General features: G+C 33.3%; 37 protein-coding genes, 2 tRNA genes, 1 riboswitch and 1 other annotated feature. Of the genes, 12 read left to right on the top strand and 27 right to left on the bottom strand.

Annotated features, from left to right (window positions below; translation table 11 throughout):
* Positions 1-184 precede the first annotated feature (184 nt).
* The 4 genes from HMPREF2663_RS06785 (at position 185) to HMPREF2663_RS06800 (ending at position 3,835) form a co-directional block, all read left to right on the top strand.
* Positions 185-1,375, top strand: a complete 1,191-nt coding sequence (locus HMPREF2663_RS06785; RefSeq protein WP_000716034.1) for a YbfB/YjiJ family MFS transporter — start codon at positions 185-187, stop codon at positions 1,373-1,375.
* Entirely contained in the window at positions 1,362-2,228 is an 867-nt protein-coding gene (locus HMPREF2663_RS06790) for a LysR family transcriptional regulator (RefSeq protein ID WP_001052247.1), read from the top strand. Before HMPREF2663_RS06785 ends, HMPREF2663_RS06790 begins: the two co-directional genes overlap by 14 nt.
* Before the next feature lie 12 nt (positions 2,229-2,240).
* Positions 2,241-3,311: an NAD(P)H-dependent flavin oxidoreductase gene (locus tag HMPREF2663_RS06795; RefSeq protein ID WP_002499602.1), complete on the top strand. Its 1,071-nt coding sequence runs from the start codon at positions 2,241-2,243 to the stop codon at positions 3,309-3,311.
* Between the two features lie 164 nt (positions 3,312-3,475).
* Positions 3,476-3,835, top strand: coding sequence for a magnetosome magnetite crystal formation protein family (locus tag HMPREF2663_RS06800; RefSeq protein WP_000432280.1), 360 nt, complete (start codon positions 3,476-3,478; stop codon positions 3,833-3,835).
* A 237-nt stretch (positions 3,836-4,072) separates the two neighbouring features.
* Here the strand turns inward: HMPREF2663_RS06800 and HMPREF2663_RS06805 are convergent, their stop codons facing one another.
* From HMPREF2663_RS06805 to HMPREF2663_RS06900, 20 genes are all read right to left on the bottom strand, one after another.
* The gene (locus HMPREF2663_RS06805) at positions 4,073-4,846 is read right to left on the bottom strand and encodes a hypothetical protein (protein WP_000998885.1); all 774 of its coding nucleotides are present in this window, start codon (positions 4,844-4,846) and stop codon (positions 4,073-4,075) included.
* Positions 4,847-5,162: 316 nt separating this feature from the next.
* Positions 5,163-5,327: a hypothetical protein gene (locus HMPREF2663_RS06810; protein WP_001028954.1), complete on the bottom strand. Its 165-nt coding sequence runs from the start codon at positions 5,325-5,327 to the stop codon at positions 5,163-5,165.
* 204 nt (positions 5,328-5,531) lie between these two features.
* Complete coding sequence (locus tag HMPREF2663_RS06815) at positions 5,532-6,365, bottom strand: CPBP family intramembrane glutamic endopeptidase (RefSeq protein ID WP_000694291.1); 834 nt, start codon at positions 6,363-6,365, stop codon at positions 5,532-5,534.
* A gap of 36 nt (positions 6,366-6,401) precedes the next feature.
* Positions 6,402-6,728 (bottom strand): helix-turn-helix domain-containing protein, encoded by a 327-nt coding sequence (locus HMPREF2663_RS06820; protein ID WP_000624048.1) that lies wholly within the window; start codon positions 6,726-6,728, stop codon positions 6,402-6,404.
* A 223-nt stretch (positions 6,729-6,951) separates the two neighbouring features.
* Positions 6,952-7,431, bottom strand: a complete 480-nt coding sequence (rlmH, locus tag HMPREF2663_RS06825; RefSeq protein WP_070846085.1) for a 23S rRNA (pseudouridine(1915)-N(3))-methyltransferase RlmH — start codon at positions 7,429-7,431, stop codon at positions 6,952-6,954.
* A 1,051-nt stretch (positions 7,432-8,482) separates the two neighbouring features.
* Positions 8,483-9,283 carry an MBL fold metallo-hydrolase gene (locus HMPREF2663_RS06830; protein ID WP_070846086.1) on the bottom strand — a complete coding sequence of 267 codons (801 nt, stop codon included), beginning with the start codon at positions 9,281-9,283 and terminating at the stop codon, positions 8,483-8,485.
* A 608-nt stretch (positions 9,284-9,891) separates the two neighbouring features.
* Complete coding sequence (locus tag HMPREF2663_RS06835) at positions 9,892-10,683, bottom strand: two-component system regulatory protein YycI (protein ID WP_002447629.1); 792 nt, start codon at positions 10,681-10,683, stop codon at positions 9,892-9,894.
* Complete coding sequence (locus tag HMPREF2663_RS06840) at positions 10,684-12,021, bottom strand: YycH family regulatory protein (RefSeq protein WP_002490391.1); 1,338 nt, start codon at positions 12,019-12,021, stop codon at positions 10,684-10,686. It lies immediately after the preceding gene.
* Entirely contained in the window at positions 12,014-13,846 is a 1,833-nt protein-coding gene (gene walK / locus HMPREF2663_RS06845) for a cell wall metabolism sensor histidine kinase WalK (protein WP_002437327.1), read from the bottom strand. The genes HMPREF2663_RS06840 and walK overlap by 8 nt, the downstream gene beginning before the upstream one ends.
* Before the next feature lie 12 nt (positions 13,847-13,858).
* Positions 13,859-14,560: a response regulator YycF gene (yycF, locus tag HMPREF2663_RS06850; RefSeq protein ID WP_001831816.1), complete on the bottom strand. Its 702-nt coding sequence runs from the start codon at positions 14,558-14,560 to the stop codon at positions 13,859-13,861.
* A gap of 474 nt (positions 14,561-15,034) precedes the next feature.
* Positions 15,035-15,107 (bottom strand) — tRNA-Asp (locus HMPREF2663_RS06855).
* Between the two features lie 5 nt (positions 15,108-15,112).
* Positions 15,113-15,187, bottom strand: a tRNA-Glu gene (locus HMPREF2663_RS06860).
* A gap of 418 nt (positions 15,188-15,605) precedes the next feature.
* Complete coding sequence (locus HMPREF2663_RS06865) at positions 15,606-16,889, bottom strand: adenylosuccinate synthase (RefSeq protein WP_002455931.1); 1,284 nt, start codon at positions 16,887-16,889, stop codon at positions 15,606-15,608.
* 277 nt (positions 16,890-17,166) lie between these two features.
* Positions 17,167-18,567, bottom strand: a complete 1,401-nt coding sequence (dnaB, locus tag HMPREF2663_RS06870) for a replicative DNA helicase (protein ID WP_001831779.1) — start codon at positions 18,565-18,567, stop codon at positions 17,167-17,169.
* Between the two features lie 170 nt (positions 18,568-18,737).
* On the bottom strand, positions 18,738-19,184 hold the full coding sequence (gene rplI, locus HMPREF2663_RS06875) for a 50S ribosomal protein L9 (RefSeq protein WP_002447632.1): 447 nt from the start codon (positions 19,182-19,184) through the stop codon (positions 18,738-18,740).
* A complete protein-coding gene (locus HMPREF2663_RS06880) occupies positions 19,181-21,148 on the bottom strand; it encodes a DHH family phosphoesterase (protein ID WP_070846088.1) in 1,968 nt (655 codons plus the stop codon). The genes rplI and HMPREF2663_RS06880 overlap by 4 nt, the downstream gene beginning before the upstream one ends.
* Positions 21,149-21,176: 28 nt before the next feature.
* Positions 21,177-22,103 (bottom strand): YybS family protein, encoded by a 927-nt coding sequence (locus HMPREF2663_RS06885; RefSeq protein ID WP_083319980.1) that lies wholly within the window; start codon positions 22,101-22,103, stop codon positions 21,177-21,179.
* A 227-nt stretch (positions 22,104-22,330) separates the two neighbouring features.
* On the bottom strand, positions 22,331-23,299 hold the full coding sequence (locus HMPREF2663_RS06890) for a homoserine O-acetyltransferase MetX (protein ID WP_001831747.1): 969 nt from the start codon (positions 23,297-23,299) through the stop codon (positions 22,331-22,333).
* A gap of 64 nt (positions 23,300-23,363) precedes the next feature.
* Positions 23,364-23,464: riboswitch (SAM riboswitch) on the bottom strand.
* 114 nt (positions 23,465-23,578) lie between these two features.
* A complete protein-coding gene (locus HMPREF2663_RS06895) occupies positions 23,579-23,908 on the bottom strand; it encodes an AzlD domain-containing protein (protein WP_002447636.1) in 330 nt (109 codons plus the stop codon).
* On the bottom strand, positions 23,905-24,597 hold the full coding sequence (locus HMPREF2663_RS06900; RefSeq protein ID WP_002458516.1) for an AzlC family ABC transporter permease: 693 nt from the start codon (positions 24,595-24,597) through the stop codon (positions 23,905-23,907). Before HMPREF2663_RS06900 ends, HMPREF2663_RS06895 begins: the two co-directional genes overlap by 4 nt.
* Positions 24,598-24,981: 384 nt before the next feature.
* Between HMPREF2663_RS06900 and sph the strand changes: the two genes are divergently transcribed.
* On the top strand, positions 24,982-25,965 hold the full coding sequence (sph, locus tag HMPREF2663_RS06905; RefSeq protein ID WP_002458517.1) for a sphingomyelin phosphodiesterase: 984 nt from the start codon (positions 24,982-24,984) through the stop codon (positions 25,963-25,965).
* A gap of 527 nt (positions 25,966-26,492) precedes the next feature.
* On the opposite strand, the gene serS is transcribed toward sph, so the two are convergent.
* Complete coding sequence (gene serS, locus HMPREF2663_RS06910; protein WP_002458518.1) at positions 26,493-27,779, bottom strand: serine--tRNA ligase; 1,287 nt, start codon at positions 27,777-27,779, stop codon at positions 26,493-26,495.
* 87 nt (positions 27,780-27,866) lie between these two features.
* Positions 27,867-28,081, bottom strand: a binding site (T-box leader).
* Positions 28,082-28,623: 542 nt separating this feature from the next.
* Here serS and HMPREF2663_RS06915 point away from each other — a divergent pair.
* On the top strand, positions 28,624-29,439 hold the full coding sequence (locus HMPREF2663_RS06915; RefSeq protein ID WP_001831762.1) for an NAD(P)H-hydrate dehydratase: 816 nt from the start codon (positions 28,624-28,626) through the stop codon (positions 29,437-29,439).
* A 397-nt stretch (positions 29,440-29,836) separates the two neighbouring features.
* Here the strand turns inward: HMPREF2663_RS06915 and gyrA are convergent, their stop codons facing one another.
* From gyrA to dnaA, 6 genes are all read right to left on the bottom strand, one after another.
* Positions 29,837-32,518 carry a DNA gyrase subunit A gene (gene gyrA / locus HMPREF2663_RS06920; protein WP_070846090.1) on the bottom strand — a complete coding sequence of 894 codons (2,682 nt, stop codon included), beginning with the start codon at positions 32,516-32,518 and terminating at the stop codon, positions 29,837-29,839.
* 36 nt (positions 32,519-32,554) lie between these two features.
* Positions 32,555-34,486, bottom strand: coding sequence for a DNA topoisomerase (ATP-hydrolyzing) subunit B (gene gyrB, locus HMPREF2663_RS06925; protein WP_002447642.1), 1,932 nt, complete (start codon positions 34,484-34,486; stop codon positions 32,555-32,557).
* 10 nt (positions 34,487-34,496) lie between these two features.
* Positions 34,497-35,612, bottom strand: a complete 1,116-nt coding sequence (gene recF / locus HMPREF2663_RS06930; RefSeq protein WP_002458520.1) for a DNA replication/repair protein RecF — start codon at positions 35,610-35,612, stop codon at positions 34,497-34,499.
* Positions 35,609-35,845 carry a S4 domain-containing protein YaaA gene (gene yaaA / locus HMPREF2663_RS06935; RefSeq protein ID WP_001831806.1) on the bottom strand — a complete coding sequence of 79 codons (237 nt, stop codon included), beginning with the start codon at positions 35,843-35,845 and terminating at the stop codon, positions 35,609-35,611. The genes recF and yaaA overlap by 4 nt, the downstream gene beginning before the upstream one ends.
* A gap of 431 nt (positions 35,846-36,276) precedes the next feature.
* Complete coding sequence (gene dnaN, locus HMPREF2663_RS06940; RefSeq protein WP_002447644.1) at positions 36,277-37,410, bottom strand: DNA polymerase III subunit beta; 1,134 nt, start codon at positions 37,408-37,410, stop codon at positions 36,277-36,279.
* 312 nt (positions 37,411-37,722) lie between these two features.
* Positions 37,723-39,078 carry a chromosomal replication initiator protein DnaA gene (gene dnaA, locus HMPREF2663_RS06945; RefSeq protein ID WP_002458521.1) on the bottom strand — a complete coding sequence of 452 codons (1,356 nt, stop codon included), beginning with the start codon at positions 39,076-39,078 and terminating at the stop codon, positions 37,723-37,725.
* A gap of 748 nt (positions 39,079-39,826) precedes the next feature.
* Between dnaA and rpmH the strand changes: the two genes are divergently transcribed.
* From rpmH to noc, 6 genes are all read left to right on the top strand, one after another.
* On the top strand, positions 39,827-39,964 hold the full coding sequence (gene rpmH / locus HMPREF2663_RS06950; RefSeq protein ID WP_000240855.1) for a 50S ribosomal protein L34: 138 nt from the start codon (positions 39,827-39,829) through the stop codon (positions 39,962-39,964).
* Between the two features lie 158 nt (positions 39,965-40,122).
* A complete protein-coding gene (gene rnpA / locus HMPREF2663_RS06955) occupies positions 40,123-40,470 on the top strand; it encodes a ribonuclease P protein component (RefSeq protein ID WP_001832522.1) in 348 nt (115 codons plus the stop codon).
* A gap of 145 nt (positions 40,471-40,615) precedes the next feature.
* On the top strand, positions 40,616-41,995 hold the full coding sequence (gene mnmE / locus HMPREF2663_RS06960; protein ID WP_002458522.1) for a tRNA uridine-5-carboxymethylaminomethyl(34) synthesis GTPase MnmE: 1,380 nt from the start codon (positions 40,616-40,618) through the stop codon (positions 41,993-41,995).
* A 72-nt stretch (positions 41,996-42,067) separates the two neighbouring features.
* A complete protein-coding gene (mnmG, locus tag HMPREF2663_RS06965) occupies positions 42,068-43,945 on the top strand; it encodes a tRNA uridine-5-carboxymethylaminomethyl(34) synthesis enzyme MnmG (RefSeq protein WP_001831818.1) in 1,878 nt (625 codons plus the stop codon).
* Positions 43,945-44,664, top strand: a complete 720-nt coding sequence (gene rsmG, locus HMPREF2663_RS06970; RefSeq protein WP_070846092.1) for a 16S rRNA (guanine(527)-N(7))-methyltransferase RsmG — start codon at positions 43,945-43,947, stop codon at positions 44,662-44,664. The genes mnmG and rsmG overlap by 1 nt, the downstream gene beginning before the upstream one ends.
* A gap of 43 nt (positions 44,665-44,707) precedes the next feature.
* Positions 44,708-45,547, top strand: coding sequence for a nucleoid occlusion protein (gene noc, locus HMPREF2663_RS06975; RefSeq protein ID WP_001831794.1), 840 nt, complete (start codon positions 44,708-44,710; stop codon positions 45,545-45,547).
* Positions 45,548-45,579 lie beyond the last annotated feature (32 nt).

Raw genomic sequence — 45,579 nt, forward strand, 5'->3', positions numbered from 1 at the left:
ATACTATAAATTCAACTTTGCAACAGAACCACTTAAAGACATGTTTGTCATACATATTTGTAAAAATCAAAAAATCATGGTTATATACATCATTATTTTTGATAATAATTATCTTAAATAATCATTTTTATTAATATAACAAATTGACTATACTAAAATTAAGTTGAAATGAAAGGATAATTATATGAAAAAACATGCATATAAACAACTTTTATTAGGTATGATAGCAATGTTAATCGTTATGTCTATCAGTAGGTTTGCTTATACACCTATATTACCATTTATGCAACAAGATACATCTATGGACAATCAAGAAGCGGGGTTTTTAGCTACATGGAATTATTTAGGGTATTTAGTTGGCGCTGTTATTCCAATATTTTATATTTATAAAACTAAAGTAATAGATTTGAAAATTTACCTTGCTTTAAATATTATTTCTACTATCTTAATGGGATTTACAGAACAATATTTAATTTGGTCAATTTTTCGATTGATTTCCGGGATAACAAGCGGGACGGTATTTGTATTAACTTCAAACATAGTACTAGATTCATTAAAGAAAATACAAAGAGAGGGGATATCAGGTGTATTATATAGTGCTGTTGGATTAGGTATTTTTTTAAGTAGTATTTATCTTTATTTTTTTGCCAGTGTGGATTCATGGAAAATGGTTTGGTTTGTTTTAGGAATAGTTTCACTGGTTTTGGGCTTAATTGTATTGGTTTTTATGAAAGAAAATACAAATACAATAATAAATTTTAAAGAAGAAAAAATGAAAATTAATAATAGACTAAACAAAAAGTTTGTTATCTTTTTTTCTATTGCTTACTTCTTTGAAGGGGCAGGTTATATTATTACTGGTACTTTTCTAGTTGCTATAGTTAAATCAATTCCTTCTGTTGCTGAATATGCGACTTTAAGCTGGATGTTTGTTGGATTAGGTGCAATTCCTTCTACATTAATTTGGTCACTTATAGCTGAAAAAATCAGTTATAAAAAAGCCATTTATGGTGCATTTATTTTACAAATTATAAGCGTTTGTCTACCTGTTTTTACTCATGAAATTTTTAGTTTAGTTATTAGTTCAGTTCTATTTGGAGGGACTTTTTTAGGTTTAACTACATTATTTATTTCTAAAGGGCAAAGTTTAATGTACAAAACAGATGACCCCTTAAATTTAGTCTCATTACTGACTGTAATATACAGTTTAGGACAAATGTTAGCTCCTATGTTTGCGGGAATCTTAATTGGTAAATCGAATAATTATAACATTGCTTTAATATTTGCAACTGTTTTATTAATACTGGGTCTTATTTCTACAATATTTAGCTATAAACAAAACGAAAGTATTGGTGAAAAATATGAACTTAAATGACTTAGAAGCTTTTTATAAAGTCTGCGAAAATCGTAGCTTTACTAAAGCAGCGCAAGAACTGAATTATGTTCAATCAAATGTAACAGCTAAAATTCAAAGATTAGAGTCTTATTATCAAGTGAAATTACTATATAGAGATAAAAAAGGAATTAAACCGACACCAGAAGGTATTGAATTACTAAAATATATTAAGAGAATATTCACAATTTTACATGAAGCAGAACATAATGTAAGCAACAATAAAAAATTAAATATTAACATAGGGACAATTGAAACAATAGCTGCAGTTCATTTACCTAAATTATTGAATGAATATAAGAGGAAAAATCCAAAAATTCAAATTAATTTAAAAACAGATAATAGTATTAAATTAATTGAACATGTAAAGAATAGAGAAATGGATTGTGCTTTTATATCTGGGAATATTAACGATAAAGATCTTATTTGCACAAATATCTTTAATGAAAAATTAGTGATTTTATCTCAAAAGAGCAACTTTAAACAGAATATAAACGAAAATAAGTCTATTATAATGTTTGGCGAAGGTTGTTTTTATAGAAAAATTTTTGAAGATTGGCTTAATTATCATGATATTAATATAGAAAATAAAATGACATTAAATACTTTAGATGGCATTTTGGGGTGTGTTGAAGCTGGATTAGGTATAGCATTTTTACCTATGTCAGTATTAAATAAAGGAAATAGCGATGGTATAGAAATAACCAAAGTAGAGGAATCATTTCAAACAATATCACTAAATATCATTTATCGACAAGATAATAAAAATAATAATGTGATAAATCAATTGAAACAAGTTGCTTTTGAGAAAATGAAATCAAATATAATAAAATAGAAGGTGTTAATTATGAATTTAACTACTCAAATCACAAAAATGTTAGGTATTAAATATCCTATTATACAAGCTGGAATGGCAGGAAGTACTACGCCAGAACTAGTTTCTACTGTTAGTAAACAAGGAGGCTTAGGTATGATAGGAGCAGGTTATTTTGATTCACATCAACTTTCGAAAGAGATTTTAGAAGTTCAAAAACTGACACAAGCTCCTTTTGCAGTAAATCTATTTACACCCAATGATATTAAGTACGATAAAAAACAAATTGAGCAGATGAATACAAAACTCAAACCATATAGAGAAGCGCTTGGATTATCTACTCCCAAAAATAGTACGGCTAAAGAAAAAGAAAAGTTTGAAGATGCAATAGAAGTTATTGAATCATTAAAAGTACCTATCATTGCTTTTACTTTTGGTATTCCAAATCAAAATATTATTAAACGACTTCATAATGCAGGAAAAATTTTAATTGGAACTGCAACATCAGTCGAAGAAGCAGTTGAAAATGAAAATGCTGGTATGGATATAGTTGTAGCCCAGGGCTATGAAGCAGGTGGCCACAGAGGATCATTTACAACAATCAATGGTGAATTTCCATTGGTCGGTACTTTATCTTTAGTACCACAAATTGTTGATAATGTGTCTATACCAGTTATTGCAGCTGGTGGTATTATGGATGGAAGAGGTTTAGTAGCTAGTTTAGCTTTGGGGGCTGGAGCAGCGCAATTAGGTACTGCTTATTTAACAACGAATGAAAGTGGCGCTGATGACAAAATCAAAAATGAAATTATTGAAAGCTCTGAAACAGATACAATACTGACAAATGTATTTAGTGGCAAATTGGCTCGCGGAATTATGAATGAATTTGTACACAATATGAATTTATATTCAAAACAGGTGCCTCCTTATCCTTTACAAAATCAATTAACAACGCAAATACGAAAATCTGCTTTGGAGAAAGGATATACTGAGTGGACCCATATTTGGAGTGGACAAAGTACTAGATTAGCTGACACAGTCGATGCAGCTCAATTAACAAAAAATATTATTAATGATGCAGTCAAAATTATCAATAATAAGTGATAAAGCTTTTGAGGCTGGTTATCTTTTTCTTCTACCATGTGCCAAAGTAAGATTTGAAGGTCTAGTGGAATACTTTCATTATTGTAAGTTTCTCTTATAACTGTTGTAATAGCTCGCTATTAATGTTTTTATAATAATAAAGAAAAGTAAAGAAGGTGAAAAAAGTGGAAAATACAAATAGTAATATGCATAAAAATGACAATAGTTACGTTTTATCAGCATTGAGTTATTTAAGTATCTTTTTCGCACCTGTCATTTTACCTTTATTTGTATGGATACTTGCTGATGAGCCAACATCAGGACATGGTAAAAAAGCATTAGGGAATCATATTATGACATGGATTAGTTTTTGTGTAGGCAGAGGAATTTTTATTTTTTCAAAAGGAGTCTTTGATAAACCGTTTGATCATCAATTATTAATATTTGTTATTGCTTTAATCATTGCTATTGTATTCTTTTTAATTGCTTTAATATTATATATTCTCAACATTATCAGAGGAATTAAAATTTTATTAAAAAAATAAGTGACTTATATATCAACTTATTAAGGGAGTTCTATACTCCCTTTTTTAATGCAATTGTTTTTATAAACAATGACTTTATTTATAGTCTAAGATGCTTACTTCGATGTTTCTAATGACATCTCGCGAAGCATCAAAACTGTTATTAATATAACCATTTTTATTAATCGATAAAGAAATCGATTGGCCTGCATAAAAATTTAATTTCTAGTTAAACTTAGAATAATAATTTATAAATCATCAATGATTTGAAGTAAGATTGTCAAAATGATAAATTATTTCCTCAAAATTTTTACTTTTATTAATAACTTTATACTCATTTGAATTAGTGAAATCTTCACTTTTTTTAATAATAATAAAATTATCTATTTTTCTATATTTAGGTTTTACCATACGATATTCATCATTTTTATTTAATGTTATGTAAAAATCAGTTAAATCATTTTCATTAATAAGTCTTAGCGAATCATCTGCCATAATTTTTATTATAAAAATTGATTTTAATATATGCACTATAAAGATACAGATATTTAAAAACAAGAGACACTTATACAAATGTTTTGAATCATTGTTTAAATACAGTAATTTATCATTATGAAATATTAAGTTTACAATAAAGTAAGTTATCCAGTACTTTGTGATAATTAATATCATAAAGTTTATCAATCTTTTAATAGCACTTACATAGTTTATAGAACTTTCACTACCATCTACATAAGTTGTAGGCGATGGAACAAAACGATTCATATTAAACACATCAAAGAATAAATAAACTATCAAAATGATAATTATAATTAATATAAATATCAATACAATGTGATCATACACTAATGAAAAAGCATATAAAACCTTATCAACAAGCTCTTTATCTAAGTTATTCACCAATTTATAAATAGGAATTTCCAGAAAATATACAACTAATGCTAATCCAAAAACCACATAATGAAATGGTATTAACCACCTGTTTTCAATATCTTTTTTCAATTTTTCATAAATTTTTAACAAATCATTCATTATTCACATAACCTCTCTATTATTAATAAGTTTTAATCTTTTCTTAATTGTAAGTTATTATGCCTGTTAAAAATTTACTAATTATTAAATCCACTAAAATATTACACATCTATCAAGAAAGAACGGAATAATACATGGGACTCTAAAACCTTAAATTTTTTCTTCTTATATTTTCTCAATTAGATTATAGGGAGTTCATTTCTCCGATAACTGTATAGTTAAAATTAATTTTATGAAGCAAAGTATCCATATCTAAGTCTATCCATGTTTTATCATCTACTAATGTATCAGAATAATTCTTACGTCGAAGATTAAACTAATAATCAAATCTCGAATTTGAACGTATAAATTCTTCTAAAGTCTTTTTACTTTTCCAAAGTTGTTTAATATTTGAAATTAATTTTTTTCTTTTTAGTATAGTAGTAGTACTATTAACGATTATTCCTATGACTAAGCATGCATAGGTTTGATAGATATTCATAATAAGCTCCTAATTTAACTTTTTTATTGAACTAGTTTTCATGTAAGTTAAAAACTAATTTGTATATTAAATGCTAACATATTCTACCATCTGTTTTTTTATTTCTTTAGTGGGATACTTTTGCATATCAGTTAATAATACACTTTTTATTACTCTTTAAATTGTATCCGACTAGTCGTCAGGATTAACCACACTATTCTATAATTACTTTAGTAAAAAGTTAAAGTGTCTTTTAGTAACAATCATAACTATAATAACTGCAATATAACTACATATTGAAAGTAATGATGTATCCATACCATAATCCCCACCTGTAATCAGTACATTTTTTGTTTCTAATATGTACTGATATACTCCCCAATGATCATCTTGAGTTGTGATATTTAATAAACCATTTATATTCCAAAGCATATGTAATATAGCAGAGGCCCATATACTATTAAACGTCCATGCAGTCACTGCATACATTATTCCAGCAATTGAGCCACCTATAAGTAGTAATAATAAATTTTCTCCCTTTAACTCTCCATTAAATAGATGAACAAGAGAAAATAAAATCGAGGGTATTATAATTCCAAATAAAATTCCATATTGTTTTTCAAAGTATCTCATTAGTATTCCTCGAAATACCATCTCTTCAAATATAGGCGCAGCAATACCAGTAATTAAAAATGCGCTAAAGAACATCTCCATAAATCCAACGCTTGTTGAATAATGAGGTATTATCAATTTACCAGGAATAAATAATAGATATATTAAATCAATTACTAATATCAAAATTAATCCTATAAGAAAACAAGACTTGAAAAATTTCACCGGTATTATTCTATAATCTTTCATATTGCTTTTAAGCACAATTTCAATGAACCATTTTACTGAAAAGTATGAAAGTACTATATAAGTTAATGCATGTAAAATATATTCAACACTCCAAATGCTCACAATATGCCATAGCATTGAAATATTTTGCACAATAACAGACAATACAAAACATAATAAAATAATTAATAATGTCTTTAATAATTTTTTGATTTTCATAATAAAACCTCCCAAAATATTTGAGAGATACTTACATTAGTTTGAAAAAATTTGTCCTATTGTTCCACAAATTATGATTACTATAATAATAATTACCCACCATTTTTCAGACATAAATGCCCAAAAATTCATTTCATAATAGCTTTTATTATCTTTTTTAATAATATTGTCACTTCCTGTAATGAGATAGTCTGTACTAACAGAAAATAATTGTGACAATTGCATAAGCATAATTAAGTCTGGTTCTGAAATACCTTGTTCCCATTTAGAAATTGTTTGTCTTGAAGTATTTAATTTTTCAGCTAGCTCTTCTTGAGTATAATTATGTTGCTTTCGTAAATCCTTTATTTGTTTACTAATCATAATGTAAGTTATCTCCTAGCTTCATTTTAAAGGGATTAATGCTATCAATCTGTCCTCAAATTGTAGCATTCTTGAACTATATTGTTGCAATTTGATTGTAATTATTTACATTTTAGTTTACAAAGCTATAGTTCAGCATTATCGTAAGTTAACTACATTTTATTGGAGATACTATATACTTAACCAATTTCAAAATAAGTTATATACAACTTATTTTTTAGTTTTATTTGTGATACGCTTCGCCTCTCATGATCTTAAATGCGCGATAAATTTGTTCGATCAATATGACGCGTATCATTTGGTGTGGGAAGGTCATATTGCTGAATGATAAAGCGTAATTGCTACGTTGTAAGACGTCTTGGTGTAAACCATTGGAGCCACCTATGACAAATGTAAAGTCGCTTTGACCTTGTGTCATGCGTGTTTGTAGTTCTTTAGCGAGTCCTTCTGAAGACAACATTTTCCCTTTGATTTCCAACGTGATTACTGTGGATTGCGGCTTAATCTTATTAAGTAGACGTTGGCCTTCTTTTTCTTTGACTTGTTCTATTTCTTTGTCGCTCATATTTTCAGGTGCTTTTTCATCTGGTACTTCTATTAATTCGATTTTCGTGTAAGGTCCCAATCTTTTTTCATATTCTGCAATGGCTTGCTTCCAATATTTTTCTTTTAGTTTTCCAACTGATAAGATAGTAATCTTCATTTTATCCTCCAAAAGTACATAATTTATTCTAGTTATCCACAAGTTATACACTTATGCACACATTTCCCTCTTAGTATAACAATTGAATTAACATTTTCTTAGTGTTTTTTTAGAATTATACACAGATTCTAAGAAATATCTTGTGAATTTGTGGATAAGTCTGTGAATAATGTGGGTATTTATGTGTGTATTGTACACATTTCTGGATAACTATTGCCTAATCAGTGGATAACTTTACGGTCGTCTTAACGTTATTTTTACAATTATTCCCTATATTTCAGACCTTTTAGACTCACTTATTACATATATCATCATTGATATTCTAGTTTCCACACGCATCTTTTCAACCCTAAATTAATATCACCATTATCTTTATGTAGTGAACTATCATCTAGCAGTATATGTATCACCCTACCTGAGTCTCATCAATCATCATACGACATTCAATCAAATATATGAGTTCTCCACTTTCACCTCAATTAAGCATATAATCAATTAAATGAATTCATATTAACTATGATGATATTGACTTGATAAAGTCTCATATGTCATTGCTTTGAGTTACAAAATAACGGTGAAAGCAGCGATAGATTATTTATTGCGTTGAATCATACATGTGTTGAACATAGAAACTCACTTTTATATTAAATAGTATGCCCACTAACTATAAATACAATATATTTAAATATTATTTAAATGTTAATTTTTATTTTGTTACAATTTCTAAATGTTTTTAAATTTTAACTTTATATTTAAGTTTTTATGAGACTCTTAATATTTTATTTATTCATATTTTTACAACATTACTTTTTTATCAACTAGGAAATATTAGGAAGTCTAATATAAATCACAAAGCGTGTATAGACATCGTTCTCCCCCTTCCATGATGCGCTTTCATTTCATTAAAAAATCCCTAAATCAATCATTCATGCACAAGCCGTTTAAACTAACACGTAATCATTCCCTGCAATTCTCCTGATCACTTTTCCAAAAAATAACCTACTTAAGCGTAATACTTAAGTAGGTCGTTTGTCGTCTTACCTCTATTCAATTATAGTGTATAAATCGGTGTGGCTTGTGCTTTATCGGTATCGCAAAGCAATACTTCTTTCTCTGTATCGATATCGTGTTCGTTGAGCACTTGTCCAACACTCATGCGTGCGAGGTCTTTCATATTATTGTCTTGTGACAAATGAGAGAGGTATATACGTTTCGTATTACCTGTAATGACATCACTCATCGCAAGACCCGCGTCTTCATTGGATACGTGACCCATATCACTTAAAATACGTTGTTTCGTCTTCCATGGATAGCGACACATGCGTAACATATCGACATCGTGATTACTTTCAAACATAAAGACATCACTACCTTGAATCATACCTTTCATACGATCTGAAACGTAACCAGTGTCAGTTATCATCGTAAATTTCTTATAGCTATTGTGGAAGATGTAGAATTGTGGATCAATCGCGTCATGTGACACGTTAAATGATTCTATATCAAATCCTGCAAGAGATTTCGTTTCATATGGATTAAAGATAAATTTCTGATCCATTGGAATGCGACTATCTTTCTTCTCTATCGCTTTCCATGTATTCTCATTCGCGTAAATCGGAAGTTTATATTTACGTGCTAAGACACCAAGACCTTTAATATGGTCGATGTGTTCATGTGTCACTAATATTCCGTTTAAATCCTTAATGTTTCTGTCGATTTGACTGAAAAGTTCTTCCATCTTCTTGCCAGTTAAACCTACATCGACAAGTAGGCTACCTTTCTCACTTTCTACGTAAGTGGCGTTACCTGTACTACCACTTGCTAATACACTCATACGTATCAAGCGACTCATCCTTTCTCATATGTACCATAGTTATTTGTTTATAGGGGTGTGGGGGAACTCGAGTGTCTTACGCTTTATTGAGATGCTTCGACTAAGTTGGCTTTCACTCAATGTTGATTTTTATCCTAAATTGCGTAGATATTTTAAAGTTTCAACATTCCTTAATACAGTTATTCAAATATCGAAACGTCACGTCCTCTAAATTTCCTTTATATTATACTATATCAATTTTAAAAGTTGAGTTCCAATAGTCCGTTTATAAACAATACTAACACCCATTTAAAATACACACCGCTTCATAACTACGTCGATATTGAGCTTGGCATTGCATCCTCTTAAACGACCTAACATATCGACCAACATCATTTTTGATATCCACCCTATTTAATTACTCAATCACTTTCAATACGTAAAAAAGCCTGAGATTACTCATCGGTGTCTCAGGCTTAGTTTATATCATCTTATATAGCTTCATAATTAATCTGTGACTCATCATATGTCCGTTGGTTCGATAAATGACTTCCACAAAGTTTGCTCTAGATAGTACAAATTAACGTAGCCTTCTATTCTATAGCTTCGCGGTTTCATTCAAACGTCACGCCACCCATCAATAATCTCTAATAATCAATCACTTTCGGATTATGATTTGTAGCTTCTACATAATAGGTTTGAACTTCATCCTTGCCTTTATGTTTTACTTTAATTTCCCAGTTCGGTTGGAGTAATTGAACGTTTGTTTCCTTTACCACTGAATAATAGCCTAAGCGTGCGTCTAGCACTTGATCATTTTGCTTTAGATATCTATTGTAATAAAGGGCTTCAATAGCTTTACGCGGCGTGATAACTTGCTTCTTCGTGCTATTTGAACCTTTAGCTACTTGTATATCATCCATCGCTGTCTGTTTATAGCTTGTCGCCTTACCATCGCTCAAATTAAACGTTAAGCGTGCTTTACTATTATTCATAATTGGATAATCTTTATACGTTTGTTCGTAAGTAACTTTATCTTTAGTTAAATCACTTAATTGATACTCTTTACCGTTAAAGATTTTCTTTGCAATGTATTCTTTGATATCTTGTAAGTTCTTATCACTCACTTGAACGCCTTTATCAATATCTCCTTCAAGTGTTTTATCGGAATCAGATGTTTGCATGCTTGAATGATCTTTCGCATAACTTGAGAAATTCTTTGAACGGGCAGTAATTTGTTCAAGTTCAGTATCTTTAACATTTTGATTCAAGACATCCTTGGGCACGTCAATTTCTTCTTGTTGAAAATTGACCTCGTTTACCTTTTCCGAGTCATTAACTTGTGATTTATTCACTTTATCAATATAAACGATGACTAAAAAGATGTTCACAAGAATAAAAACGAAAATGAAAAGTGTTTTCGTGAGTTTCCAGTTCATTTATTCAAGCCTCCCATCTTTATAGGCATACCAATTGCCATCGTATTCTACAAACCAACGTGGTATTAATTCACAGTTACGTTGAACTTCAATATCTTCGTTATTTGCCTTGTCGTCCATATCATAACCAATCGCAATGTTCGTTACCTTTTCAAAATCAATATCAGGATGGTTGGCTAATGCAGAACGCACGGACTCAACAGTGGGGACGGATTTAGATTCTTCACTGTTCAGTGTGACGTCCGTCTTAAGTAGCGAACGTTGATAATCGTAAACGCCTTTATCCCCCCATGTGACTTGGATTTCATTGAAGTTGTGTTTATTAAACGTTGGGTGACCGTTGAGGAATCGTTGATATGTGAGTTTCCCCGTTCTATTATCTGTTTTAAATAGGCGATAATCTTCATTTAAGAAGCCACCATGACTATTTATAAACTCGTATGTGCCTGGGATGGTTTCTTGCATGTTGCTTGAACTTTTCGCGTCTTCAGATAAATTCTTATAATGATACATTTCATCTTTATCATTGTAGTTGGCGACACCAGTATTGTTGTTGTATGTTGTCGTACCACTTTGAGAGCTACGAACAATCGTTGAATCATCAAATAGTATTGAGTTCATGCGTTCAACACTGATCGTATTGAAGACCATGCGATACGTCTTTAAGTCTTTCGGTTTGCTTGGTGCAAACACGTGTGTTGCTTTGTCGATTGTATCTTTATTCGTGATGATTTCCGTATAGGGCTGCATGTCAGGTTCGATACTTTTAAAAGCTTTGTCAACATTATTCCCTTTCATCGTTGTCTTAAGTTTAACTACTTCATGACGGTCTTTACTAATCGCATATAGTACGACGTGGTTATTATGATCTTGATCGATGAGGAGGCGATCAAAATTAAAGTTATTCGGCACTTTCGCATCGATAACGAGTACTTGACTTAAATATGTTGAAAGTGGCAAATCATAAGTGAAATCTAGGACGATAAAGTCGTTGCTTAGTTCAGGTATAACAAGGTTATGTTCCCTTTTCAGATGTGATACAGATTTAACTTCTTGATTTTTTAAAGGTTGAATTATCTTGTCTAAGACTGCACCTGATGCCACTGTTCCTTGAGATTTTTCATCTCTAGAATGCACGATTTGAAATGGTGTAATCGTTCCTTCCATTTCTGCAGTCATTGGTTTAGTAAGTGGTTTAGGCTTATCACTTTTACTATTATCCGTGTTATCAATATTTGAAAGGTCTGGAGAAAAGTTCCAGACCATGTATGTCAAAACGATACTCATCAAGACGAGTAGGACTAAAATAATTGATTTAGTATGTTCTTTGTTATTCATCCCAATCACCGTCTTCAATGATTTCGCAAGGAAGTGTAATAAAGATTGACGTACCTTGTCCTTCTACACTGTTAGCCCAAATTCGACCGTTATGTGCTTCGACAATCTCTTTGGAAATAGCTAGACCTAGTCCTGTACCACCCATCTTACGTGTACGTGCTTTATCTACACGATAGAATCTATCAAATATTTTATCTACCTTGTTAATCGGTATTCCAATACCATTATCTTTAATACGAATCGTCATTCGATTGTAAAGTGCATTTTGTTTCACATGAAACTCAACACGTTTCTCGCCACGTGAATATTTCATTGCATTGGTAATGACATTATCAAATACTTGTGTCATCTTGTCTGGATCGATTTCAGCAAAGATGGTTTGCTGCGGAATTTCGCGCACGAATGTCGTATCTTTCGCTGCCATTTCATGACGGTTAATAATTTTGTTGATAAACATGTTGAAGTCGATAATTTCTTTCGTAATTTGATCTGATTCATTATCCATTTTAGATAATTGAAGTAAATCATTCACTAAACGAATCATACGTTCAGTCTCTTCGCGTGTGACAGATAGGAATGATGGTGCCAGTTCTTTATCTTGCCAAGCACCTTCTTCAAGTGCTTCGATATAGCTATTCATCGATGTCAGTGGTGTACGTAATTCATGTGAAACATTCGCAACGAATTCGCGACGTTCACGTTCGACTTGTTGTTGTTCTGTGACATCATGTAGTACGGCAATGTAACCTGTCACGAAACCTGTTTCTTGTACAATCGTACTAAAGTTTACGCGTGCAATAATGCCTTCTTCTTCGTTAATATCTAACAAGAAGGAATCACTATTTTCTTGAATTTCTTCTAATGAGAATTCATTTTCTAAGTTAAGGACACCAAGCATGTAGTAGCCGATGACATCTTCTTTCGCGAGACCGAGCATTTTCAGCGCCATGTCGTTTGCAATACGTACACGTCCACGACGATCTGTCGCAAGAATACCATCGCTCATATGTGTGATAACAGAATCTAGACGACGTTTCTCACTTTCTGTATTCGCTTGTGCTTCTTGGACACGTTTCGATAAGTTATTGAAGGCAAGCGCGAGCTCACCGATTTCATCATTACCGTATATCTTCACTCGTTGCGTGTAGTTACCTTTAGACATCTCAACGGTTTGGTTACGCATATCGGTTATCGGCTTAGTAATCGTTCGTGCAATGAAGAATCCTAGTATCACTGTAATAAATAGTGATATCGCTGTCCCTACGATGAATATCTGATTAATGTTGTTCAGCTGATTGTATACATCATTAATTTTCGATTCTATGTATATATCACCGATTGTTTGTTTATCGACTTTAACCGGTATATTATATACCCAAACACGCTCTTTACCACTTCCGTAATCCTTAAGAACCATATGATCATTCGTTTGCCCTAAGGAGAGCGCCTTTTGAACTGAACCGTCGTTAACCTTTTGATTGATAAGACCACGGTTAGACTGCTTAGTTGTTGCCATGATGATTTGGTCTTTATCAATAAAGCGTATTTCTCCTATTTCTTGGCGATTCGCATATTCATTCAAAAGGTCTTGGATATCCTTTTGAGCGTTGACTGAACCTTTATCTTTATCTTTATAAACCTTTTCAATATTGACGTCTAATTGCTTCGCATATTGTGTTATGTTCTTCTTGAAGTTATCGAGTAATTCCTTTTCTAAACTATTCGTAAAATACAAACCGATGATTTGCATACCAATAATAATGAGTAGTACATAAACAATAACGAGTTTCGTGTGAAGGGATTGTAGTTGTTTAAGCCACTTCATAAGACGCTCCCTCTAATCATGTTGTTGGAGGAAGTATCCAACGCCTCTACGTGTCACAATGTATTCTGGATGAGATGGATCATCTTCAATTTTTTCTCTTAAACGGCGAATTGTTACGTCCACAGTACGAACATCACCGAAATAATCGTAACCCCACACTGTTTGTAGTAAGTGTTCACGTGTCATGACTTGACCCATATGTTTAGAAAGATAATGGAACAGCTCGAATTCACGATGTGTTAATTCAATGTCTTCTCCACGTTTTTTAATTGAATATGCATCTGGATAAATCACAATATCTTTAATTGTAATTTCATTTGTCGCACCACTTACTTCTTGAGCTGGTTGTGAATAATGACGGCGTAAGTTCGCTTTCACACGTGCGATGAGTTCACGAGTACTAAATGGTTTAGTTACATAATCATCTGCACCTAATTCAAGACCTAAAACTTTATCAATTTCAGAATCTTTCGCTGTCAGCATGATAATTGGCATTTCATACTTTTTACGCACTTCACGACACACTTCCATACCATCTCTACCAGGTAACATGATATCAAGTAAGACGATATCTGGTTCTTCTTCATAGATTAAATCTACTGCGTCATTACCGTCATAAGCGCAATATACGTCGTAACCTTCTTTTTTTAAATTAAATTCTAAAATATCAGCAATTGGTTTTTCATCGTCAACTACAACAACTTTTCTAGCCATATATTATAAACCTCTTTTCTCAAAGTGTAGTTCTTCCGTTCGTTTACATTGCTAATGTTATATCAAATTTTCGAAGTGCTTCATTATTATTCTGTTCTCTATATAACATATAGCTACCTATTATATAATTTACCATTTATGAACGGTTAATTCTATTTTAGTATTTAAAATTATAGAATAATATTATTTATAATTTTACCATTGAAATACAGTTCCGCAAAATAAGTTAGACTTTTGCAATATGCTTGACGCTTTTGTTTAGCTTTATCATCATATTTTATCGTTTTCGTATATGTAAAAGTGCAGTAATGACAGTGTTTGTAATGATAGAAATATAAACATGTATAGGATTATTAAGTTTTCATTGCATGTTAAAAAAGTAGGTAGTGTGAATCAGAAAGATTAATAAAGTGAAGGTACATTGTTGTACGTAAAAAAGCATAAAAAAATGCCTACCCTATTGGGTAGGCAATACGGTCCCGACGGGAATCGAACCCGCGATCTCCTGCGTGACAGGCAGGCGTGTTAACCGCTACACTACGGGACCTAGAATGGTGACTCCTACGGGACTCGAACCCGTGTTACCGCCGTGAAAGGGCGGTGTCTTAACCGCTTGACCAAGGAGCCGTTCTTAAGCACAAGATAGATTATAGCATAGCTCTACTTTTGATGACAAGATATTTTTTACATAAATTTAATAATATTTTTGTTTCGTTAATCAACCAACACAATCATGCTATGAAGCTTACTGTGGAGAAGAATAAAACCATTGATTTCATTCAAAACTCATTTCAAATTGCTGTTTTAAAATAAAACTGGAGTAGGACAAAAGGAGATTGAAAGTCATTAATCTACTCCAAAATAAATAACAAGCGACCATTATGTTGTGGCCGCCTGTTTAAAGATGATTCACTGCAAATATTGATAGATATGAATTAGAAAGCTTTTTTACTTTCATGCATATAGCAAGCACTAAGACTAATGTTAATCATTTCGCTCATTGCTCTAATTAAACAAAGCTCACATGCTTTCTTGACGTTTTATTCTACCAAAGTTGCTCTAATAAATTCGTTTGTTCGCGGTCTGGACCTACTGAGAAGATTGAAATATGGACACCGCATAATTCTGAAATACGCTCTAAGTAATTACGTGCATTCTCAGGGAGTTCATCTAAACTACGGCAACCTGTAATATCTTCAGTCCAACCTGGAAGCTCTTCGAAGATAGGTTTACAACGTCTTAATTGATCTAAGTTTGCTGGGTATTCAGTAATTTTTTCACCATCTAATTCGTAAGCAGTACAAATTTTAACTGTGTCTAATCCTGTTAAGACGTCGATTGAGTTAATTGAAAGATCTGTGATACCACTTACACGACGTGAATGACGTAATACAACTGAGTCAAACCAACCTACACGACGTGGACGTCCAGTAGTTGTACCATATTCACGACCCACTTCTCTAATATGATGGCCATCTTCATCAAAGAGTTCAGTTGGGAATGGACCGTCACCCACACGAGATGTATATGATTTACATACACCAATCACTTTAGACACTGATGTTGGGCCAACACCTGTACCTACTGTAACGTTACCTGCAACTGGATTACTAGATGTAACGAATGGGTATGTACCATGGTCGATATCTAACATGACACCTTGTGCGCCTTCGAATAATACCTTTTCATCAGCCACATTTGCATCGTCTAAAATTTTAGCTGTGTCTGTCACATAGTCTTTTAAACGTTGACCTGCAGCATAATATTCGTCAAAGATTTCATCGAATGTTGGACAAGTTTCATTAAACATGCCTTTAAAGTATGCGTTTTTATATTCAATATTTTCTTTGAGTCGGCGTTCGAATGTTTCCTTTTCTAATAAGTCTGCCATGCGAATACCGATACGTTGTGCTTTATCTACGTATGCTGGGCCGATACCTTTTTTCGTTGTACCGATTTTATTATCGCCACGACGACGTTCTTCATATTCGTCTTGAGCTAGGTGATAAGGTAAAATGACTTGTGCGCGATTTGAGATACGTAGGTTGTCAGTTGAAATGCCACGTTCATTTAACCCATCTAATTCTTTTAATAATGCGACTGGATCTACAACTACACCGTTACCGATTACAGCTAATTTATCTTTATAAAAGATACCTGATGGTACTAAGTGTAATTTGTAAGTTTCTCCACCAAATTGAATCGTATGTCCCGCATTGTTACCACCAGAAAATCTAGCAATTACGTCTGCTTGCTCTGCTAAAAAGTCTGTTATTTTACCTTTACCTTCGTCTCCCCATTGTGTCCCAACTACTACGATTGATGACATATGAGCACCTCCAAGTTTTTCTCGTTTAACCACTAGGTATTTTACCAATATGATTTTGAATTTGCAAATAAAAATCGAACATTAATCAGCGTTCGATAACGCATCATCTTTCAGTATATTTTCTGTGTAAAATCACTTCTAAACGTTTCTATGACAGTTGTTCAAAGGATGTCTAAGTAAAATACATACACATACTTCCCACATTTTAAAAAGAGAAAAACAAAATAAAAACCGTACAATAAATAGATTATAACAATTATTGTACGGAAAATATTTTTTATGACATATCTGCATGAGCATAATCAATATCTGTAAATTTATTGTATTGTTTCATAAAGTGAAGTTTCACAGTACCTGTTGGACCATTACGCTGCTTGGCGATGATGATTTCAATTTCACCGTTATCATCATTTGTCTGTGGTTCAAAACCAGCATCGTCATCATCTTCATCACCTTCACCACGATTATAATAATCATCACGATATAAGAAAGCGACGATGTCGGCATCTTGTTCTATAGACCCAGATTCACGAATATCACTCATCATAGGACGTTTGTCTTGTCGCTGTTCAACGCCACGTGATAGCTGACTCAGTGCAATAACTGGACATTCTAATTCACGTGCAATCGCCTTAAGTGTACGTGAAATCTCTGAAACTTCTTGTTGACGGTTATCTGAGAAACGTGATCCGCTTCCTTGAATCAATTGTAGATAATCAATCACAATCATATCAAGACCGTGCTCTTGTTTGAGTCGACGACATTTAGAACGTAAATCATTGATACGGATACCTGGCGTATCGTCTATGAAGATTTTAGTTCGTGATAGCTTACCTACCGCAATCGTAAAGCGACTCCAATCTTCTTCAGTCATCGTCCCAGTTCTTAAACGATTGGAATCAACGTTACCAGAACTACAAATCATACGTGTTGCCAATTGGTCGGCGCCCATCTCAAGTGAGAAGATACCGACAGTATACATATCTTCATGTGTGGCAACCTTTTGCGCAATATTTAAGGCAAAAGCAGTCTTACCTACTGAAGGGCGTGCCGCTAGAATGATTAAATCATTACGGTTAAAACCAGCAGTCATTTGGTCTAAGTCACGATAACCAGTTGGAATACCTGGTGTTTGACCACTATTTTGGTCGAGTTCTTCTGCGGTTTCGTATACCTGTCCTAAGACATCTCTAATATCTTTAAAACCATCACTTTCTCTTGTAGAAGATAGTTCTAAAATACGTCGTTCGGCGTCACTTAAAATCGTATCTAATTCTAATTCATCATTATAGCCATCATTCGCTATACTATCAGCAGTTTGAATAAGTTTCCGTTTCAACGCATGTTTAAAAACGATGTCCGTATAGTACTGAACGTTTCGCGTTGTCGGTACACTCGTCGATAGTTCGGCGAGATATTGAGGGCCACCCGCTTCGTTTAAGCTACCTTCACTTGATAATTGATCCATCAATGTGACAACATCAATTTCTTTATTATCCTCATTTAGGTGCATCATTGCTCGAAAAATATGTTGATGGGCGCCTCTATAAAACGACTCAGGAAGCAAGACTTCCTGAGTAGTATTAATGAGTTCTGGATCTATAATAATGGCACCTAAGACAGATTGTTCAGCTTCATTGCTATGTGGCATTTGATTTTGCTCATACATTCCATCCATTATCTACTTACACCTCTTATTTCAATCCATCTTTTATTTTATCGTCATCTGATATTGTCACGAGATACACTACAGATATTTCAGAGGTTAACAAATTGTATAAGTCATACATCTTATATAATTGCACCTATAATAGTAATCATGTACTATCCTCGCGTCATATCTTTAAATTATTGTTCTACAGTGTGCACACGGATTGTACCTTCGACTTCTTTGTCTAATTTCACTGGAACGTTAGTATATCCTAGTGCGTGAATACCATGTGGTAAGTCCATTTTACGTTTGTCGATTTTAATATCATGTTGTTTTTTTAGCGCTTCGGCAATTTGTTTCGTACTGATTGAACCAAATAGTTTGCCGCCTTCACCTGTTTTAGCTGATACTTCAACTTCGATATCTTTTAACTGTTCTTTAAGTGCTTTTGCATCATCGATTTCTTGTTGTCTATCTGCTGCTGCACGTTTATTTTGCTGTTCTAATTGTTTTAAGTTACCAGGAGTTGCTTCTACAGCATATTTATTTTTAAGTAAGAAGTTATTTGCGTAACCTACTGGTACATCTTTAACTTCGCCTTTTTTACCTTTACCTTTAACATCTTGTGTGAAAATTACTTTCATGCGTCTTCACTCCTACTCATTTGTTCTGTAATTGCTTGTTGTAATTGTTCTATTGCTTCATCTATTGTCGCACCTTTTATTTGTGTCGCAGCATTTGTCAGATGGCCACCGCCACCTAACGCTTCCATTGTTAATTGAACATTTATGGAACCTAATGAACGTGCTGAGATACCGATCAGGTTGTCTTCACGTTTAGCTACTACATAAGATGCTTCAATGCCTTCTAAACTTAACAACTCGTCGGCAGCTTGTGCAACCGTTACTGGATGATAAATTTTATCATCTGAACCATGTGCAATGGCTACACCTTGATCTTGTATCTTAACTGTTCTTATTAATTCTGAACGATTGATATACGTATCGACATCATCTTTTAAGAAATGCTGCGTTAAGATTGTATCAGCGCCATGTGCACGTAAATAACTTGCGGCATCAAATGTTCTGGAACCTGTTCTTAACGTAAAGTTTCTTGTATCTACTATAATACCTGCATACATAACAGTTGATTCTAAACGAGTCAATCTCTGTTCAGTTGGTTGATATTCTAGTAATTCCGTTACGAGCTCAGCAGTTGAGCTAGCGTAAGGTTCCATATACACAAGTAATGGATTTGAAATAAAGCTTTCGCCACGTCTATGATGATCAATGACTACTTTGCGGTTTGCTTTATTTAAGACATTTTCATCTAAGACCATTTCAGGTTTATGTGTATCTACAACAACGACAGTCGTCTTAGAAGTCATCATATCCCAAGCCTCATCTGATGTTACAAAGCGTTCTTTTAGTTCCGGTTTCTTATCAATCTCATCCATAACACGACGTAATGTCGGATCGATATCAGAATCATTAAGAACGATAAATGCCTCTAAATTATTCATTGATGCAAAGCGCGAAACTCCGATAGCTGCACCTATAGCATCTAAATCTGGTCGCTTATGTCCCATAACGATAACTTTATCGCCTTCAGTAAGAATATCTCTGAGGGCATGTGAAATCACACGCGCACGTACACGCGTACGTTTTTCCATAGGGTCAGTCTTACCACCATAGAATCTTACATTGCCGTTCATATTCTTAATTGCAACTTGGTCACCACCACGACCTAACGCGAGGTCTAAACCAGATTGTGATAATTCACCTAAATCAATAAGGTTCTCAGTACCTTCACCTACACCAATACTTAAAGTTAGTTGTGCGCGGTAACCCGCACTCTTTTCTCTTAATTGGCTTAAGATTTCAAAATTAGAATCTTCTAGTTCAGCCAATATTTTTTGGTTAAAGTAAGCTACAAATTGATCTGAGTTGTAACGTTTGAAATAAATATTGTAATCCTGTGCCCAACGACTAATCACACGTGTCACCATAGAGTTAATTTCAGAACGTTGTGTATCGTTCATATTTTGAGTGATTTCATCGTAATTATCTAAAAATATTGTTGCAATAATCGGCTTTGAATCTTCATATAGTTCGTTTGTACGTTCAGTTTCAGTCATATCAAAGAAGTATAAACAATGCTCGTTTTCTGAATATCGTACATGATAGTAATAATTGTTGTTTTCTATTTCTACTTCTTGAACTTTTTCCAGTTGTTTTAATATGTTAGGGAAGACTTCATTGACATTTTCAGAAATCACATTCGTTTCAATGTGATCTGTCATAAATTGGTTCATCCACTCAATGTGATTATCTTCATCTAACACAATCATCCCTATAGGCAAGTGCTTAATCGCCTTGTTACTACTTGCCGAGATGTGACCACTTAAATCATCCACATAATTATCCATTTTTAGAAATGCTTTTCTCAATAACACGCCACTAATAATAATCATCACAATAAGTATAGCTGTAGCAATACCTGCCACTAGTTGGTTAAAAATAAACCACACGGCGACAAGTGCTATAGCAGTGAATACCATTATAATAAACGGTATGAGCAAAGCTTTTTTAGTGGATTGCCGGTTCATTCTTCCACCTCTAATCACTTTTTAATCATCATTTTTTTATTATTTTCTTTAAATTAATACATAAATCAATTACCCCAAGTAATCCAACAATATGCGTTGCCGGTGTAAGAAGTGTCCCTACTACCATAACAAGAATTGTTGCGAAGTTCGGCCATCTTTTAGCTTTACCAAAGAAGTGAATGACACTTAATCCTTGGATGTACATCACTAATGATAACACAACATCAAAGTTTAACACGATGCTTTGGAACGTACTTGGTTCACTTGCAACCATGACACAAATAAGTACTATAAGATAAAACCATAGTAAATTACGGCTCATTTGCCATGCAAATAAAGGTTTAAAAATAGGTGTTGCTACTTTAAATTTACGTAAAATTGGAAATGTAATAATCAGATTAATTAAGACAAAAATGAAAATAACTATAATTAGAAAACTAGGGAGTTGGACCGTCATTTGTCGGAAACTTTCCTCAAGAATCTGTCTATAGTTTGAATCGATTCCACTTGTTAAGAAAGCCTCATGCATTGCATTTTTAAAAGGCTTAATTAATACAGCTGCCGTCGGAATTTTATCGAATGTTTGTAATAACATCCATCCAATAAGTGTAACTAAACTTAATGAAGCTGTTGAAATATAAAGAATTCGTTCTTTAGATGTTCTTTCCTTAAGTAATTGTCCGATAATCGCACTTAATAATAAGATTAAGACCATCATACTTAAGACAAATGTATTACCTAATAATGTTGTAAGTACAACTGTTACTAATGCGCTAATTCCGAATGATTGTATGGAACGATTCCACAAAACAATACCGGGAATCGTTGCAAATAAACATAAAATCAAGCCGAGAACAGGTAATACATGTGTTGCTAAAGCGACTACTAATAATGAAATAATTGCTAAAATAGTTGCTTTAGGTTGTATTTTTGAAAACACATACGCCACTCCCATACTTTTTGACTATAACTCCTATTTTAACCTCTTTGCTAAAATTTAACAATAAAGTAAAGCCATACTACCAGTGATAGGTTTATGCATAGATACGACATATGAAATAAACTTTGCTTATATAATTCTTTGTATGACTATTTTCATGCCAAAGAAAAATTTACCTACTCTGCACTGTTTAGTATTTCTTATGTGTGCTCATGGGGATTGTGTTCTATTATAAAACTTTACTATTTACGTCGGAATTGTTTCAAGTTTAAGAAATGATATAAATTAGGCGCCCAATCATTAAAATTTAGAAGAAAACCATCATGTCCTACATTATCTGGTACGAAGAAATGACGATGATATTTAAAACGTTCTCCTAAAGCTCTCACTTGATCATCAGGATAAAGCAAATCGTCAATAAAGCCCATTGTTAGTACTTTCGTTTCCAACGACTGAAAGACTTCATCAACATCATCTCTCCCTCTATCTAAATGGTGACTATCTAAGACGTCTAGCAGTGTTAAATAACAATTTAAATCGAAATATTCTTTGAACTTATCACCTTGATGTTGTTGATAGCTCACTACTTCATCTGGTGTAAAACGTTGATCATAACTTTTAGACGATCGATACGTGAGAAAGCCGAGTTGACGTGCGATACTTAAACCTTCTTTACCACCTATATGTATAGCTTGTCTTGCAATCTCGTTAAAAGCACGACTATAGGAGGACGTTTTATCAGTAGCGGCTAATATGATTGCTTTTTCCACCTCGAATTGACGATTATAAAGCAATTCCATCGCTTGCATACCACCTAAACTGCCTCCAATGAGAATATTAATCTTCTTAAATTCTAATGCTTGTATACCTAACTCAATAGCTCTAACAATATCCCTCAATGTTAAATGTTCTGGGAAGTTGTCATCATTTAATTTAGAACTTGAACCAAATGGACTTCCAATGACATTGAATGTAAGAAATTGATAATCATGAACTGGAATGTAACCACCATCAATGATTTCTCGCCACCAGCCAGGTTGCGCATCCGTGCCGTATGTTAAATGATTGCCAGTAAGTGCATGGCAAACAACGACAAGGGGTTGACCAGGAAGTCCTACATGTTCATAACGTAGACGTAAATGATCAATCGTTTCACCAGATTCAGTTATAAACTCACCTAGTTCTAATGTATTAACCGTGTAATTCGTCATAATAGTTCCATACCTCCTTCAACTAAAAAAGTGCCTTACTCAAATGATGTAAAGGCACTTATCGTACTTATCATTCGAGTTGCTCGTTGGTATTAGCACCGTGCTATTTAAAGTCGGTTGCTGAAGCTTCTATGGGCCAAATCCCTCAGCTTCTCAAAATAAGGTTAGGTAATTTAATTGTATTGTGATGTAGATATGCATTTCGTCTCGAATAGTCTAAATTTTCTAATTATTTTAATCTTAACTAATTTTTTCTGTAAGTTCAATGATTTTCAAAGATTAAAAGATTAAACGTAAGCAAGCAATGACAAATATACCTCCGAGAATTGTCACTGTTAGACTACGTGTGAAAATAGCGAGCATCACAGTTGGTACGATTGCAATAATATAAGGTAAATTAAGCGTATAACCAAATGTATGATCATGTTGTTGAATTACACCATCTATAATAAGAGCTGTAAATAAAGTGATAGGAATAAAAGAAAGCCATTTAATTACAATTGCTGGTAAGTTGACACGCGATATCATAACAAATGGAATAACACGAACGAGTAATGTGACCACGCCACATAAAACAATAAGTACTAATGTATGTAAATCTGTCGTCATTTTTCCATCATCACCCCTAACAATGCAGCAACTATTGCGGCTATCAATATTGCTACGTATGAAGGTAGAATTGAACTTAAAAGAATCATCATCACAATCACACATACAATGAGTACAATATATATTCTCAATCGTGATTTCTTAATACCTTCAAATTGAGATATACATAAAAAAATAAACATTGCGGTAATGGCAAAGTCTAGACCAAGCGCATCAGGATTTGAAATATACTCTCCGAAAATGGCGCCGATTACACAGGAAACAGTCCAAAATAGGTAAGCAGTAATATTTAGTCCGTGTAGCCATCGATCGTTAATTTTTTCACCTTTAACATATGGTGTTATAGCAACTCCAAAAGTTTCATCTGTTAATAACGTTCCAAGCCCTACCCTATTCCAAAATCCATATTGCTTATAATTAGGTGCTAAAGTCATACTTAATAAGAACATTCGAGAGTTAACGATAAGTGTTGTAAGCACAATTGCAGAAATAGGAGTGTCTGCAATCACTAATGTACAAATAATAAATTGGGCTGCACCGGCATAAATAATCAGACACAATAATATAATTTCTAAAACACTGAAATTTTGGGAGGCTGCCACAATTCCAAATGATAGTCCTACACCTGCATATCCAAGTAACGTAGGAATACACTCTTTCACACCTTGCTTAAACGTAAGGTGAGTCATATTATCAGCCCCAGTCTCTCCAATAAAATAATAAAATCAGTCTAATATACTTAATTACTTTATTCAATATATTTAAAGGCCGGTATGTGTGCCGTCATACATACCGTGGTCTAAAAAAGCTAATATATAAGAGTTTTATTTTTCAGAATTTTCTTTCTTGTTTTTAGACCCTCTTTCCAACTTCTATCCTTTAAAATCAAAATGTTTACAACATTACTTTTAAAGATTATCAAAAAATAATAGTGACTGAACTTTTGCAACTCTTTAAAACATCATTGATTTTTAATTTTTTATTAAAATTTTATTTAGAAATAGTAATTTTCAAAAGATACTTAATTTAGTTTGATATAATCACACCATCAAATGAAACGAGGTGTAACAATATTGAATTGGCAACGTAAATGTATACTAACTACTTTGTTGGTTTTAAGTAGTTTATTTTTAGTATTTTCGACTATCACATATGCGAGTGAACGTGATTATAAAGACAGTCTTAAAATCACTACACATAACGTGTATTTCTTACCTACTGCTATCTACCCTAACTGGGGACAATCTCAGCGCGCTGATTTAATTTCAAAAGCAGATTACATTCAAAATCAAGATGTCGTGATTCTAAATGAATTATTTGATAAAAAAGCATCAAAAAGATTGTTAGCACGTTTACATTCACAGTATCCTTATCAAACACCTATCGTTGGTAAAGGTACAGAAGGTTGGCAAAATACTTCTGGTACTTATAGAAAAATTAAAAAAGTAAGCGGTGGCGTTGGTATTGTGAGTAAATGGCCTATCGTACAACAAGAACAACATATTTATAAAAAAGGCTGTGGGGCTGATATGGCCGGTAATAAAGGCTTTGCCTACATTAAAATTAATAAGAATGGCAAATACCACCATATTATCGGAACACATCTACAAGCTGAAGATCCAACATGCTTTAAAGGAAAAGATAAAGACATTAGACAGAGTCAAATGAGTGAAATTAAACAATTTATCAAAGACAAGAATATCCCTAAAAATGAACCCGTCTATATCGGTGGTGACTTAAATGTCATTAAAGATTCAGAAGAATATCAACAAATGGCAAATAACTTAAATGTTTCGTTACCTACTCAATTCGATGGTAATGCATATAGTTGGGATACTAGCAGTAATAGTATTGCGAAATACAATTATCCTAAATTAGAACCTCAACACTTAGATTATATTTTATTAGATCGTGACCATGCACAACCAAGCTCATGGCATAATGATACACATAGAGTGAAGTCACCAGAATGGTCCGTGAAATCTTGGGGAAAAACATACAAATACAATGACTACTCAGATCATTATCCACTTTCTGGCTACGCATCAAATGAATAGGACGATTGATACATTTAATTATTAAATATTAATATTTAGAATAGGAGCTATATGAAACATTGGAATTAAACTTCGAATTTCATATAGCTTCTTTATGATATTATTTTATGGTTATATAGAAATAAACGTTGTTTGACAAACTCAGTTAAATATTTTGAATATGAATAACAACGTTTTAAAAATCAATTTCCACTATTTTATATTTTTACAGGCGTTCTCTAAAAGATAAATACTTGCTACTTCATGTATTATTTTCATGATTTTATAACTCAATCTATGACAATAAATTTTTACTATTTTTAGACATACGTTTGTGTGACGTCAGACAACCGTATCTATAAAAATCTGTTATATCAGCATTTTAAATCGCCAAAATTATTTTAAGTTATTTTAGACATCCATTCCTAATTGAATATAAAAATAACAATTTTGTCTTTATACATAAAAAACTGCCGATAAGTTTATAGAACCTTATCGACAGTTAAATAACTTTATAATATTGTAATCATCTAGTTAAGTTTATATGATTATTTGATTGGTTTTTCAATTTTAGTTTTGCCACCCATAAATGGTACTAATGCTTCAGGAATTGTTAATGTACCATCTTCGTTTTGATAGTTTTCAACGATGGCTGCAAATGTACGACCTACAGCTAAACCACTACCATTTAATGTGTGGACTAATTCTGGTTTAGAAGCAGCATCACGTTTGAATCGGATATTTGCGCGACGTGCTTGGAAATCAGTACAGTTAGAGCAAGAACTGATTTCTTTATAATCATTGTAACTTGGTAACCAAACTTCTAAATCATATGTTTTACTAGCACTGAAACCAATATCGCCAGTACATAAGATAACACGACGGTATGGTAAATCTAATTCTTCAAGAATAGCTTCAGCATTTTGTGTCATTTCTTCTAAAGCATTCCAAGAATCTTCAGGTTGTACAATACGAACCATTTCAACTTTATCAAATTGATGTAAACGAATTAACCCTCTTGTATCTCTACCAGCTGATCCTGCTTCACTACGGAAACATGCAGTTTGAGCTGTAAATAATTCAGGTAGTACACCTGGTTGAATAATTTCATCTCTATAGAAGTTTGTTAAAGGTACTTCTGCAGTTGGAATCGTATATAAACCTTCTTTTTCAACTTTAAATAAATCTTCTTCAAATTTAGGTAATTGACCTGTGCCAAACATTGTATCAGCATTCACTAATTGTGGTGTCATCATTTCAGTGTAACCATGTTGCGTTGTATGTTTTGTCAACATGTAGTTCATTAAAGCACGTTCAAGTAATGCGCCATCTTTAGTTAAGTATACGAAACGCGCACCAGATACTTTAGCAGCACGTTCAAAGTCAGCCATTTTTAATTCTTCAACTAAATCCCAATGCGCTTTAGGTTCAAATTCAAAATCACGTGGCGTACCCCATTTTTTAACTTCAACGTTTTCTTCATCAGAAGCACCTTGAGGTACGTCTTCATTAATTAAGTTAGGAATACGAATTAAGATATCTCTAATTTTATTATCTACTTCATTAAGTTGATTATCGATATCTTTAATTTCATCACCTAAATGACGCATCTCAGCAATGACGTCATCAGCATCTTCTTTATTACGTTTCTTTTGAGCTATTTCTTCGCTCACTTTATTTCTTTTCGCCTTCATCTCTTCAGTTTTACTGATTAATTCACGGCGTTGTTCATCTAATTCTAAAACTTGGTCGACAACTTTAGGATCGTCGCCTCTTAATTCAATTTTGCTCTTCACTTTCTCAGGTTCATTTCTAAATAAACGAATGTCTAACATGTAACCTTCATCCTTTCCCAAATAAAATATATTCAATTTTATGGATGACTTCGTGTGATAAAACAATAAAAAAAGACCACATCCCAGACAAGGGACGTGGTCTACGCGTTGCCACCCTATTTAACAATTTCAAGTAAATTAAAACCATTTACCTCAAATTGCGCTTAACTAAAATAACGGTTATTACCGATTGTTCACATACAGTAGGTAGATTCACATGAATGTCGATTACTTGTTCTCACTTACCACAAGCTCTCTGAAATCGAACTATCTATGCTACTTGTCCTACGAACAATACTTTATTAACTTAATTTTAATATAGCAAAGTCATTATCATATTTCAAGTTATTTTAAATTTGCAACAATTACGTCATATTTAGATGTGCTTATATGCAACACTTTTTAAATCATTTGTGTCCCGCTTCTACAACTTGTTGAAACTGAATATCTTGTCCTGTGTAATAGTAGATATATTGTGACGATATACATACAATTTTTCTCGGATGAGCGGCGAGAGAATTTCAACATTATTATAATCAACTGCTTGGAATGTCACCTTACGTTCTATTTCCATTTAATATTTTTAATTAAATAAATAAAACTGCTACATTATGCTATCGGTCTACTAAAATAATGAATGATACATGACGATGTAAAAAGAGTTTCATTTAACTATTGACGAATGTCAGATACAGGTATAGTATTCTTAATTGTATTTAGAAGAGATGATTTAAAATCACATGTAAACAATTGTTTGAAATAAATAAAAAGATTCGTGAAATAAAAGCAAACATAAGACTTGCAACATTTTAAGAAATAACATGTTATGGGAGGTTATGTCGTTATGAAAACGTTAGATTCTGTTAATATTCCTATAAGAAAAGACGAAACACATAAAGGTGACTATGGTAAAATTTTATTAATCGGTGGATCTGCTAATATGGGGGGCGCAATCATGCTTGCTGCACGCGCTTGCGTTTATAGTGGAAGTGGACTCATTACTGTAGCAACACATCCAAATAATCATGCTGCGCTACATTCTCGTTGTCCTGAGGCGATGGTTATAGATATTAATGATACTAAAATGCTTACAAAAATGATTGAAGCAACTGATAGTATCCTTATCGGTCCAGGTCTTGGAGTAGATTTCAAAGGTAACAATGCCATCACGTTTTTACTTCAAAATATACAACCTCATCAAAATTTAATTGTTGACGGAGATGCTATAACAATATTCAGTAAGTTGAAACCTCAAATTCCTACATGTCGTGTTATATTCACACCACATCAAAAGGAATGGGAGCGTTTGAGCGGTATACCTATTGAAGAACAAACATATGAACGCAATCTTGAAGCGGTAGAACGTATTGGCGCGACAGTAGTATTAAAACAACATGGTACGGAAATCTATTTCTGCAATGATGATGTCTATAAATTACCTATTGGCACACCTGCTATGGCTACAGGTGGTATGGGCGATACACTTGCGGGCATGATTACAAGTTTCGTAGGCCAATTTGATAACTTTAAAGAAGCTGTTACAAGTGCAACTTACATGCATAGTTTTATCGGTGAAAAATTATCTGACACAATGTATGTTGTTCCACCTTCACGTCTAATTAGTGAAATTCCGTATGTGATGAAACAACTTGAAGGTTAACAGATATCAGAATTAATTACTGTGCTTATCAGTACTGGTAAATTGAGAAGGTACATTGTTGAGAGGGACAGTTACATTTTAGACACTCTCTATTGAAGGGGGTCTAAATGTATGAAAATGATTATTCATTTATCCTCGATGCATGGTGCTACAGAAGTCATAAAGGACAAATCAATTTAATATAAACAAGAAATTAAAAAATGCATGAGGCATATTGCTATGTCTCATGCATTTTAGCATATTGGGCGTCGATGACTGAGTTAGAAAATAACCTCATTATCACTCTAGTCCGACTTCCCTATATATAAACTTTTATTCATTAAATCTACAGGTAGTTTAATTAAGGGGGGCCGGGCAGAACAACAAATTCTGTGTTTCTGTCTTACTCCCTTTTTAACTATTCATCACTATCTTCTTCATTATCTGAAGCACTCTCGATGTCTTCATTCACTCTATCCATAAAATCTTGTCTAATATCAATACGATCATCATTTTCAGGAGACTCTACAGATTCCGTTTCTGCATCACCTTCTGTATGAATCGCATTGCCTGGTGTCTGATCATCCACTACCTCTTCTACATCTGCTTTTTCAGCACTAGTGGTTTGTTGCGCTTCATCTACATTTTCCTCATTATCGTCTTCTTCTTTTACTTTAGCAACAGTAGAAACAAATTGGCCATCTCCGAGTTTCATAAGACGTACACCTTGTGCTGCACGTCCATTTTGAGAAATATCATGAACGTCAAGACGGATAATAACACCAGCGTTAGTTACAACCATTAAATCCTCTTCACCGGTCACAGTTGTGATACAAACGATGTTACCATTACGCTCAGTAATTGTCGCAGTTTTGATTCCTTTACCACCACGATTTGATAAACGATATTCGCTAACAGGTGTACGTTTACCGTAACCATTTTCAGTAACTACTAATACTTCATCTTCACTTTCTGAATCTGCAACATCAAGACCTACGACATTATCCCCTTCACGTAGAGAAATACCTTTCACACCTGCTGCTGTACGGCCTAATGGACGTAATGTAGATTCAGAGAATCTAATTAATGATGCATGTGCAGTTCCAATAAGAATATCTTCATTACCTGTTGTTAGACGTACTGCAATTAATTCATCATCTTCTTTAAAGTTAATTGCAATTTTACCGTTTTTGTTAATACGGGAAAAGTTACTTAATGATGAACGTTTAACGATACCTTGTTTTGTCGCAAATACGAGATAATCTTCTTCACTTTCAAGGTCTTTAACTGCAATCATCGTACTTATTGTTTCGTCATTTTCGAGTTCAATCGCATTGATAATAGGTATACCTTTGGATTGACGTGACAACTCAGGAACTTCATAACCTTTGAGTTTATATACACGACCTTTATTTGTAAAGAACAGAACATGATCATGTGTACTCATTGTTACCAATTGACTAACGAAGTCCTCATCCAACGTGTTCATACCTTGTATGCCACGACCACCACGATTTTGAGAACGATATGTAGATACTGGTAAACGTTTAATATAGTTATTATGACTTAATGTAATAACGATTTGTTCTTCAGGGATTAAGTCTTCATCTTCAAGATCTTCTAGACCACCTAATTGAATTTCAGTGCGACGTTCATCACCGAAACGTTCTTTAATTTCAGTCAATTCATCACGAACTAATTGTAATAACACTTCTTCATCAGCTAAAATCTCTTCTAACTCTTTAATATATTCTAGAAGTTCATTATACTCAGATTCTATTTTATCTCTTTCTAATCCAGTTAAACGTCTTAAACGCATATCTAAAATTGCTTGAGCTTGACGTTCAGTAAGTTTAAAACGCTCTTGTAAACTTGCCATCGCAATTTTATCAGTGTCCGATTCACGAATTGTTGTGATAATTTCATCGATATGATCTAGTGCTATTCGTAAACCTTCTAGAATATGTGCACGGTCTCTTGCTTTTTTAAGATTATATTCAGTACGTCGTCTAACCACTGTTTTTTGGTGCTCTAAGTAATGAATAAGTGCTTCTTTTAAATTGATTAGTTTAGGTCTACCATTCACTAAAGCAATCATATTCACACCAAATGATGTTTGTAATGGCGTTTGTTTATATAAATTATTTAAAATAACACTCGCATTTGCATCTTTACGTACATCAATAACTACTCTTACACCTGTACGCAAACTTGTTTCATCACGTAAATCTGTAATACCGTCGATTTTCTTATCTCTAACTAACTCTGCGATTTTTTCAATCATACGTGCTTTATTGACTTGGAAAGGTATTTCCGTTACGACAATACGTTGACGGCCACCACCACGTTCTTCTATTTCAGCACGAGAACGCATTTGAATTGACCCACGACCTGTTTCATAAGCTCGACGAATACCACTTTTACCTAGTACTAAACCAGCTGTAGGAAAATCAGGACCTTGGATGTCTTCCATCAGCTCATTAATTGTGATGTCTGGATTCTTACTTAAACTGAGCACACCATCAATAACTTCAGTTAAATTGTGGGGAGGAATATTTGTAGCCATACCTACGGCAATTCCTGCCGCACCATTCACTAATAAGTTAGGGAAACGTGCAGGTAAGACTGACGGCTCTCTTTCATTACCATCATAGTTGTCAATAAAATCAATTGTGTCTTTGTTGATATCTCGTAAAAGTTCTAATGTTATTTTAGTCATACGTGCTTCGGTATAACGCATTGCGGCTGCACCGTCACCATCCATAGAGCCAAAGTTACCTTGACCATCTACAAGTGGATAACGATAACTAAAGTCTTGGGCCATTCTTACCATTGCTTCATAAATTGAAGAATCACCATGAGGGTGATATTTACCCATCACATCCCCGACTATACGTGCAGATTTCTTATACGGTTTATCGGGCGTCATACCTTGTTCATTTAAACCATAAAGAATACGACGATGTACTGGCTTTAATCCGTCTCTAACATCAGGTAATGCACGAGAAACGATAACACTCATAGCATAGTCTAAGAATGATTCACGCATTTCACTGGTTATATTTCGTTCATTAATTCTTGATTGAGGTAATTCAGCCATCAAGAGATCCTCCTTCAAAAGTTCAGTTCATAGTGTCTAGAAATCTAGGTTGGCATAAACTGCATTGTCTTCGATAAATTGTCTGCGATTTTCTACTACATCGCCCATTAACATTTCAAATGTTTGGTCTGCATCAATTGCATCTTCAAGTCTCACTTGCAACATAGAGCGATGTTCAGGATTCATAGTCGTTTCCCATAATTGGTCTGCGTTCATTTCACCAAGACCTTTGTAACGTGCAATTGACCATTTTGGTGACGGGTTTAATTCTTGTTTCAACTTGTCTAGTTCTCTATCGTTAAATACATAATATTTTTGTTTTCCTTGCGTTAGTTTATATAAAGGCGGCTGAGCAATATAAACATAGCCCGCTTCAATTAAAGGTCTCATGAAACGATAGAAGAATGTAAGTAATAACGTACGTATATGTGCACCATCAACATCGGCATCAGTCATGATTACGATTTTATGATAACGTGCTTTTGATATATCGAATTCTCCTCCAATACCCGTACCAAATGCAGTAATCATTTGACGAATTTCGTTATTGTTTAAGATACGATCTAAACGTGCTTTTTCCACATTCAAAATTTTACCTCTTAAAGGTAAAATGGCTTGTGTTCTTGAATCACGACCAGATTTAGTAGACCCCCCGGCAGAGTCACCTTCTACCAAGAAAATTTCACTTTCTTCAGGGTTCTTACTAGAACAATCTGCCAATTTACCTGGTAAGCTTGAAACGTCTAATGCTGATTTACGACGCGTAACTTCACGTGCTTTTTTGGCAGCTACACGTGCGCGTGAAGCCATGATACCCTTCTCAACAATAATACGTCCTACAGACGGATTCTCATATAAGAAACGTTCAAAGTGTTCAGAAAATAATCTATCAACAACTTGACGTACTTCAGAGTTTCCTAATTTTGTTTTAGTTTGTCCTTCAAACTGAGGATCGCCATGTTTAATTGATACGACTGCTGTTAAACCTTCCCGTGTATCTTCACCTGAAAGTCTATCTTTATCCTCTTTAATAATCTTACTTTGTGTTCCATAGCTATTTAAAACGCGTGTTAAAGCACGTTTAAAGCCATCTTCATGCGTACCACCCTCGTATGTATGAATATTATTCGCATACGTTAATAAGTTGGTTGCATATCCACTGTTATATTGAAGTGCAATTTCTACTTCAATATCATCTTTAGACTGATGGATATATATAGGTTCATCGTGAAGAGGTTCTTTATTCTCATTCAATAAATCTACATAGGATTTAATCCCGCCTTCATAATGATATGAGTCTTCTCTAACTTCCTCTTCCCTTTCATCTTTTAAAGTAATTTGAATACCTTTATTTAAGAAAGCAAGCTCACGTATACGCTTTTGAAGTGTTTCATAGTTATAAACTGTTGTTTCTGTAAAGATTTCTTTATCGGCTTTGAATCGAATAGCTGTACCTGTTTTATCTGTATCGCCAATTTCTTTAAGATCAAATTGTGGCACACCTTGTTTATAGGCTTGATGATAAATCGTGCCATTACGATGTACATAAACTTCAAGATCTTGTGAGAGAGCATTAACAACTGAAGATCCAACACCGTGAAGACCGCCAGATACTTTGTATCCGCCACCTCCGAATTTACCTCCAGCGTGAAGTACAGTTAAGATAACTTCGACAGCAGGGCGTCCCATCTTTTCTTGAATATCAACAGGAATACCACGGCCATTGTCAGTAACTTTAATCCAATTGTCTTTCTCAATTATAACTTCAATATGACTAGCATAACCTGCTAATGCCTCGTCAATACTATTATCAACAATTTCCCATACTAAATGGTGCAACCCTCTTTCTGAAGTTGAACCAATATACATACCTGGTCTTTTACGAACCGCTTCGAGACCTTCTAAAACTTGTATCTGTCCAGCACCATAATTATCTGTGTTGTTTACATCTGACAATGTATTCACCATCACTTTCTCGTTACTTTAGTAATTCACCTTGACTAATACGGTATAACTTAGCGTTATTCATTATTTCATGATCTATTCCTTCAACTGACGTTGTTGTCACAAATGTTTGTACTTTATGTTGAATCGTACTTAACAAATGAGTTTGACGTGAATCATCAAGCTCACTCAAGACATCATCTAAAAGTAAGATTGGATATTCTCCTACTTCAATATTCATTAATTCAATTTCTGCCAACTTAATTGATAGCGCAGTTGTACGTTGCTGACCTTGTGAACCATACGTTTGAGCATCCATGCCATTTACATTGAAACTTAAGTCATCACGATGTGGGCCATAGAGACATACACCTCGTTCTTTCTCTCTTTGTAAATTGTCATTTAACAATGCTAATACTTCTTCAATTAACTCAGATTGATTAGCTTCATAATTACTTAACTTCAAACTTGGAACATAATCGAGTGTCAGTGTCTCTCGATGATTTGTAATACCTGCATGAATGGGTTGTGCAAGTGTTTCTAATTCCTTTATAAAGTGCTCTCGACGTAACGTAACCTTCAGTGCATATTCAGCAAATTGTTGGTTTAAGACTTCTAGCATTGTTGTATCTGTCTTCTGCCCAATTTGTAACTGTTTAAGGTAATTGTTCTTTTGCTTTAGAATACGCTGATATTGAGCTAAATCATTCAAATAGACAGCAGATATTTGTCCTAACTCCATATCTATGAACCGTCGACGTATTTGTGGTGAACCTTTAACGATATTTAAATCTTCAGGCGCAAATAAGACGACATTTAAATGTCCAATATATTGAGTTAGTCTGCTTTGTTCAAGATGATTCACTTTAACTTGCTTACCTTTTTTAGTTATAAACATCGTAAGCGGCATCGTGCCATGTCTATAACTTAGCTCACCCTCTATTTTAGCATAATCAGAATTGAAACGTATGAGTTCCTTATCATTTGACGTACGATGACTTTTAGCAAGCGCTAAGGTATAAATTGATTCAAGTAAATTTGTCTTTCCTTGTGCGTTCTCACCAATAAGGATATTCACTTCAGGATGACAATCTAATGTCACCTGTTCATAGTTACGATAATTCTCTAATTGGAGTGTATTAAGTTTCATTGTTCACCTTGATGGATGATTAAAAAGGAACCCGTATCTTCAGGGATATCTGTAATATCAATGCGGTCGTTGTGTTCTAATTTTTTGCCACGTCTTGTTTCACGTTGTCCATTAATTAAAACCTCAAAATCCTGTAGAAACCATTTGGCTTGTCCACCTGATTCTATGATTCCTTCAGTTTTAAGAAATTGACCTAAAGTGATATTTCCTTCTACAACAACTTCTTGAACCAAAATTTCTCACTCCATTTCTGTATGTGTCATTAATATATTATACCGTTTTTTACTTTGAATTTCATTTAAAATAAAGAATGAAATCGTTTACTTTGATATATATTTTATTTTATCAAAAGCTGCTACAAATTTTATAATTTACTTACAATCATTTTAGAAACTTACACTGAATTTTAATTTTAAAGGGGTTTTTAGCACACTTTTTCCACAAGGGTAATTAATACTCAAATATATTTATTATTGCTATGAAAAGCGCTCAGTACATTTAAAATTAATTCTACATTCACGATAATTATCTCATTCGTCTATATTAAGTTTTGAATGTTTGAAATGAGGTTTGGTATCAATATAAAAGAGCCTATGCGACAAATGCACAGGCTTCTTTGTATAAGAGATTTAGCAATCTAATACGATTATAATTTTAATTTTTATTAATATGTTCTAATAGGCAGAATTAATTGCGTTACAGAATCATCATCTTTTGGTTTTAAGATAAATGGTTTCATTGTACCAAAGAATTCTACTTCTACTTCATCATTATCAATGGCTTTTAACGCATCCATCATGTATTTTGAGTTGAAAGAAATTTTCAAGTTTCCGCCTTCTACATCATTAGCGTTAACTTCTTCTTTAACAGTACCAATTTCAGGAGAAGTAGATGAAAGTTCAACTAATTCATTACCTGTACTTAATTTAATAACATTATTTCCACCTTCTCGTGCTAATAAAGATGCACGATCAATTGCATGATAAAAGTCTCCATTGTTAATTCCTAATTTAATCTCATAATTTTCTGGGAATAAACGTGTCGTATCTGGATAATGACCTTCAAGTAAACGTGAGATGAAATTAATATTCCCCACTCTGAATAACACTTGGTTAGAAGCAAAGAAAATATCAATATCTTCATCGCTGTCACTCATAATTTTGTTTAATTCAGATAAAGCTTTACCAGGAATGATGACATTTTTATTTTCTGATTCATCTTCTAACTGTAATTTTCTTACAGCTAAGCGGTGTGAATCTGTTGCTGTGCATATTAATTCATTATCTTGTATAAGCCAGTTTACACCAGTAAGTACTGGTCGTGTTTCTGAGGTGGACACTGCAAAATTAGTTTGTGCAATGATATTTTTTAGTACCTTAACAGACAATTGAATAGCGTCATCTCGTGATACCTCAGGTAATAATGGATATTGATCAGGATCTAAACCACTTAAGTTAAATTCTGAATGACCTGATGTGATTAATGTTTGGAATTGTTCATTAGTTGATAATTTAACTTCTTTTCCAGGAAGTTTTTTAATAATATCAACGAAGAAACGACCAGGAAGTACAACTGATCCTGTTTCTGTAATTTCAACAATTTCTTCACCATCAACTTGTTTTGGAATAGTGATTTCTATTGATATTTCTGAATCTGACCCAGTTAAAATGACTTCATTATCTTTAGCATCAATTTTGATACCTGTTAAAATCGGTAAAGTTGTTCTAGGTGAGATAGCTTTTAATGTGTCGTTAAGTTGATTAATAAAATAATCTCTTTTGATTGTGAATTCCATCATTAAATTTAAACTCCTTCCAGTCGTTTATATATAATTATATAGGTTTTAAAATCATAGTAATAGTAGTAGGCATTGTGGATTGGTGGATAAGTCTAAAAAACTTACGGATAGCACAGTTATACACATGTGGATAAACTGTGTATGTTGTGTATTAATTTTTCACATTGTCCACAATTGCTATTGTTATTCAGAGGGACAACTACCCATCTTTTTAAGTTTTTGGGAATTGATTTACTTAGTAATTATTCCCTAAAAGACCGTTTACAATCTGCTAATTTTCAATTTATTCAATATTGATTGATTTATTTCCCATTACTGATTTCTAATTTCTTTTTCTAAGTTTTCTACTTCTTGCTTAAATGTAGGATCAGACTTGATATCATTTGCAATCTTTTCATGGGCATGGATAACTGTTGTATGATCGCGACCTCCAAATTCTTCACCTATCTTAGGTAATGAAAAATCAGTTAATTCTCTAGATAGATACATAGCTATTTGTCGTGGGTAAGCAATTGACTTTGTACGTTTTTTAGCACTAAAATCTTCAATTCTTACACTATAATATTGACCAACTACCTTTTGGATATCTTGAATTGTAATCTTTTTAGACTTAGGTGATTGAATGATATCTTTTAACGCTTCTGCGGTAAGTTCGGTTGTAATAGGTTTCCCTTGTAATTTTGAGTACGCTAAAAGTCGAGTTAATGCGCCTTCAAGTTCACGAATATTGGATTGAATTTGGTTGGCGATGTAATTCAATGCTTCTGGCGGAATATCAAGATTTTCTTCTTCAATTTTCTTTTGTAATATTGCCATTCTTGTTTCGTAATCAGGTGGCGTGATATCAACTATTAGCCCCCACTCAAAACGAGAACGTAGACGGTCTTCTAGCTTAGCAATTTCTTTTGGTGGACGATCACTTGAAATAACGATTTGCTTATTATTTTGATGTAATTCATTAAAAGTATGGAAGAACTCCTCTTGCGTTTGTTCTTTATTTTGAATGAATTGAATATCATCAATTAATAAAACATCAATTTTACGATACTTTTCACGAAATGCTTCAGTTTCATTATCACGTATTGATTTAATAAATTCGTTTGTGAATTTCTCACTAGAAGTGTAAATGACTTTAGCATTAGGTTTGTTACTAAGAACATGATGTCCAATTGCATGCATTAAATGTGTTTTACCTAGACCTACGCCTCCATATATAAATAATGGATTATAAGCTTCTGCCGGTGCTTCTGCAACAGCTAAACTTGCAGCATGTGGGAAACGATTGCCAGGTCCAATGACAAATGTATCGAATGTATTGTGCATATTAAATTGTTCTTTTCCCCAAGTCTTATCATCTATAGAAGAATTTTGTACTTGGGGTTCTTGAACTTCTTGTGTATTTACATTGTTGTAGGATGCAAGTTCATCTTCAGAAATAAAATGTGGTTTCACTTCATAACCGATGACATCATAAATAATAGCCTGCATAATTTCTGAATATCGCTGATTAAGCCAACTCGCATTGAAAGGCAGACTTACTAATATAATGGCTTCGTCATTTTTAAGTGAGTAGAGTTGCGTATCTTTTATGAACGTTTGATAACTAGTGTTTGAAATTCTTTCCTGGGCAATTTCTAAAACTTTATCCCAAATTTCTTTCTCTGACATAAATAACTCCATCTTTCTTAAAATTTTAGACTTATACACAGAAATAACATAGGTGGATAAAAATAATCACAGTATGTTAATAATTATCCACAAGTTAATCACAATCAGTGGATAACTTAAACATAACTATGATTTATGCACACCATTTATGTATATAAATTTAATAAATAAATCCTTATAAAATCATAATTTGAACGACTTATCCACATAATTATACTTTTTAACTCCAAGTGATGTCAAATGGCTGTGAATATGTTGTTAAATTTTGAATAACTGTGTGTATAGCGCATATGTTATCCACAGTTTTTGAGAGAATTTCTGTGTATAAGTGGATAACTTCAAATAAGCGTCACAATTTCTTTTTTTACTTTGGGAAATAATTTATATGGATTGTATGAACTATGTATATGACAAATTATTATTAAAATTGGTAATAATTTGATGAAGAAAAAAGATTTCTTATATTAAATCACAACAAGTGATTTTCAATCGTTATATTCGTAAATTCATCTTGCTTTATAAAAGGTATTTTGTTATATTGTAGTAGTTGCTTGAATTATGACTAGATAATAATAAGCTATAGAACAAATTTCTTAATAGCAGACACAATAAGAGAGCAATTGCTCAGATGAAGTATGTTAGTAATTGAAGCTAATATATACTTCGTTAATTTATCTATTTATATGAACCAATTTCTAGGTAGGAAGTTGGAAATATTGGTAATTGAATTCAGATGGAGGTGTTTTGCATGGTAAAACGTACTTATCAACCAAATAAACGTAAACATAGTAAAGTTCATGGTTTCAGAAAACGCATGAGCACTAAAAATGGCCGCAAAGTTTTAGCGCGTCGTCGTCGTAAAGGCCGTAAAGTTTTATCTGCATAAGATCACTGAATCATCAGTGGTCTTTTTTTTGTTTAAATAATAAAATGATATTTAAGTATTGTTCTGATATCATTTTCAAAATAATATATACGTATGTTTTGTTAATAGATAATTGTTACTATTAAAATGAATAGATTAGAATAAGCGAGTGATGTTTAATGGAAAAAGCATATCGTATTAAGAGAAATTCAGACTTTCAAGCGATATACAAGAATGGGAAGTCTGTTGCAAATAGACAATTTGTTGTCTATACCTATAAAAATAGAGATTTAAAACATTTTCGCTTAGGAATAAGTGTCTCAAAAAAACTGGGGAACGCTGTTACAAGAAATAGAATTAAAAGAGCAATAAGAGAGAATTTTAAAGTGCATAAGCAAAATATTATCGCTAAAGATATTATAGTTATAGCGAGGCAACCAGCAAAAGATATGAATACACTAGAGATTCAAAGTAGTTTAGAGCATGTGCTTAAAATTGCAAAAGTGTTTAATAAAAAGATCAAGTAGGGCAGGGGGCTTAGACTAACCGAAGTCTAACGTAACACAAACCGAAGGCTTACATCTTGATGTTGAACAATTTATTAGCTTTTTTAAAAGAAACAAATTACAATGTTATAATGAATTTTTACATTAATAAGGAGGCGAGACTCTTATGGATTTTGATACGATTACAAGTATTTCAACACCTATGGGTGAAGGTGCTATTGGAATTGTGAGATTATCTGGGCCACAAGCTATTGAAATCGGAGATATCTTATATAAAGGAAAGAAAAAGTTATCTGAAGTTGAGACGCATACAATAAATTACGGTCATATTATTGATCCAGAAACAGATGAAACAGTTGAAGAAGTCATGGTGTCTGTTTTACGTGCCCCTAAAACTTTCACACGAGAAGATATTATTGAGATAAATTGCCATGGTGGTATTTTAACAATTAATCGTATATTAGAGTTAACTATGACTTATGGTGCACGTATGGCAGAACCAGGTGAATATACAAAACGTGCATTTTTAAATGGTCGTATAGATTTATCTCAAGCAGAAGCGGTTATGGATTTTATACGTTCCAAAACTGATCGAGCTTCTAAGGTTGCGATGAATCAAATAGAAGGACGTTTAAGTGATTTAATTAAGAAACAACGTCAATCCATATTAGAGATACTCGCCCAAGTTGAAGTTAACATTGATTATCCAGAGTATGATGATGTAGAAGACGCAACGACAGACTTCTTACTAGAACAGTCTAAGCGTATTAAAGAAGAAATCAATCGATTACTTGAAACAGGTGCACAAGGTAAAATAATGAGAGAAGGGTTATCTACTGTTATTGTAGGACGTCCTAATGTTGGGAAGTCTTCGATGCTAAATAACCTTATTCAAGATAATAAAGCAATTGTGACTGAGGTCGCTGGTACAACAAGAGACGTGTTAGAAGAATATGTCAATGTTAGAGGTGTCCCATTACGACTTGTAGATACTGCGGGTATTAGAGATACTGAAGATATCGTAGAGAAGATTGGTGTAGAACGTTCTAGGAAAGCTTTAAGTGAAGCAGATTTAATTTTATTTGTGCTTAATAACAATGAACCTCTGACGGAAGATGATCAAACTTTATTCGAAGTCATTAAAAATGAGGATGTTATTGTAATCATTAATAAAACAGATTTAGAGCAACGATTAGATGTTAGCGAACTAAGAGAGATGATTGGTGATATGCCACTTATACAAACATCGATGCTTAAACAAGAAGGTATTGATGAATTAGAAATACAAATTAAAGATTTATTCTTTGGTGGCGAAGTACAAAATCAAGATATGACTTATGTATCGAATTCACGTCACATTTCATTGTTGAAACAAGCGAGACAATCAATTCAAGATGCGATTGATGCTGCTGAGTCTGGTATCCCAATGGATATGGTGCAGATTGATTTAACACGTACTTGGGAAATTCTAGGAGAAATAATTGGAGAATCAGCGAGCGATGAATTAATAGATCAACTATTTAGTCAATTTTGTTTAGGAAAATAATGATATAAAAATATAAACTAGACGGTAAGTCGTCTACAATTCAAGATTTTAAGACTTTTGGGAGGTAAAATAGTGGTTCAAGAATATGATGTAGTAGTCATTGGTGCTGGTCACGCCGGTATTGAAGCAGGTCTAGCTTCAGCTCGTCGGGGTGCTAAAACGCTGATGTTAACAATTAATTTAGATAATATTGCTTTCATGCCATGTAATCCATCTGTAGGTGGTCCTGCGAAAGGAATCGTTGTACGTGAAATAGACGCTTTAGGTGGACAAATGGCAAAAACTATTGATAAAACGCACATTCAAATGCGTATGCTTAATACAGGGAAAGGTCCAGCTGTTAGAGCTTTACGTGCTCAAGCAGATAAAGTATTATATCAACAAGAAATGAAGCGTGTACTTGAGAATGAGGATAATTTAGACATCATGCAAGGTATGGTTGATGAACTCATTATAGAAGATAATGAAGTTAAAGGTGTTCGTACTAACATTGGTACAGAATATCGTTCTAAAGCTGTCATTATTACAACAGGTACATTCTTACGTGGAGAAATTATACTAGGAAACTTAAAATATTCTAGTGGTCCTAACCATCAATTACCATCTGTAACGCTAGCGGATAATTTAAGAAAATTAGGATTTGATATCGTTAGATTTAAAACGGGTACGCCACCTCGTGTAAATGCGAGAACCATCGATTATTCTAAAACTGAAATCCAACCAGGTGATGATATAGGTCGTGCGTTTAGTTTTGAAACAACCGAATTTATTTTAGATCAATTACCTTGTTGGTTAACTTATACAAATGGAGATACACATCAAGTCATTGATGATAACTTACATTTATCTGCTATGTATTCCGGTATGATTAAAGGTACAGGTCCTAGATATTGTCCATCAATTGAGGATAAATTTGTTCGCTTTAACGATAAACCAAGACATCAACTTTTCCTAGAACCTGAAGGACGTAATACGAATGAGGTATACGTGCAAGGATTATCTACTAGTTTACCTGAACATGTTCAACGTCAAATGTTAGAAACCATTCCAGGTCTTGAAAAAGCAGATATGATGCGTGCAGGTTATGCTATTGAATATGATGCAATCGTACCTACTCAATTATGGCCAACGTTAGAAACAAAAGCGATCAAAAACTTGTATACCGCTGGTCAGATTAATGGAACGTCAGGATATGAAGAAGCAGCGGGACAAGGTATTATGGCAGGTATTAACGCTGCTGGTAATGTTTTAGGTACAGGTGAAAAAATACTCAGTCGTTCAGACGCATATATTGGTGTACTTATAGATGATTTAGTCACTAAGGGTACAAATGAACCGTATCGATTATTAACTTCACGTGCGGAATATCGATTATTATTACGTCATGATAATGCTGATTTACGTCTCACTGATATGGGGTATGAGTTAGGCTTAATATCAGAAGAACGCTATGCAAGATTTAATGAAAAGCGTCAACAAATCAAAGATGAAATACAACGACTTACCGATGTACGTATTAAACCAAATGAACATACGCAAGCAATTATTGAAGCTAAGGGTGGTTCAAGATTAAAAGATGGTATATTAGCGATTGATTTATTACGTCGTCCGGAAATGAACTACGAAACAATTTTAGAAATCTTAGAAGAATCACATCAACTTCCTGAAGCGGTTGAGGAGCAAGTTGAAATTCAAACAAAATATGAAGGTTATATCAATAAATCTTTACAACAAGTAGAAAAAGTTAAAAGAATGGAAGCGAAAAAAATTCCTGAGGATTTAGATTATAGCAAGGTAGATAGTTTAGCATCTGAAGCACGCGAAAAGTTAGCTGAAGTTAAACCATTAAATATTGCACAGGCTTCACGAATTTCAGGTGTGAATCCAGCAGATATCTCAATTCTACTTGTTTATTTAGAACAAGGTAAGCTTCAAAGGGTGAAACAATAATGAGTATTGAATGGTTATCAGAGAAATTAAGCGAGCAAGGCATAGAACTATCTAATACGCAAAAAGAGCAATTTCAAAAATACTATCAATTACTTGTTGAATGGAACAAAAAAATGAATTTGACAAGTATTACTGATGAACAGGATGTTTATTTAAAACATTTTTATGATTCAATAGCGCCCAGTTTTTATTATGATTTTAACGGTCAATTAAGTCTTTGTGATATCGGTGCTGGTGCAGGTTTTCCAAGTATACCTTTAAAGATAGTATATCCTGAGTTGAAAGTGACGATTGTAGATTCTCTAAATAAAAGAATACAATTTCTAAATCATTTAGCTGCAGAACTAGGTCTTGAAGATGTTAGTTTTGTGCATGATCGAGCAGAAACATACGGCAAGGGTGTCTACAGGGAGTCTTATGATATTGTTACAGCTCGTGCAGTAGCGAGATTGACTGTCTTAAGTGAGCTGTGCTTACCTTTAGTAAAAAAAGGTGGACAGTTCCTTGCACTTAAATCTTCAAAGGGTAAAGAAGAATTGCAAGAAGCGACGTTTGCTATTAATATTTTAGGCGGTAATGTGAAAGATACTTATACTTTTGAATTACCTGAAAATGCCGGTGAGCGACAAATGATTATTATTGATAAACGTAGACAGACATCAAAAAAATACCCAAGAAAACCAGGTACTCCAAACAAATCTCCACTAGTTGAAAGTTAAGACATCATAGTATGATAAATAATTGAGAGGGAGAGAATGGATAATGAAGAAACCTTTTTCAAAATTATTTGGTTTAAAAAATAAAGATGACATCATTGGTTATACTGAAGAAGAACGTAATAATAATGTAGAATCCATTCATATTGAACGTATCGTACCCAATCGTTATCAACCTAGACAAGTATTTGAGCCAAATAAGATTAAAGAATTAGCAGAGTCTATTGAAGAACATGGATTATTACAGCCTATAGTTGTACGTCCAATTGAAGAAGATATGTTCGAAATTATAGCCGGCGAACGACGATTTCGAGCATTACAGTCGTTGCATAAACCTCAAGTAGATGTCATTGTTCGAGATATGGATGATGAAGAAACAGCGGTAGTTGCATTGATTGAGAATATTCAACGTGAAAACTTATCTGTCGTCGAAGAAGCGGAAGCTTATAAAAAGTTACTTGAAATCGGGGGAACGACTCAAAATGAATTAGCAAAAAGTCTAGGCAAAAGCCAAAGCTTCATTGCTAATAAACTTAGATTATTGAAGTTAGCACCCAATGTGATTAAAAGATTACGTGAAGGTAAGATTACAGAAAGACATGCACGAGCGGTATTAGTATTACCTGATGAAACACAAGAAGAATTAATCGAACAAGTTATTAGTCAGAAGTTGAATGTGAAACAAACTGAGGATAGAGTACGTCAGAAAACTGGACCAGAGAAAGTAAAAGCGCAGACTTTCCAATTTTCTCAAGATGTAACACAAGCAAAAGAAGAACTAGGTAAGAGTATTGAAACGATAGAAAAATCAGGTATACGCGTTGAACAAAAAGATAAAGAACATGAAGATTATTATGAAATTAAAATAAAGATATATAAGAAATAATTAAAACATACTAAGATTAGCTATGAAGAAAT

The organism is Staphylococcus sp. HMSC077D08 (assembly GCF_001837945.1).
GTDB lineage: Bacteria > Bacillota > Bacilli > Staphylococcales > Staphylococcaceae > Staphylococcus > Staphylococcus epidermidis.

What these genes read in the sequence shown, in the direction of transcription:
- HMPREF2663_RS06785 (WP_000716034.1), top strand. Translation starts at nt 185, where the DNA reads ATGAAAAAACATGCATATAAACAACTTTTATTAGGTATGATAGCAATG.
- HMPREF2663_RS06790 (WP_001052247.1), top strand. Translation starts at nt 1,362, where the DNA reads ATGAACTTAAATGACTTAGAAGCTTTTTATAAAGTCTGCGAAAATCGT.
- HMPREF2663_RS06795 (WP_002499602.1), top strand. Translation starts at nt 2,241, where the DNA reads ATGAATTTAACTACTCAAATCACAAAAATGTTAGGTATTAAATATCCT.
- HMPREF2663_RS06805 (WP_000998885.1), bottom strand. Translation starts at nt 4,846, where the DNA reads ATGAATGATTTGTTAAAAATTTATGAAAAATTGAAAAAAGATATTGAA.
- HMPREF2663_RS06810 (WP_001028954.1), bottom strand. Translation starts at nt 5,327, where the DNA reads ATGAATATCTATCAAACCTATGCATGCTTAGTCATAGGAATAATCGTT.
- HMPREF2663_RS06815 (WP_000694291.1), bottom strand. Translation starts at nt 6,365, where the DNA reads ATGAAAATCAAAAAATTATTAAAGACATTATTAATTATTTTATTATGT.
- HMPREF2663_RS06820 (WP_000624048.1), bottom strand. Translation starts at nt 6,728, where the DNA reads ATGATTAGTAAACAAATAAAGGATTTACGAAAGCAACATAATTATACT.
- rlmH (WP_070846085.1), bottom strand. Translation starts at nt 7,431, where the DNA reads ATGAAGATTACTATCTTATCAGTTGGAAAACTAAAAGAAAAATATTGG.
- HMPREF2663_RS06830 (WP_070846086.1), bottom strand. Translation starts at nt 9,283, where the DNA reads ATGAGTCGCTTGATACGTATGAGTGTATTAGCAAGTGGTAGTACAGGT.
- HMPREF2663_RS06835 (WP_002447629.1), bottom strand. Translation starts at nt 10,683, where the DNA reads ATGAACTGGAAACTCACGAAAACACTTTTCATTTTCGTTTTTATTCTT.
- HMPREF2663_RS06840 (WP_002490391.1), bottom strand. Translation starts at nt 12,021, where the DNA reads ATGAATAACAAAGAACATACTAAATCAATTATTTTAGTCCTACTCGTC.
- walK (WP_002437327.1), bottom strand. Translation starts at nt 13,846, where the DNA reads ATGAAGTGGCTTAAACAACTACAATCCCTTCACACGAAACTCGTTATT.
- yycF (WP_001831816.1), bottom strand. Translation starts at nt 14,560, where the DNA reads ATGGCTAGAAAAGTTGTTGTAGTTGACGATGAAAAACCAATTGCTGAT.
- HMPREF2663_RS06865 (WP_002455931.1), bottom strand. Translation starts at nt 16,889, where the DNA reads ATGTCATCAATCGTAGTAGTTGGGACACAATGGGGAGACGAAGGTAAA.
- dnaB (WP_001831779.1), bottom strand. Translation starts at nt 18,567, where the DNA reads ATGGATGGAATGTATGAGCAAAATCAAATGCCACATAGCAATGAAGCT.
- rplI (WP_002447632.1), bottom strand. Translation starts at nt 19,184, where the DNA reads ATGAAAGTAATTTTCACACAAGATGTTAAAGGTAAAGGTAAAAAAGGC.
- HMPREF2663_RS06880 (WP_070846088.1), bottom strand. Translation starts at nt 21,148, where the DNA reads ATGAACCGGCAATCCACTAAAAAAGCTTTGCTCATACCGTTTATTATA.
- HMPREF2663_RS06885 (WP_083319980.1), bottom strand. Translation starts at nt 22,103, where the DNA reads ATGGGAGTGGCGTATGTGTTTTCAAAAATACAACCTAAAGCAACTATT.
- HMPREF2663_RS06890 (WP_001831747.1), bottom strand. Translation starts at nt 23,299, where the DNA reads ATGACGAATTACACGGTTAATACATTAGAACTAGGTGAGTTTATAACT.
- HMPREF2663_RS06895 (WP_002447636.1), bottom strand. Translation starts at nt 23,908, where the DNA reads ATGACGACAGATTTACATACATTAGTACTTATTGTTTTATGTGGCGTG.
- HMPREF2663_RS06900 (WP_002458516.1), bottom strand. Translation starts at nt 24,597, where the DNA reads ATGACTCACCTTACGTTTAAGCAAGGTGTGAAAGAGTGTATTCCTACG.
- serS (WP_002458518.1), bottom strand. Translation starts at nt 27,779, where the DNA reads ATGTTAGACATTCGTTTATTTAGAAATGAACCTGAGAAAGTGAAGAGC.
- HMPREF2663_RS06915 (WP_001831762.1), top strand. Translation starts at nt 28,624, where the DNA reads ATGAAAACGTTAGATTCTGTTAATATTCCTATAAGAAAAGACGAAACA.
- gyrA (WP_070846090.1), bottom strand. Translation starts at nt 32,518, where the DNA reads ATGGCTGAATTACCTCAATCAAGAATTAATGAACGAAATATAACCAGT.
- gyrB (WP_002447642.1), bottom strand. Translation starts at nt 34,486, where the DNA reads ATGGTGAATACATTGTCAGATGTAAACAACACAGATAATTATGGTGCT.
- recF (WP_002458520.1), bottom strand. Translation starts at nt 35,612, where the DNA reads ATGAAACTTAATACACTCCAATTAGAGAATTATCGTAACTATGAACAG.
- dnaN (WP_002447644.1), bottom strand. Translation starts at nt 37,410, where the DNA reads ATGATGGAATTCACAATCAAAAGAGATTATTTTATTAATCAACTTAAC.
- dnaA (WP_002458521.1), bottom strand. Translation starts at nt 39,078, where the DNA reads ATGTCAGAGAAAGAAATTTGGGATAAAGTTTTAGAAATTGCCCAGGAA.
- rpmH (WP_000240855.1), top strand. Translation starts at nt 39,827, where the DNA reads ATGGTAAAACGTACTTATCAACCAAATAAACGTAAACATAGTAAAGTT.
- rnpA (WP_001832522.1), top strand. Translation starts at nt 40,123, where the DNA reads ATGGAAAAAGCATATCGTATTAAGAGAAATTCAGACTTTCAAGCGATA.
- mnmE (WP_002458522.1), top strand. Translation starts at nt 40,616, where the DNA reads ATGGATTTTGATACGATTACAAGTATTTCAACACCTATGGGTGAAGGT.
- rsmG (WP_070846092.1), top strand. Translation starts at nt 43,945, where the DNA reads ATGAGTATTGAATGGTTATCAGAGAAATTAAGCGAGCAAGGCATAGAA.
- noc (WP_001831794.1), top strand. Translation starts at nt 44,708, where the DNA reads ATGAAGAAACCTTTTTCAAAATTATTTGGTTTAAAAAATAAAGATGAC.